The organism is Bacillus sp. 9.4 (assembly GCF_055486415.1).
Genome location: NZ_JBVFMU010000002.1, coordinates 576,717 through 632,412, shown reverse-complemented (window position 1 = coordinate 632,412; position 55,696 = coordinate 576,717). Strand labels below are relative to the sequence as shown.

Below are 55,696 nucleotides of genomic sequence, written 5' to 3'. Positions count from 1 at the left end.
CTTTATTCCGGTTGGCGCAAATAACCGTCCAGGCTACGCAATGACGCCGCTTTACATTACGGTGCACAACACAGCGAATACCGCAGTAGGAGCAGATGCTGCAGCGCATGCCCGCTATTTGAAAAATCCTGATACGACGACAAGCTGGCATTTTACAGTTGATGATACAGAAATTTATCAGCATCTGCCTTTAAATGAAAACGGCTGGCATGCGGGAGACGGAAATGGCAGCGGCAACCGGGCTTCTATTGGAATTGAAATTTGCGAAAATGCCGATGGCGATTTTGCAAAAGCAACAGCAAATGCCCAGTGGCTCATCAAAACATTAATGGCTCAACATAATATCAGTCTCGCCAATGTCGTCCCTCATAAGTATTGGTCAGGGAAGGAATGTCCGCGAAAATTGTTAGATACGTGGGATTCGTTCAAAGCAGGAATTGGAGGAGGCGGCAGCCAAACTTACGTCGTGAAACAGGGCGACACGCTTACATCCATAGCGAGAGCATTTGGTGTTACGGTTGCTCAGCTGCAAGAGTGGAACAATATCGAAGACCCGAATCTTATTCGCGTTGGTCAAGTATTAATTGTAAGTGCTCCATCGTCCGCTGAAGAACCCGAGTTGTATCCGCTCCCAGATGGTATCATTCAATTGACAACACCATATACCTCAGGAGAACACGTCTTTCAGGTGCAACGAGCACTTGCGGCTCTGTATTTTTACCCTGATAAAGGCGCTGTTAACAACGGAATTGACGGCGTTTACGGACCGAAAACAGCTGACGCAGTTGCCCGTTTTCAGTCTGTTAACGGTCTAACTGCTGACGGTATCTATGGGCCTGCGACGAAAGCGAAGATCGCAGCGCAATTAAGCTGATCAAAGACCATAAAAAATCCCGGAGCCGCTCCGGGATTTATTTTTTCTTCTTCAACTTTTTAATAATTCCAGCACTGCGCTCCCTCACCCGAAGCGAGTACCCGGAAAGCCCAAACCTTCCGTAATCAACAAACTTCACACGTCTCACCAATTTTTTCACTGTATCACCTGACATTATCCTCTGTTTGTATTTATTATATGTAACCCTTTAAGAAAAGGAATAAGGACAAGAGCTGTTTTCCCTTGTCCTTTTAGTGTGATCATGCTTTTTTTCGTTTATACTCGTCAATCAGCCGTTCGTTTTCTTTGAAGATTCTTGCTGTATGCGGACTGACTTGATAGCTTGCGACACTGGTGGTTGAACGTTTTTTCAGGATTTTAAACGGCTTCGCCGCTCTGGGCTCGCATCTGTTTTGAAACGCACTTTCCATTATCCTTCACCTTCCTCCTCAATTGGCAGCACCAAATCATATATGCTCGTTAATGACGTAAATAGCAAATAATCAAATTCCGTGACAATGCTGTCAGACGTCAGCTTGATGACATAGTTCTGTGTCTCGATGGTAAAGGGGATGAGAACCACTTTTCCGTATTGGTCGTAATAAACATCCTTTCGATCGAGCCGTGTTTGTACATCTGCCGGATCATCCATATGCTCGGTTAACCGGTCTTTATCAGCCTGTGTCGAATAGTGGCAAAGAGAAGCCGTTAAGTTCATTTTATCAGCATAGGTTTTCAGCAGCTTATCAATACCTTCAGCATAAGCATCTATACTTCCATAATAAACATGGATCGGCTCGTTTTTCAATAGGTATTGGTATGTTTTCAGCCGATTGAGGTACATGTGGAGCATTTCGTTGTTTTCTTCAAGAATTTCTCTTGTGTCTGTTTCAAGCTCGCTGCCGGCCAGTTTTTTGACGTATGCACTTAAGAAGATAAAAGCATCAATCAAAGCAAAACTGACTGCGACAATGAGATACCGTTCCCAGTGGGTAAATAGGGAAGTGGGCTCATATGTCCAGTATACCATAGCGCCCAGAACGAACAGCAAATACCAAGTTTTCCGGATGGCGGACATTTTTTCTTTGACCTTCGCTTCGAAACGCCACGTGGCATACACGTATAACCCCAGTCCGGCCACGATGCACCAGACCATGATCTGAAAGAATAAAACCATATTCGAATCCCTCACATCTGAAATAGGTTCTGCTTATTGTATTCGAGAGATCCGGATGGTTTTCCTGTTCCATCAAAAAAACCGCTCCTTTGACAGAAGCGGTGTGACATTAAAATATCATATTTAAAATAAAGTAGGCGATGGCACCAAGTGTCGCTGAAATCGGAAGCGTGATGACCCATGTAATGAGCATTCGCTTGGCCGTACCCCAGTTTACGCCTTTTACCCGGTGTGACGCACCGACGCCAAGAATTGATGAAGAAATGACGTGGGTTGTACTGACCGGCAAATGAATAAACGTGGCGCCGAAAATAATGGCTGCTCCGGTTAAGTCAGCGGAAACACCGTTTACCGGGCGGATTTTCATGATCTTTCCGCCAACGGTTTTGATGATTTTCCAGCCGCCGATTGATGTTCCGAGACCCATGGCTGTTGCGCAGGCGAATTGCACCCAGGTTGGGATATCATTAGCAGAAGTATGTAAATTTGCTGTGATGAGAGCCATTGTGATAATACCCATTGCTTTTTGCGCATCATTTGTGCCGTGTGTATACGATTGCAGGGCAGCTGTTACAATCTGCACTCTGCGGAATTGCTTGTTCGTTTTCGCCAAATTGCTGTCTTTGAATATCAGCTTGACGATGGTGTATAAAATATACCCAACGACAAAAGCAAGAATCGGTGAAAGGATCAGTGCTTCAATGATTTTAATGAAACCTTTATAATTTAATGAAGCAAATCCGGCTGCCGCTACTGCCGCACCGGCAATTGCCCCGATGATGGCATGGGATGAGCTGCTTGGAATACCGTAGTACCATGTGATCAGGTTCCAGGCAATCGCAGCGATTAACGCAGCCAAAATCACGACTGAGCCATTTTCCAGCGTATAAGGATCCACAATGTCTTTTGTAATGGTTTTGGCAACACCTGTGAATGTCATTGCTCCGATAAAGTTCATCACAGCCGCCATTATTATGGCATGGCGCGGTTTCAGCGCTTTTGTCGATACCGAAGTCGCAATTGCGTTCGCCGTATCATGAAACCCGTTGATGAAATCAAACGCCAGAGCACAAATGACTATTAGTATCGTTAATATTAATAGAATATCCATTTTTACCCCTCGTTACGCGTTTTTCATAATGATGGTTTCAAGATTATTGGCAACACTTTGACAAGAGTCGGCGATTTCTTCAAGCGTTTCGTATATTTCACGATATTGAATGACTTTGATTGGATCTGTTTCATTTCCGAAAAGATTCTTTAATGATTTTCTGTGCAAGTTGTCACAGCTGTGCTCATACTCTTTAATTTTGATTGCGTGAGGCTGAATATCCTTTAAGCGATTTTCTGCCAGCAGCTCGATCGTAATCAAAATCTCTTTCGCACATTCTCTGATGTATCCGCTGAATTTATCGATATGCTCGTCTGATGAAGTAATTGAGAAAATCTCCATCATGGCAGAGAAATGTTCGATTCCGTCAAGCACATCATCCAAGCTGTTTGTCAGCTGAAGGATATCTTCGCGCTCAATAGGAGTGATGAACGCTTTGTTAAGCTCTTTAATCATGACATGAACATGATTGTCACCTTTTGTTTCATATTCCTTTAACGTATCTGCAAATTCTTTAAGAGTCGTTTGGTTAGTGACCTTAAAATTCACAAAATATTCTGCAGTTTCGTCTATGTTCTTTGCAATTTCTGTTAAAAGGAGTGAGAACTTATCTTTTTTTCTTCTTATCATTAAAAACCCTCCATAGTTTGAATGAACAATGCACACATCAAATTATTATATAGCCTTTTGTCGAAAAAAAACAGGTAAAGTCGAAAAAAACGCATCTTGACTTTTTCGATAAATCGTGTCTCCTTATTTTGACCTACTTCGCTTTTAAAAAACGACCCAAGTTTGCAAAAACTTTCTGCTTAACGTAAAAAGTATATCAAAAGTTGTGTTTTTCCTGTCAACTTTTATCTTCTGTTTCACCAAAAAACGGTTCCCTAAACAAGGGAACCGTTTTATCAGCTTGCTTTTCGTTTTTTCATCCCGTAATAAACAGGCAGTCCGGCAAGGCCGATGAGGATGGATAATCCGCAGCTCATTGTATCTGTAATGAGTGTGCTGCCTAACACAAAGAAGGAGCCCGCGATTGCCAGAATTGGCATAAATGGATAAAGCGGAACACTGTAGGCGCGCTTTTCTCCCTTTGCTCGCTTGCGGAGAATAAACACTGCAAAAAAGGCCATCACATAAAAAATGTAGATCATGAAAATGGAGATTTCTGAGAGCTTATCAGGGTTGCTGATCAGCATCATAATCAAAGCCAAAGCAATTTGAAAAGAAATCGCAATCCATGGTGTGCGGAACGACGGGTGTACATGTGACAGTTTTTCAGCAAATGGAAGCTGTTTGCGTTCCGCCATTGCAAATGAAACACGCGGGAAAGAAAGCACTTTTCCATTTAAGCACCCAAAGATGCTGACGATAATCCCGACACTGATCAGCTTTCCGCCAATTGAACCGAACAGCATGGTTGCAGCGGTGCTTGTCGCATTTTCACCAAGCGTGACAATTTCGTTCGCTGACAGGATGTGAAGCAATGCAAAATTAATGAAAATATAGATCGCCGTTACAATTAATAATCCGCCCGTCATAGCGCGTGGCAGCAGCTTTTCGGGATTTTTCATTTCTCCGCCGAGAGCGGCTAGGAGAATCCATCCGTCATAAGCAAACAACGTAGCTAAAATAGCCGCCCCGAAGTTCATATCGGAAATGCTTTCGTTTACTGCTGTGAAGATGTGCTGATCCCCTTTCCAAAGGCCAAAGATGATGATGCAGGCAATCGGAATCAGTTTTCCGATCGTTGTCAGCGTTTGGACAAAACCGCCATATTTTGTACCAATAATATTAATGACGCATAAAAAGAGAACTGCTATGATTCCAATGACTTTTGATAGTCCAGATCCCCAGCCGAAAAGATTCGCCATTAAAGATCCAAAATATAAACCCAGCGCGCCAATAATCGCCGGGCCGTAAATGATAATCTGCACCCAGCCGCACAAAAATCCCCAAAACTCGCCGTACACTTCTTCAAGGTACGTATAAAGACCGCCGGTTTTTGGAATCTGCGTTCCGATTTCCGCGATTGTCAAACCGCCCGCCAATGTTAAAATACCGCCTAACAGCCAGGCGAATAGCGCCGTTTTTGAATCACCTGAATAAGCAAGCACAGCGCCGGGCTTCATAAAAACACCAGAACCGATAATGGTTCCGATGACAAGAGTAAGGGCAAACAAGAGGCCTATCTCTTTTTTCAAACCGTTGTCTTCAGTATGCATGTCCTTAACCTCCTATGATGTTGAAGCTTCATGTTGAAGAATCTATTTTTTCATATTGTAAACCCTATTTTAGAAAAGTGAAATAAAATAAATTTTCTGATTTTCGAAATTTGCTTTAGGTACAGCAGATAAAACTGTGGAAATACCTGTTTTAACGATCTATAAACGAATAAAATTCATGATTTTTATTTACAAAGTTCGTGTTTTCTGTATTAGGATTTTAGCCGGTACAGAGGGGAGGTGAGAATTCAGAAAATGAACGAACCTTCGGTGAAGCTGATATGTTGACTTTCTCATGCGAATAAAATACTTTGTTATTAGAACAATAAATATACAATTATGATATGATATCTCGAAATCGAGATAAAATAACCTGGAGGGACAGCATATGAAAGTTAACGGCATTCACCACGTATCGGCATTAACGGCCGACGCACAAAAAAACTTGGATTTCTATAAGAAAGTATTAGGATTAAAGCTCGTCAAAAAATCCGTCAATCAGGATGAACCGACAATGTACCATCTTTTCTACGGAGATGAAGTGGCAAACCCGGGAACTGAGCTGACGTTTTTCGAGATTCCCCGCATTGCACCGTTTCATGCGGGAACAAACAGTATTTCTTCTATTGGATTGCGCGTTCCAGGCACAGAAGCCCTGCATTACTGGAAAGAACGTTTTGAAGAGCAGCAAGTAACGCACAGCGGCATCTCCAAAAGAGCCGGACGTGACATATTGGCATTTCAAGATCATGAAGGGCAGCGACTTGTGCTGACTGCTGATGAGGAAGGAAAAGGATATGGCCTGCCTGTTAAACAGAGCGGCATACCGGAAGAATTTTCGTTTCGCGGGTTAGGGCCGGTTGAACTGACTGTGCCATATGCTGAACCAACCTTACACGTATTGACGAATATTCTTGGATTTACAGAAATCAGCCGTGAACCAGTCGAAGGGCAAGGAACCGCCGTTATTTTGGAATCAGGAGAAGGCGGTGCTGCAACGGAAATCCATTTAATAGAAAGAAACGATCTTCCGCGCGAGCGTCAAGGCAAAGGAAGTGTCCACCACGTCGCATTTCGGGTAAGAGATGAAGAAGAACTTGCCGGGTGGCACCGGATCATCAGCCGGGAAGGCTTTAGCAATTCAGGCATTGTGGAGCGCTACTATTTCAAGGCGCTGTATTTCAGAGAACCGAACGGCATTTTGTTCGAGTTATCAACGGACGGACCGGGCTTTATGGTAGATGAAAATCTTGACGAGCTTGGCCAAACGATTGCTCTTCCGCCATATCTTGAGCATCGAAGAGCTGAAATTGAAGCAAAATTGAAACCGATCCAGTAAATTGTGATTCATTTGCCTTCCGGCGTGCCGGAAGGCTTTTTTATTTTGAGAAAACGCATCGCCGATTACGATTTGGAGAAAGGGCTTGAAACCAGCTGTATATAGGATGATTGGCATGAAATGACCTCGGCAAAAATATTGTCTTTGTTTATTAATAGTTTATTCATATTTGCTTGTTACACTATTCCCAAGTTAGACAAAAAGGAGTGAAAAACACGTGGAAAAGAAAAAACGCGAGCTGGATATTTTCCTCATCCTCATTTTGCTCGCATCTGCATTCTTAAATATCTATAACATCTGGAATGATGATACGGTGAATCCTTATTACACCGCTGCAGTCACAAGTATGATGCAAAGCTTTCATAATTTTTTCTATGCCTCATTCGACGCGGCGGGGTTTATAACGGTTGATAAACCGCCCATTACGTTCCAGATACAAACCATCAGCGCACTTATATTCAGTATGCACGGCTGGAGCGTCATCCTGCCTCAGGCACTTGCTGGTGTAGGTTCTGTCCTTTTAATGTATCTGTTAATAAAACCGACATTCGGTAAGACAGCAGCAAGAATTGCCTCTTTCATCATGGCATGTACACCGATTGCTGTAGCTGTAGCACGTACAAACAATGTTGATGCATTACTGGTATTTTTCTTATTGCTGGCTACATGGCTTCTCTTTAAAGCGATCAGAAAAGGAAAGCTGATCTGGCTGTTAGCAGCATTTTTCGTTGTTGGAGTAGGTTTCAATACAAAAATGCTGCAGGCTTACATGATTTTACCGGCCTTCCTATTGTTCTATTTGATTGCGGCAAATGCCGCGGTGAAGAAAAAAATCATTTCGCTGGTAAGTGCGTTAGCCGTATTAGCAGCCGTTTCGTTATCGTGGCCGCTCATTGTCGACAATATCCCTGCAAGCAAGCGGCCTTATATCGGAAGCAGCCAAACCAACTCTGTTTTGGAATTGGCTTTTGGCTATAACGGAATCCAGCGGCTGACAGGCCAAAATTCAGGCGGCGGCCAGGGTGCGCCAAACAAAGACGCTTCAAAAGAAATGTCTTCTTCTGATAACACTCAAGCACCGCCTAATCAGTCATCAAGCAGCAGCTCATCAAGCGATGGTAAATCCTCAAATGGCAATATGACGGCACCTCCATCCAATGGCCAAATGCCAAGCGGAGGAGAAATGCCAAGCGGCGGTCAAGGAGGCCCTCCAAGCGGCGGAGATGGCGGCCAAGGCGGACCCGGCGGAGACGGAGGGAAAGGCGGTACAGGAACCGGTTCGAAAATGCAATCAGGTTCAGGGATGTTTGGAACGGGAACACCTGGTCCACTGCGGCTTTTCCAACAAGAGTTATCTGATCAAATCAGCTGGCTTCTGCCATTTGCGATATTTGGAATCGCAGGCTTACTGATCGCTGGCGCAAGAGAAAGAAGAAGATTATCTATAGAGCAGAAGGAAACGGTGTTCTGGGTTGCGTGGCTTGTACCGATTGCCGGATTCTTCAGTGTCGCAGAATTTTTCCATCATTATTATCTCATCATGCTGGCACCGCCGATTGCGGCTCTTGTCGGTGCGGGGTGGGTTGCCCTTGTTCATCTGTACCGCAATCAGACAGGCTGGAAAGCATGGCTTTTGCCGGGAGCAATTATTGCGACAACTGGATTTGAATTGTTTATTCTCAGAAACTACAACGATCAAATCGGTGCAGGCTGGAGCATCGGTGTAGGTGTTATCGGCGTGTTGTCAGCGATTGCTTTGCTGCTGTTTAAACAGCGCCAAAAACCGTTCAGTTATTATGTTTCAATTGCAGCTCTCCTCGCATTGCTGGTGATGCCGACTTATTGGGCAAGTACACCACTTCTGTACGGAGGCAACAGCTCACTGCCTGAAACAGGCCCTCAGCTCGCATCAATGAGCGGAAAAGGCATGGGAATGTCTGATGCGACTGTAAATGAAAAACTGATCAAATATCTAGAGGAGAATAACTCCGGAGCTGAATACCTATTCGCCACAACCGATTCGAACACAGCGGCACCATATATCATTAAAACGAAAAAAGCTGTCATGGCTATTGGCGGATTCAGCGGTTCTGACCCGGCGATCACACTGACTCAATTCAAAAAACTTGTAAAAGAAGGAAAAGTGAAATACTTCTTGACTTCTGGAATGGGAAGAGGCGGAAACAATGACATTGTTGAATGGGTTGAGAAAAATGGAAAAGAAGTAGCATCAGAAAAATGGCAATCAAGTTCTGATCAAAAAACAGAAAATACTGATTCGGCTGATACATCAAGTAGCAAGGCTTCAGGTGAAAACGGCAAAATGGGCGGACCTGGCGGAATGAATCAGTCAGCAACATTATACGAACTACATGCTGATGAATAGGAGGCAAAAACATGAGCAGACATATTCAATATTCAATTGTTGTACCTGTGTATAATGAAGAGCTTGTCATTCATGAAACCTATCAGCGCTTAAAAGAGGTCATGGATCAAACGAAGGAAAACTACGAGCTGCTTTTTGTCAACGATGGCAGCAAAGACCGCAGTATTGAGATTTTAAGAGAGCACAGCCTGATCGATCCGAGGGTGAAAATTATTGATTTTTCAAGGAATTTTGGACACCAGATCGCCATTACGGCGGGTATGGATTATGCACAGGGGAATGCAATCGTCGTCATTGACGCCGATTTGCAGGACCCTCCTGAACTGATTTTAGATATGATTGAAAAGTGGAAGGAAGGCTATGAGGTCGTGTACGCCGTGCGGACTAAACGAAAAGGGGAAACCTTTTTCAAAAAACAAACCGCGGCTATGTTTTACCGGCTTCTCAGCGGTATGACAGATATTGATATCCCGATTGATACGGGGGATTTTCGTCTCATGGACAGAAAAGTCTGTGATGAAATGAAGAGATTAAAAGAAAAAAATCCATTTGTCAGAGGGCTAGTCAGCTGGGTGGGTTTCAAACAGACAGCGGTCGAGTATGTACGTGATGAAAGGCTTGCCGGAGAAACAAAGTACCCGCTCAAGAAAATGCTGAAGCTGTCAATGGACGGCATCACGACATTTTCACATAAACCGCTGAAGCTGGCAAGCTATGCGGGGATTTTAATGTCAGGTGCTGGATTTCTGTATATGTTTATCGTGCTGTATCTGAAGCTATTCACAGACAGCACGATTACCGGCTGGTCATCACTTATTGTGATCCAGCTCCTGTTCAGTGGCATTGTCCTTCTGATTTTGGGCGTGATCGGCGAATATATCGGCAGAATCTACGATGAAGCCAAAGACAGGCCGCTTTACATCGTCCAAAAATCGTATGGAATTGAAAATAAAAGACTCTATAGAGACCAGCATATGTCATAACCTCAAACTCCCTGTCCGTAATGGACAGGGGGTTTTTATGCTCTGAGCACGATCTAAAGCAAAAGATGCTGATAGATATATGGAGATTGGGTAAAGAAGAGATTGTGAGCTTGTACTGCGGTTCAGTCATGCCGAAATAAAAACAGCAAAACTTAAAGATTTCGTCATCGGCTTTGCTGCATGTCAGCTGTTATATTGGGGGGCTTTTAAGAAACGCATGATTAGAGCCGTACCAGTTATGTTTAATAGAATACTGGTACCCAATACAATTCCCCACGTCAACGTCGATTCAGAGAGAAGAAAGCTCAGCAAAAGAAAAGCCAATCCTGCGCAGATCATACTCAGTCCCACGGTTTGCATGTTCATGCCTCCTAGCAAACGATGTTTCTAGCATCTGATGTGAATGATGTCAATCTGTATGATATACGGATATCTCGTCAGAAAGTTTCATAGAACAATTAGGTCTTTTATCTAATAAAAAGCCTCAGACCGCTTTTACGGCCTGAGGCGTTATGTCTTACGAAGTTTTCTCTTCTTTTTGATCCAGTTTAATTTTTTTCGTCATTTCTTTGCCGTTTCGGAGAATTTTCACTTCAACGGTATCACCGATCTTTGCGTCTTTATATAAGATATTGCGCAATTCACTGCCTGTATCAATTTCTTTACCTTTTAGGCCGATGATAATATCCTCCGCTTTTAATCCGGCCTTTTCAGCAGGAGAGCCTGAAGCGACCTCACGGATGTAAACACCTTTATTCAGCTGGCTGCCGAACAGGCCGAGTGTGCCTTCTTGGTAATTTTGCGGCACTTGTTCTAGATCAAGCATGCTGACACCGATATATGGACGTTCAATTTGTCCTTTAGACAGCAATTCTTCAGCAATCGGTTTTACGTCATTGCTTGGAATGGCGAATCCGATACCCTCAACATCATCCTCACTGATTTTCATACTGTTAATGCCGACAATTTTGCCGTCTGTATTTAACAAAGGACCGCCGCTGTTACCTGGATTAATTGCTGCGTCTGTCTGAATGACGTTAATGCTCGTTTCGCCGGCTGATGTAGACATTGAAACCGTTCTGTCCACGCCGCTTACAATTCCTTGTGTTACTGTGCGGGACAGATCTTTTCCAAGCGGATCCCCAATCGCAATAACGGTCTCGCCTGTTCTGAGATCAGATGAATCACCGAAGTTTGCCACTTTTGTGACGTGGTCATCACTGATTTGGAGGACGGCTAAATCAGTTAACGAGTCACTGCCTACCAGCTTTGCAGTAACCTCAGTGCCGTCATATAAAGATACCTTCAGTGATGATGCCCCTTCTACGACGTGGTTATTTGTAATGATATAAGCCTTGCCATTCTCTTTTTTGAAAATGACACCTGACCCTGAACCGCTTTCTGTATCTTCGCTGGAATCAGAAGAACTAGAGCCGAACAAAGAGCTGTTTGATTGTGCCTGAAGATTTGTAATACCGACAATCGCTGGTGAAAGGTCTTCTACCATATCTGAGATTTTAGAAGAGTCCTCGCTCTTGAATGCAGATGAGCTGCTTGAGCTTGATGAGCTTTTTTTAGATTCAGAGGAGGTGCTTGTTGCTGTAACAGATTGCGTTTGCTGCTGGCTGGATGATTGTTTTGCAGTGTCCTGAGAATCATGGTCGCCAAGCGGTGTAAACGTGTAAATGCCAAGGGCGAGACTGCCGCCGATCACTCCGCCAAGCAACGGTCTGAACCATCCGAATCCTCGTTTTTTCTTCTCCTGATCATGAATGACATTGCGGGCCGAGTAGGAGGCGCTCTGATCGTTCTCTTTCGTTAAAAAGACCTCATTCTCATTACCTTTCGTTCTGTTTTCATCACGATAGTTATCCATCATGTTCACTCCGTTTCTCTATTTTCACATGTCTATTTATATTGATAGGTTTATGACTTGAGTTTATCATAAACAAAAACTGTGGGATAAAAATGAAAAGATTATGGGAAATTGTGAAAAAGTGCGGAAAACGGTACACTTCATATTGTATATGAAAGGACTGAGTCGATGGAACAGATTGGATTGATTGGATATGGCAGCATGGCGGATATGATCGCCAGACAGCTGTTGAAACATGAACAAATAAAAGAGAATGAGCTATTTATTGAGACGAGAACGAAGGGGGAGCGGCTGCGGGCACTCATGTCAGATTATCCAAACGTATCGGCTGATCCGTTGGAGAATTGGGCAAATACGTGCCAATTGATTTTGATATGCGTCCCGCCGCTCCATGTCATCGAAACAATGCGCCGTCTGCACCCGTATGTGAACAGAAATACTCACATCGTATCCATAGCTGCCGGTGTGCCGCTGCGTCTTTTGGAGGCAGAAACAGAGGCGGGTATCTCACGTGTTATTCCTGCCATTACGTCCGAAGCAGAAGCTGGCATCTCACTTGTCGTTCACAGTGAAGCACTGGCTGCAGAGAAAAAAGAACGTCTGAATGAATTGTTATCGGTTTTCAGCCGTGTACGAGAAATCAAAGAATCGAATTTAGATGCGGCCAGCAATTTAACGAGCTCGGCACCGGGATTCATAGCTGCAATCTTTGAAGAGCTGGCACTGTCTGCCGTCAGAAACAGCAGCCTGTCCAAAGAAGAAGCCTTTGATTTTCTGATTCATTCGCTATACGGAACTGGCAAGGTGCTGATCGAAAAAAATATGTCTTTCGAGGAGACGCTGGAACGTGTCGCAACCAAAGGCGGAATAACGGGAGAGGGAGCTGAGGTGATACGCGCCTCTGTGCCGGACGTTTTTGATGAGGTGTTTGAAAGAACCCTGAAAAAATATGAACTGCTTACAGAACAGGTTGGTAAACAGACATGAATCCTTGAAAGAGGATTCTTTTTTTATCACTGAATGATTGAGATTTTCCCAGTTATATTGCATTTTTCCTCTTTTTTTAATATAATCTGTTAGAATATTCATAATTTAGTAAAAAAGGAGGAGCGTTATGAAATTGTACATGTCAGTAGATATGGAAGGTATTTCGGGTCTTCCGGACGATACCTTTGTGGATTCCGGCAAGCGGAATTATGAACGCGGACGGCTTATCATGACTGAAGAAGCAAACTACTGTATTGCTGAAGCGTTTAACAGCGGGTGTACCGAGGTGCTGGTCAATGACAGTCATTCGAAGATGAATAATCTGATGGTTGAAAAGCTTCACCCTGAAGCAGACTTGATTTCTGGTGACGTCAAACCATTTTCAATGGTGGAGGGACTGGATGATACGTTTACAGGCGCTTTGTTTCTCGGTTATCATGCGAGAGCCTCGACTCCTGGTGTCATGTCACACAGCATGATTTTCGGCGTCCGTCATTTTTACATAAACGATCGGCCTGTCGGTGAGCTTGGATTAAATGCATACGTTGCCGGTTATTATGATGTCCCGGTATTAATGGTAGCCGGGGATGACCGGGCGGCGAAGGAAGCAGAAGAGCTTATCCCGAACGTGACGACAGCCGCAGTCAAACAAACCATTTCAAGATCCGCAGTGAAGTGCTTGTCGCCTGCGAAAGCCGGACGGGTGTTGACAGAAAAAACCGCATTTGCCCTGCAAAACAAGGACAAAGTCAAGCCGCTCACACCGCCTGACAGGCCAGTTCTGAGCATTGAATTCGCCAATTATGGCCAAGCAGAATGGGCGAATCTGATGCCGGGAACGGAAATCAAGACGGGAACTACAACCGTTCAATTTCAGGCGAAGGACATGCTTGAAGCCTATCAGGCGATGCTTGTCATGACTGAGCTTGCGATGCGGACATCATTCTGCTAAAGGGGTGTTTTAGGCTTTGGCGCGATACATGATAAAGCGTTTTTGGGCAATGGCAGCTACGATTTTGGTGATTACCACCCTGACTTTTGTTCTCATGAAGGTCATTCCCGGATCTCCTTTTAACGAGGAGAGAGGCACAAATGAAGCCGTTCAAAAAAATCTCGAAGCCTACTATCACTTAGACGATCCTCTCATTTTCCAATACATTTTCTACTTAAAATCCATCATTACATTCGATTTCGGACCTTCAATTAAAAAACCGTCGGACAGCGTAAATGATATGCTGGAACGCGGATTTCCCGTTTCCTTTGAGCTTGGGATGACAGCGATTGTCATTGCTGTGATTTCTGGGCTGGTGCTGGGCGTAATCGCTGCACTCCGCCGCAATGGGTTTTTGGACTACGCCGCGATGAGTCTTGCAGTACTCGGCATCTCCATCCCGAATTTTATTCTGGCAACATTGCTCATTCAGCAATTTGCTGTCAATCTCAAACTATTTCCCGCTGCGACATGGACGAGCCCGATTCATATGGTGCTTCCGACCGCAGCGCTTGCTGTAGGGCCAATGGCGATCATTGCCAGGCTGACACGGTCGAGCATGGTCGAAGTTCTGACACAGGATTATATCCGCACAGCAAAAGCAAAAGGGCTTTCTCCGTTCAAAATTATCGTAAAACACGCACTCAGAAATGCACTCATGCCCGTCATTACCGTCCTGGGCACACTCGTCGCCAGCATCTTAACAGGAAGCTTTGTCATTGAAAAAATCTTTGCCATTCCGGGAATGGGAAAATATTTTGTTGAAAGCATTAATCAGCGGGACTATCCCGTGATTATGGGAACGACCGTTTTTTACAGCGTCATTCTGATTATCATGCTGTTTTTGGTCGATTTGGCCTACGGTCTCTTAGACCCGCGCATTAAACTGCATAAGAAAGGGTGAAGCGTGTGAATCTCCCTGTACAAACGGATGAACGCCAGCCAGAACAGCACAATCAGGTGCCTGATGAGTGGTTTGTCTCGAATCAGGAAAAAAATCGGGAAGCCGATTCGGTCAAGCGGCCGAGTTTGTCATACACGCAGGATGCCTGGAGGAGGCTGAAAAAAAATAAATTAGCGATGGCCGGACTCTTTATTCTTTTATTTCTTTTTGTCATGGCAGTTATCGGGCCCTTTTTATCGCCCCATAGTGTCGTACGCCAATCGCTGACAGAACAAAATCTTCCGCCCTCAGCCGATCATTGGTTCGGCACCGATGAACTCGGCCGGGATGTGTTTACCCGAACATGGTATGGCGCGAGAATCTCGTTGTTTGTCGGCGTGATGGCAGCACTGATTGATTTTTTGATCGGTGTCATTTACGGAGGCGTTGCCGGCTATAAAGGCGGCAGGATTGACAGCATTATGATGCGGATTATCGAAGTGCTGTACGGACTGCCGTACCTGCTTGTTGTCATTTTGCTGATGGTGCTCATGGGACCGGGACTGGGCACTATTATTGTGGCGCTGACTGTGACCGGGTGGGTCGGCATGGCGAGAATTGTAAGAGGCCAGGTACTTCAGATTAAAAATTATGAATATGTACTCGCCTCGAAAACCTTTGGCGCGAAAACCTTTCGCATCATCCGGAAGAATTTGCTGCCGAATACTATGGGAGCGATCATCGTACAAATGACATTAACCGTACCTGCCGCTATATTCGCAGAATCATTTTTAAGCTTTCTCGGCCTCGGCATACAGGCTCCGTTTGCAAGTTGGGGCGTGATGGCGAATGACGGCCTGCCTACGATTTTGTCTGGGCATTGGTGGCGCCTGTTTTTTCCGGCCTTTTTCATATCTCTGACGATGTACGCGTTTAATGTGCTGGGGGACGGATTGCAGGATGCGCTTGACCCTAAGCTGAGGAGGTAGCTGTATGGAAAAAGTTCTGTCAGTCCAAAATCTGCACGTGTCTTTTACGACTTACGGCGGGACGGTTCAGGCGGTCAGAGGGGTGAGCTTTGATTTGTATAAAGGAGAAACCTTTGCGATCGTCGGCGAATCCGGCTGCGGCAAAAGCGTTACCTCCCAAAGCATCATGGGCCTGCTTCCGCCTTATTCGGCGAAGGTGACAGAAGGCAGCATTCTATTTAAAAACAAAGACCTTTGCCGTCTCTCTGACAAAGAAATGAGAAGTATAAGGGGAGCCGACATTTCTATGATTTTTCAAGACCCGATGACGGCGTTAAACCCTACGCTGACTGTCGGCGACCAGCTGGGGGAAGCGCTATTGCGCCACAAAAAAATGAGCAAAAAAGCGGCACGGAAAGAGGTGCTTTCCATGCTGTCATTGGTTGGTATTCCAGATCCCGAAGAGCGCCTAAAGCAATATCCCCACCAATTCAGCGGCGGCATGAGACAGCGGATTGTCATTGCGATGGCGCTGATTTGCGAGCCTGACATCTTAATTGCGGATGAACCGACCACCGCCCTGGATGTAACCATTCAGGCCCAGATTTTAGAGCTGTTTAAAGAGATTCAGAGAAAAACGAATGTGTCTGTCATTCTGATTACACATGATTTAGGGGTCGTTGCCCAGGTAGCTGACAGAGTCGCAGTCATGTATGCCGGGAAAATGGCGGAAATCGGCACGAGAAAAGATATTTTTTATCAGCCGCAGCACCCTTATACAAAAGGACTGCTGGGTTCTGTCCCGCGGCTGGATTTAGATGGCGCTGAGCTGACCCCGATCGACGGAACGCCGCCGGATTTATTTTCGCCTCCGCCGGGCTGCCCGTTTGCCGCCCGCTGTCCGAACAGGATGGTTGTGTGTGACAGGGTGTACCCGGGCCAGACGATCAGATCTGACTCGCACACCGTCAACTGCTGGCTGCAGGATCAACGAGCAGAGCATGCGGTGCTGTCAGGAGATGCGAAGGATTGAACATGAAAAGGGGGAAGAGGATGAAACGAGTGAAAAAGCTATGGGGCATGAGTCTTGCATTAGGACTTTCGTTTGCGCTGATGGGGTGCACAGCAAATGAACAGGCCGGAAAAGAAGGCAGTCATGATAAGGCAAAAACCAGCGGAGAAAAGGTGCTGTATGTAAATAATGAAAATGAACCGACTTCATTCGATCCGCCGATCGGCTTTAATAATGTGTCGTGGCAGCCGTTAAATAACATCATGGAGGGGCTGACGCGTCTTGGCAAAGATCATGAGCCCGAGCCGGCAATGGCGGAGAAGTGGTCTGTTTCGAAAGATAAAAAAACCTACACATTTACGATTCGGGAAAATGCGAAATGGACAAACGGAGATCCTGTAACAGCCGGAGACTTCGAATACGCGTGGAAGCGGATGCTTGATCCGAAAAAAGGCGCTTCATCGGCATTCCTAGGTTATTTTATTGAAGGCGGCGAAGCATATAACAGCGGGAAAGGGAAAAAAGACGATGTGAAGGTGACGGCAAAGGATGATCGAACCCTTGAAGTTACACTGGAAGCACCGCAAAAATATTTTCTGAGCGTTGTGTCCAATCCTGCGTATTTTCCGGTAAATGAAAAGGTCGATAAAGACAATCCGAAGTGGTTTGCTGAGGCGGATACATTTGTCGGAAACGGCCCGTTTAAGCTGACGGAATGGAAGCATGATGACAGCATCACAATGGAGAAAAGCGACACGTATTGGGATAAAGATACAGTGAAGCTTGATAAGGTGAAATGGGCGATGGTCAGTGACAGAAATACAGATTACCAGATGTTTCAATCAGGGGAACTTGATACCGCTTATGTCCCTGCTGAGCTGAGTGATCAGCTGCTTGATCAGGATAACGTCAATATTGTTGACCAGGCGGGTCTCTATTTCTATCGATTTAATGTCAACATGGAGCCGTTTCAAAATGAAAACATCAGAAAAGCCTTTGCGATGGCTGTGGATCAAGAGGAAATTGTAAAGTACGTCACGAAAAATAATGAAAAACCGGCGCGCGCCTTTGTATCGCCTGGATTTACGCAGCCTGACGGCAAAGATTTCCGTGAAGCAGGCGGAGACCTGATCAAGCCTAACGAAAGCAAAGCGAAGCAGCTGCTCGAAAAGGGCATGAAGGAAGAAAACTATAATAAGCTTCCTGCGATCACGCTTACTTACAGCACAAAGCCGGAGCATAAAAAGATTGCCGAAGCTATTCAGCAAAAATTGAAAAATAGCCTTGGAGTCGATGTGAAGCTGGCCAATATGGAATGGAACGTATTTTTAGAGGATCAAAAAGCGCTGAAATTCCAATTCTCTCAAAGCTCATTTTTGCCTGATTATGCAGACCCTATCAGTTTTCTGGAAGCCTTTCAAACGGGAAATTCGATGAACCGCACAGGCTGGGCCAATAAAGAATACGATCAGCTGATCAAACAGGCGAAAAATGAAGCCGATGAAAAAACACGGTTCTCTCTTATGCATCAAGCTGAAGAGCTGCTCATCAATAAAGCGCCGATCATCCCGGTTTATTTTTATAATCAGGTTCACCTGCAAAATGAACAAGTAAAGGGAATTGTCCGTCACCCTGTCGGCTATATCGATTTAAAATGGGCAGATAAAAACTGATGGCTGTGATTGAGGAAATACTGCTTCTTTATGCGAAGGAGCGGTATTTTTTCTCTTTCTTGCACGTATACGTAGGGTGCAGAGCAAATGAAAGGAGTGTTTTCGTTGAATTACAAGCCGAAAGCGCTGAAAAAGGGTGATATAGTCGGAGTGATCGCGCCCGCAAGTCCGCCGGATCAAAAAAAGCTTGACACCGCGCTTTTATTTTTAGAAGAGCTCGGTCTTCAGGTGAAGTTGGGCAAGGCGCTGAAAAACCAGCACGGCTATTTAGCGGGACAGGATGATGAGCGGCTGGCGGATCTCCATGAGATGTTCAGAGACGAGGAGGTAAAAGCAGTGTTGTGCGCATGCGGGGGTTTTGGGACAGGACGTATCGCCGCGGGCATTGATTTCAGCTTGATCCGCAAACACCCTAAAATCTTTTGGGGATACAGCGATATTACGTTTTTACATACTGCCATTCATCAAAACACAGGTCTTGTCACCTTCCATGGCCCGATGCTCAGCACGGATATTGGCCTTGACGACGTTCACCCGCTGACAAAAGCGTCATATAAGCAGCTCTTCCAGGAGACGGAATTCACCTATACAGAAGAGCTTTCTCCGCTGACCGAGCTTGTTCCTGGAAAAGCGGAAGGCGAGCTTGTCGGGGGAAATCTGTCTTTGCTGACGTCTACACTGGGCACGCCATTTGAAATTGATACGAGAGGAAAGCTTCTGTTTATTGAAGATATTGACGAGGAGCCTTATCAAATCGACCGAATGCTGAATCAGTTGAAAATGGCGGGGAAGCTGACGGAGGCGGCGGGAATTCTAGTTTGTGATTTTCACAATTGTGTCCCGGTGAAGCGAGAGAAGTCTCTCTCGCTTGAGCAGGTGCTGGAAGACTATATTATATCTGCGGGCAGGCCCGCTCTGAGAGGATTTAAAATCGGCCACTGCTCGCCAAGTATTGCCGTTCCGATCGGTGCGAAAGCTGTTATGAATACAGCAGAAAAAACAGTCGTAATAGAGGCGGGCGTTTCAGAAGGGGCGCTGAAGACATGAAAATCATTCGAATCGAAACAAGCCGAATCGCCGTTCCGCTGACAAAGCCGTTTAAAACTGCGCTTCGCACTGTGTATACGGCTGAATCAGTCATAGTAAGGATTACTTATGACAGCGGTGCAGTCGGATGGGGAGAAGCACCCCCGACGTTAGTGATTACAGGAGACAGCATGGATAGCATTGAAAGTGCCATTCACAATGTTTTGAAACCGGCATTGCTTGGAAAAAGCCTGGCGGGCTATGAGGCCGTTCTGCACGACATCCAGCATCTTCTTACAGGAAATATGAGCGCGAAGGCTGCTGTAGAAATGGCGCTATACGACGGCTGGGCGCAGATGTGCGGGCTGCCGCTTTATCAAATGCTTGGCGGATATCGAGATACGCTGGAAACAGATTATACCGTCAGTGTCAACTCACCTGAAGAGATGGCAGCTGATGCCGAGAATTATCTCAAACAAGGATTTCAAACGCTGAAAATAAAGGTCGGAAAAGATGATATTGCAACAGATATCGCCCGTATCCAGGAAATCAGAAAACGTGTCGGATCAGCTGTGAAACTGCGTTTAGACGCTAATCAGGGGTGGAGGCCGAAGGAAGCGGTAACTGCCATTCGGAAAATGGAGGATGCGGGTCTAGGCATTGAGCTTGTCGAGCAGCCTGTCCATAAAGATGATCTCGCTGGGCTTAAAAAGGTGACAGATGCAACAGATACGCCGATTATGGCTGATGAAAGTGTTTTTACACCGCGCCAGGCGTTCGAAGTTCTGCAAACCCGGAGCGCAGACTTGATCAATATTAAATTGATGAAAGCGGGCGGCATCAGCGGAGCAGAGAAAATTAATGCCATGGCGGAGGCCTGCGGGGTGGAGTGTATGGTCGGCAGCATGATCGAAACGAAGCTGGGCATTACGGCCGCGGCGCATTTTGCGGCAAGCAAGAGAAACATCACACGCTTTGATTTTGACGCGCCGCTGATGCTGAAAACAGATGTATTCAAAGGCGGCATAACATATCGCGGCAGCACGATTTCGATGCCTGGCAAACCGGGCCTCGGAATCACCGGGACTGCGCTTTTGAAAGGGGAAAAAGAGCAATGATGCACACTGTCATATCAGCAGTGGCCAACATCTGGACAGCGCCTGATTCACCGCGTCCGTCTGATCAATTCATGCTTCAACCGACTGTAAGGATCAGAGACTGGCTGGAGCGCATGACGTATGATGAACGGCTTGGATTATGTACAGACAATGTAATCCAAACTCAGGTTCTCTTTGGCGAAAAGGTACTTGTGACGGCGGAACAGGGGGAATGGGTTTCTGTGATCGTGCCTAGCCAGCCATCCCGAAAGGATCCGCGCGGATACCCGGGCTGGATGAAAAAGTACCAGCTGGAAAAAACAAAGCCCATCCATACACAACACGATATGATGATCAGCAAACCTGCTGCCTTTTTGTACAGAAGCAATGGGGAAAAGGAGATCGAATTAAGCTTTTTAACGGTTCTCCCCTTCATTGCAAAAGAAAACGGATATTTTAAGGTTTCGACCGTTTTGGGAGAAAGGTTTGTGAAGCAAAGTGATGCAGTGCCTGTCAGCCAACAGAAAGGGACTGCTGAAGACATCATTCAAACGGGTGCGTTTTTTCTTGGCCTTCCCTACCTGTGGGGAGGGATCAGCGGGTTTGGGTTTGATTGCTCCGGATTTATGTACAGTATATTTAAGGCGAATGGATACAGCATCCCCCGTGATGCGGGAGATCAGGCTAAGGCGGGGAAGGGTGTCCCGCTTGATGATATGAAAGCCGGTGACCTGCTGTTTTTTGCTTATGAGGAAGGAAAAGGAGCGATTCATCACGTCGGTCTGTATGTAGGCGGCGGGAAAATGCTGCATTCTCCAAAGACAGGGAAATCAATCGAAATCCTCACATTAAAAGAGACAATCTATGAAAAAGAATTATGTGCGGTGCGCCGCTGTTTTTCAGAATAAGGAGGGAGACAAATGACGCCACTACCTTTGTTAGAGGTCAGCAAGCTAAAAATGCATTTTGACGCAGGGAAAAAGCGAACAGTTAAAGCCGTCGACGGGGTCACCTTTCAGATTCGTGAAGGAGAAACGTTCGGGCTAGTCGGGGAATCAGGGTGCGGGAAATCAACCTTGGGGAGAGTGCTGATGCGCCTCTATCAGCCGACAGAAGGAAGTGTGATATACAGAGGCACAAATCTTCATGCACTAAGTGAAAAAGAGCAGTTTGCCTTCAACCGCAAACTGCAGATGATTTTTCAGGACCCTTATGCTTCACTTAACCCGCGCATGACCGTTCGAGAAATTATTTTGGAGCCGATGGAGATTCATAATCTCTACAATACCCATAAAGCACGGCTTCTCGTCGTGGACGAGCTGCTTGAGGCAGTTGGGCTTCACCCCGATTTTGGCAGCCGTTATCCGCATGAATTCAGCGGCGGGCAAAGGCAGAGAATTGGGATTGCGAGAGCACTGTCGCTGAATCCTGAATTTATCGTGGCGGACGAACCGATTTCTGCACTTGATGTCTCTGTTCAAGCACAGGTGGTCAACCTGCTGAAGCGGCTTCAAAAAGAGAAAGGGCTAACGTTTTTATTCATTGCCCATGATCTTTCGATGGTGAAGCATATCAGTGACAGGATCGGTGTTATGTACTTAGGACACATGATGGAAATTACAGAGAGCGGCACCTTGTATCGTGAACCGCTCCATCCCTATACAAAGGCGCTTTTGTCCTCGATTCCAATTCCAGATCCTGAATTGGAGGACAAGCGTGAGCGTATTCTCTTAAAAGGAGAGCTGCCGAGCCCGGTCAATCCGCCAAGCGGCTGCGTGTTTCGGACCCGCTGTCCGGAGGCGATGCCTGAATGTGGGGAATCTCGTCCCCAGCTTCAAGAAATCGAACCCGGCCGTTTTGTCGCTTGCCATCTGTATCGAAATGCTGAAACGAAGGAAAAAGTGAGATGAATAAAAAGAGTGGCTCCTTTTTACTAGAGCCACTCCATTTGTTTATACTTGATGTAAAAACTTTACACAAACCGGGTAAGGGACAGAAACCGTTGATGGGAGGAGTGTCAATCGGCCGGTTTCTTTGTCTCTTTCAAACAAGACAAGGTTGCCTGTTTCTTCATTTGAAGCAACGAGGAACCCTTCCGTTGGGTCAAATACAAAGTCACGAGGCCAGTTTCCTTCTGTCGACACTCTTTCTACGAAAGCCAGCTCTCCTGAATATTGATTCACTTCAAATACGGCGATACTGTCATGGCCGCGGTTTGCGACATAAACAAAACGTCCGTTCTGCGTGACATGAATTGCGCTTCCCTGGCTGTTATCTGTAAAATCATCAGGGATGGCAGAAACGACTTGGATTTCTCTAAATTCGCCGGCTGTCGGGTTGTATTCAAGCGCAATCACTTCATTGCTTAATTCTGTCATGACATAAGCGTATTTTTCTTTCGGATGAAAAGCGATATGGCGAGGTCCTGCACCGGGAGCGAAGGAATGGCTTCCGGATTCAGTCAATACGCCGTCTTTCAGCTTATAGGTGTACAGCTTATCTATACCTAAATCAACCGCTACCACATAATTGTGTTCAGGTGTGAACCCCGCGTAGTGTGTATGCGGTTTTTCTTGTCTTTCGTGCGGCCCTCTTCCTGTGTGAGCGGCCTCTGAAACAGGTGATTGCAAACTGCCGTCTTCCTGAACCGGAAAAACGTGTACCTTCCCGCTGTGATAATTGGCAGTCAGTACGAATTGATTTTGATCATCAACGCTTACGTGGCATGGCGAAGGGCCATCAATTAACTGATGATTCAGAAATGTCAATTCGCCGCTGTTTTTATCGATTTGATAGGCAGCAACTCCGCCTTGGCCGTCTGCTTTTTCGATGGAGTAAAGGATGGTGTTGTTTTTATTCGGCGCCACATATGTCGGGTTGCCCAGCTTAGCGGCCAGCTTTGGCTCGCTCAGTGCTTTTTTCTCAGTATCAAGCTCAAATGAATAAATTCCTTCGCTTCCGCCTTTTGTATATGTTCCCACATATCCTATGTATTTTGTCATGCGATTTCCCCCTTAAAAATGATGTCACCTCTATATTAACGTATCTTGCTAAAATAAGCTGTTCAAAACATGAAAAAGGGGAAGATTCTTCAATCGCCTCGAATCAGCGGCATTGTGCAGCACCTGAAGGAGCCGCCCGATTTAATAATTTCTGACAGGTCAATTTCGATAATGTGATAGCCTCTTTTCGATAGCTGTTGATTGACATGGCGGTTGCCAGGGAGACTGATGATCGTTTTTTTTCCGATTGAAAGGACGTTGGTGCCAAGCGTAAATTGTTCGTCCTCGGGCACCTCAATAAGATCATAACGTTTTGCCAGCATATCGGCTGCCTTTGGCTCAATGGCTTGTGGATAAATTAACGCTTCGCTTTCAGATACAATGTTAAATACGCAGTCCAAATGCAAAAATTTTTCATGCAGCTTCACTGGAACGATCGTGTATTCAGGAAGTGCCTCTTCCAGCTGGCCGATAGCCGAAATGTCGGTGCGCTGGCTGATTCCGACATAGACAATGTCATCATCGATAATGACGTCTCCGCCTTCAATACTCGTATCAAGCATGCGGGTGTAAGAGATACCTTGGCTGTGAAAAAAATCTTTTATAACGGCTTCTTCTCCTTGGCGAATCGGTTCAGTCATGCTCGATAGGAACGCTTTTTCTCCGATGACAAACCCTATATCCCTAGTGAAAACCTGTTCTGGGAGTCCGTCGCGAACGGGCAAAAGGACGACCTCAACGTTGTGTGACCTAAGTGCCTCCACTAAACGGCTGTGCTGGTCGTTGGCGGTTTTTACATGAATATTGTCATCTTCAAAATGTTTTTGTGTTTCGTTTATAACATCTTTTATGGTCATGTGCTCAGGTTTGCATAAGATCACTTTCTGAAGTGTGCCGTATTCCGTTCGGCATACTGTTTTGTGCTGAGATTTCGGGATGGATACGTCCATTTGTTTTTCCTCCTAAAGTGTGAAGAATACATTTATTATTCCCTCATCATGAAAATCATTAAACCATTTTAAATTTTAGACAAATGGAAGAGAATATTGTTTAATAGGAGAATATAAGTGCATTTAGCTAAAAGATCAGACATCAAAGGGGAGAAAGGTATGGAAACACCGGAAACAAGATTTTGTAAAGAGTCAAAGGTTGTAAAAACCAGCAGGGTGTTCCCGCTTGACACGAACAACCATAATACGCTGTTTGGCGGAAAATTAATGAGCTACATCGATGACATTGCCTCTATTTCCGCGGCGCGCCATTGCAGACGTGAAACCGTAACGGCTTCAATGGATTCTGTAGATTTTTTAAAGCCGATCGGGCAAAAGGATTCTGTCTGCCTAGAGTCATATGTGACATGGGTCGGCACATCTTCTATGGAAGTATTTGTGAAAGTCATTAAGGAGCATTTGATGACTGGCGAACGGGAACTCGCTGCCACATCCTTTTTGACATTTGTCGCATTAGATTCAAATGGCAAGCCGGTGCCTGTACCGAGAGTTGTACCGGAAACAGAAGAAGAAATCATGCTTCATAATACAGCAGTACAGCGCGCTAATGAACGAAAGAACCGCAAGAAACACAGCCAGGCGCTTGCAAATGCGCTCGGAACTGATAAACCTTGGTGACGTTAAACCCAAAACATAAGTTGTTTTGGGTTTTTTTGTACTTTTCAATGGTGATTATTACAATGGTTAGTCCGTTTTTGCTAGGGGATTCTATAAAAAAGTAACAAATGTCATGTTAAATTGATAATTTTGTGACAACTTTATTAAAGATTCATTTTAGATATATCTTTTATTCCTAAGATCATGTATTTTAAAGATATATTCTAAATACATCTTTTCGAAAGGATTGTTTATACAATGTTAGATAACAAAACAATCGAAATTATTAAAAGCACTGTACCCGTATTGCAACAGCATGGAGAAACAATCACTGGCCGTTTTTACGATCGGATGTTTCAAGACCATCCAGAGCTTTTGAACATTTTTAATCAAACAAACCAAAAGAAAAAAACACAGCGAACTGCACTGGCAAATGCCGTTATTGCAGCTGCGGCAAACATTGACCAATTAGGAAACATCATTCCGGTTGTCAAACAAATCGGCCACAAGCACCGCAGTATCGGAATTAAGCCTGAGCACTACCCAATCGTCGGTAAATATTTGCTGATTGCGATTAAAGATGTATTGGGAGACGCTGCAACCTCTGACATTATGCAGGCATGGGAAAAAGCGTATGGAGTCATTGCTGACGCGTTCATCGGAATTGAAAAAGACATGTATGAACAGGCTGAAGAGCAAGCCGGCGGCTGGAAAGAGTATAAGCCATTCGTTATCGCAAAAAAAGAGCGGGAAAGCAAAGAAATTACATCCTTCTATTTGAAAACGGAAGACGGCAAGCCGTTACCTGAATTCCAAGCAGGGCAATATATCAGCATCAAAGTGCGGATTCCTGATTCTGAATATACGCATATCCGCCAGTACAGCCTGTCTGATATGCCGGGAAAAGACTATTATCGAATTTCCGTGAAGAAGGATGGTGTCGTGTCTTCCTACTTACACGATGGGCTGCAGGAGGGAGATTCAATAGAGATCAGCGCACCGGCAGGGGACTTTATTTTAGATCCTGCATCACAAAAAGATCTCGTTTTGATCAGTGCCGGAGTTGGCATTACACCAATGATCAGCATGCTGAAAACATCTGTTTCCAAACAGCCTGAACGGCAAATTCTGTTCATTCATGCGGCGAAAAACAGTGAATATCATGCATTGCGCCATGAGGTAGAAGAAGCAGCAAAACATTCTGCTGTTAAAACAGCATTTGTGTATCGCGAGCCGACAGAGGAAGACCGTGCAGGTGATCTGCATTTTCATGAAGGACAGATTGATCAGCAATTCCTCAAAGAACTGATTGCCAACACAGATGCGGATTACTATATTTGCGGTTCACCGTCGTTTATTACGGCAATGCATAAGCTTGTATCAGAGCTCGGATCAGCGCCGGAGTCTATCCATTACGAGCTATTCGGTCCGCAATTAAGTTTGGCACATTCCGTTTGAACACATACATGAAACTCTTCTCCTTTCAGAGAAGAGTTTTTTATTGAGATATAAGAAGGTAGACAAACGCCGGTTTCTACATCCGGACAATCACAGACCCGCCGCCATTTGTGCATACACGGTTTTGCTGTTCTTGCATTGTTCTCAGCAATTCATTGTTTACCTCAATCGCTCTAATTAGTTGCTCCATCCTTAGCTCCAAACCGGCCAGCCTGTCGATTGTTTGCTGCTGGTAGCCCGCGGGTTGGGGAGCCAATGGCAGATCAAAGGGCCAAAGGGTATTCGACTTCTGATTTTTCATATTGCGTATTGCGCCTCCAATCGGTGTCACTTTCTATTATGTTATGTTCAGGCGAGGTGCACGTTCGCCTATTTAGACCCTGATGCATAGAGGGCCTGCAACGGGGCACAATAGGCTCAATATAACCAGCGGATGGAGGTAAAGATCGGTGTTATGGATGATATGGGTATTTTTACTGAAGCCAGTTATCGTATTTTCGATTGCGTATATTTTGTTTCGGCTTGCCGGTAAAAAAGCTGTGTCACAAATGAACAATTTTGATCTGCTTTTGACCTTCGCAATCGGAACCATTATCAGTGAGCCGATCCTTACATCCAAGCTGCCGATGTCAATTTATTATGCGGGTGCTTTTTTGGTGCTTTATCTTATCATGAGCAAGCTCTCTTTATCTAATAAATGGCGATGGCTCCTAGTCGTGAGCCCGACTGTCCTAATCCGAAACGGGGATATTGATGAACGCGGCCTTCGTAAAGAAAGACTGACTGTTAATGAACTGCTCGGAAAACTGAGGGAAAAGGGCTATGCCGACCCGGCTGACATTGATCTTGCTATCATTGAAGAAACGGGAGAAGTAAGCGTCATCCCGAAAGAGGAAGCGAGAGCGGTGCAGGTGCGGGATTTGAATATGGAAGCTGAACGGAATTTTATCCCGATTCCGCTCATACTGGATGGCGAAATCCTTGATCATAATTTGAAATATCTCCAAAAAAACCGATCCTGGCTGTTTGAGAAGCTTGAGGAAAAAGGGTACAGCCCCAAACTGCTGTCTTCGATCACCTTAGGCACGATGAATGCGCGAGGTGATATATCCCTTGATTTAAATACCTCTAATGACCCGCAGCATGATCCTTACTTATATAAACCGGGAAATAACAACTAAGATGGCTCTCTCTTGTAATGAGAGCTTTTTTCTTTTTTAAAGGGAATTTTTGTTTGGTGTCAAATGTACCTAGTTAGGAGGGGAACTGAACATGAAGGACTTATCCATAAGAAACGACATGGCGCCAACGGTCAGTCTGCTGTATTCCGCAGTGGAAGAAAACAGTCTCCGTCTGGCTTCTATCGTAAGCCATATGACACACAGTGAACTTTACTATAAGGGGCGCTGCCAAACAAAAAACAGCACGGCTCAGCTTTTGCACCATATCACAAATGTTGATATCAGATGGGTCTGGCGTATCAAGGAAAATCGGATACCGAACCATATTGAACAGGCATACGGCCCGATGACAGATGAAAGCGGACGGCTGCCTGAACCGGTGAATCAGCCAGACTTAGATGAACTCCTGAAAAGACATCAGCATGTAGTAGACGAGCTGAAATCGGTATGCTTCACTTTAACTGAAAATGCTTTGAACCAGCCGCTTTCTTTCGAAGGTGACACCGCGACGATACGATGGGGAATTTGGCATATGGCAGATCATAACCGCTATCATCAGGCACATATTGAAGCTCTCAAAAAAGAATGGAAGCAGGATGTGGCGAAGTATGAACGCTAAAACGAAGCTTGTGACCGATCGAATTCGTTTGCGCTGTATGGAAGATCGGGATCAAGCCAATTTGTTTGGGCTGCTTTTTAATGATCCTGACGTCATGAAATATTATTTCGGTTTAAAAGATAAGAGGCAAACCCGCGAGTGGATCAATTGGAACCAACGAAATGAAAAAGGGTACGGCGTTAGTCTGTGGATCGCCGAAGATAAGCGGACAGGGGAGTTTTTGGGGCAATGCGGCATCGTTCCCCAGCAGATCGAAAATCAAACCGTAATGGAAATTGGCTATATGTTTGCCCGCCGCCACTGGGGGAACGGCTATGCGCAAGAAGCGGCTCGGGCCTGTCTGGACTATGGCTTTAACGAGCGGCAGTTCGGCAAAATGGCGGCTTTGATTGATCCGGGTAACAAAGCGTCCATACGGGTAGCGGAGAAAATCGGCATGCATTACAGCAAAACGACCAGAAAATGGAATAAATCAATCGCGGTATATGAAAGAAAATCTTACAATTGAAAGATAGAGCTGAGTTTAGTATCATGATATCATGTAAAGTTTTCTAGGGTTCCGCATGTCAATTGACATGGACTGGTCCGAGAGAAAACACATACGCGTAAATAGAAGCGCGTATGCACACGGAGGGAAAAAAGCCCGGGAGAGTCAATCTCATGTGAGACGACTGTCCGGGGTTTTTTTGTTTTCGGAGAATCCTAATAGATAGAAAGGAATGACTCAAAATGAAATGGGGATTGGTCGTGCTTGCCGCTGTTTTCGAGGTTGTTTGGGTAATAGGCTTAAAGCACGCTGACTCAGCCTTAACATGGAGCGGCACTGCCATCGGCATCATATTCAGTTTTTATCTTCTAATAAAGGCGACTCACAGTCTGCCTGTTGGTACCGTGTATGCCGTCTTTACCGGGCTCGGCACAGCGGGAACAGTACTTAGTGAAATCGTTCTGTTTCATGAACCGATTGGATGGCCGAAGCTATTGTTAATTGGCGTGCTCTTAATCGGTGTAATCGGGTTGAAGCTTGTGACACAGGATGAGACAGAGGAAAAAGGAGGCGAGGCATAATGCTGCACTGGATCAGTTTACTGTGCGCGGGCTGTTTAGAAATGGCCGGCGTGGCCCTTATGAATCAATATGCGAAAGAAAAAAGCGTGAAATGGGTGCTGTTGATCATTGTTGGTTTTGCCGCTTCATTTTCCTTGCTGTCGTACGCAATGGAAACCATTCCGATGGGAACGGCTTACGCGGTCTGGACAGGAATTGGCACCGTTGGCGGGGCGCTTGTCGGCATCCTCTTTTACAAGGAGCAGAAAGACGCCAAACGGATCTTCTTTATCGCGTTGATTTTATGCTCAGCGGTTGGTTTAAAAATTCTGTCATAAATTGATTTTTATCTAATCTTCAGTATAATGGATAAATAGTTTAGACTTACAAAGATAAGAGGGATTATTCATGAAATCATATATGACTCAGCGGTTGGACGAATACCGTGACGGAAATGAGGATAAAGGGCGGCTCTTGGTCAGCTGCCCCGATCAGCCGGGTATCGTCTCTGCAGTTTCCGCGTTTTTATTTGAACACGGTGCCAATATTATAGAATCAAATCAATATACGACAGACCCTGAAGGCGGCCGGTTCTTCCTGAGAATCGAATTCGACTGCGCAGGCATTCGTGAGAAAAAATCATCACTTCAGGCAGCGTTTGTCTCTGTTGCGGAAAAATTCGACATGACATGGAGCTTAACTTTGGCGAGCGAACTGAAGCGTGTCGCCATTTTCGTTTCAAAGGAGCTCCACTGCCTGCATGAGCTGATTTGGGAATGGCAAACCGGCAACCTGATGGCGGAGATCGCTGTTGTCATCAGTAACCATGAGGAAGCGAGAGAGCTGGTTGAGCGCCTGAACATTCCATTCCACTATATGAAAGCGAACAAAGACATCAGAGCGGAAGTCGAAAAGAAGCAGCTTGAACTGCTGGAGCAGTACGATGTTGATGTCATCGTTCTCGCACGCTATATGCAGATTCTAACTCCTGATTTTGTTTCGGCTCATCCGAATCGCATCATCAATATCCACCATTCATTCCTGCCAGCTTTTATCGGTGCGAATCCGTACAAACGGGCCTACGAGCGCGGCGTGAAACTGATCGGTGCGACATCTCATTATGTGACAAACGATCTTGATGAAGGGCCGATCATTGAACAGGATATTGAGCGTGTGGACCACCGCGATAATGCGGAAGCGCTGAAAAACATCGGAAGAACAATTGAGCGCAGCGTGCTTGCCCGTGCTGTGAAATGGCATTTGGAAGACCGTGTCATCGTTCATGAAAATAAAACAATCGTCTTTAACTAGACTGCAAGAGGCCCGCGCAATGCGGGCTATTTTTGATGACAAAAAACCTTGACAAGTGTCTTTTTTCTTTGCATAATATAAAAAAATCATTGAGCGTTGAAGAGGATTAGTAAGCAGACCTTTCTGTGACAGAGAGCAAAATGAATCGCTGAAACATTTTGCCGCATGAAACCTGCCGAACCTGCCTTGGAGTCCTAGGGGGAAAACCTAGGCGCATAACCTGGCGTTACAGGAGAGCGGAGCGTGCACAAGCGCGTTCAATCAAGGTGGTACCACGGAAACCCATTTCGTCCTTATGAATCAGGATGAAATGGGTTTTTTTATTGTAGAAGAGCCGCGGAGGAGAATAAATGAAAAAACAAAGAATAGTAGTGAAAATAGGAAGCAGTTCGCTCACGAATAGCAAAGGAAACATTGATGAAGCAAAAATCAGAGAGCATGTTCAGGCGATTTCCGTGTTAAAAAAAGCGGGGCATGAAATGATTCTGATTACCTCGGGTGCCGTAGCGGCGGGGTTTTCCAGCCTGGGTTATCCATCCCGTCCCGTTACCATCAAAGGAAAACAGGCGGCCGCCGCGGTCGGACAAACACTGTTAATGCAGCAATATATGAATCAATTTAAACAATATTCACTGACTCCGGGACAAATCCTTTTAACGAGAAATGATTTTTCGAAAAGAGAACGGTACCGAAACGCGTATGCAACGATAATGGAATTATTGGAACGCGGCGTCATTCCGATTATCAACGAGAACGATTCTACATCTGTTGAAGAATTGACATTCGGAGATAATGATATGCTTTCTGCGTTAGTCAGCGGATTGATTCACGCGGACCAGCTCATGATTCTCACCGACATTAACGGACTGTATGATGCCAATCCAAATGAAAATCCTGAGGCGAAACGATTTGATTATTTGCCAGAGATCACGCCTGAATTGCTTGGATATGCAGGTTCAGCTGGATCAAAAGTCGGCACCGGCGGAATGAAATCAAAGCTGTTAGCCGCACAAACCGCGCTGTCTCTGGGAGTGAAAGTATTCATTGGAACTGGCAGCGGAGAGCAAAAACTTGCGGACATTTTGGACGGCAGGGGAGACGGCACTTATATCGGAGACAAAGAACTATCTTCGGTTAACAACACAAGGCAGTGGATTCAGTTCCACTCGCCGATATCGGGAGAAATTATCATTGATGCGGGTGCCGAGGAGGCGATGATCCATAATGGAAGCAGCCTTTTGCCCGCTGGCGTTGTGGGTGTGAACGGAAGCTTTCCGAAAGGGGCGGTTGTGGAAGTCAGGGGACCGGGCGGCGTGATCGGCAGAGGCCAAACCCATTACTCCTCTGAGGAGATTATGATGGCCAAAGGCAAACGCAGTGACGAACTTGATTTTGAGAAAACGTTTGAGGTTATTCATAGGAATGACTGGGTCAATGTAAACGACTAGGAGGCGGAAAAATGAGTGAAGTTTCTGTAAAAGCGAAGCTGGCGAAAGAAGCAGCAGCCGAAATGATCATGAAAACAACAGCCGAGAAGGATGAGGCGCTCAGCCTCATTGCAAACGGACTCCGCAAAGAACTGGATTTTCTCTTGGCGGAGAATGCAAAAGACATTGTGAACGGAAAAGAGAATGGTTTAACACCGGACATCATTGACCGTCTCACATTGGATGAGAAACGTATACGCGATATCGCGGACGCGGTGGAGCTCTTAATCGACTTAGCGGACCCAATCGGCGACTCTCTTGAAACGATTGAAAAAGAAAACGGCCTGTTTATTGAAAAAATCCGTGTGCCGCTCGGTGTCGTAGGAATGATTTATGAGGCGAGGCCAAACGTCACAGTTGATGCGGCTACCCTTTGCCTGAAGACAGGGAACGCGGTTGTTCTGCGGGGAAGCTCCTCAGCCATCCATAGCAACAAAGCGCTCGTCAGTGTCATTCACAGAGCACTTGAGCAATCAGCGCTTCCGATTCACGCTGTGCAGCTGATTGAGGATACGAGCAGAGAGACAGCAAAAGAGCTCTTTACGTTAAATGATGGCTTAGACGTATTGATTCCGCGCGGAGGCAAGAAACTGATTGATCTCGTTGTGAGAGAATCAACAGTTCCTGTACTAGAAACGGGAGCAGGAAACTGCCACATATTCATTGACGAAACAGCCAAACCTCAAATGGCAGAAAAGGTTGTCGTAAATGCCAAAACGCAGCGCCCTTCCGTATGCAACGCGATTGAATCATTGCTGATTCACAAGGCTTGGGCGAGACAGCACGGGAAAGAATTGCTGGACCAGCTGGAAAACGCGGGAGTTGAAATTCGCGGTGATGAATTGGTATGTGAACTTCATCCTTCAAGCAAACAAGCATCAAAAGAAGATTGGGAAACCGAATTTTTAGCGCCTGTCCTCAGCGTAAAGACGGTTGAAAACGTCCAAGAAGCTGTAAAGCATATCCAACAATACGGCACCAATCATTCTGAAGCGATTTTAACTGAAAATGACAAAAATGCGGCATATTTTCAAACGGCTGTCGATGCTGCCGCTGTCTATCATAACGCGTCAACCCGCTTTACCGACGGCTTTGAATTCGGCTACGGAGCCGAAATCGGCATCAGCACGCAAAAGCTTCATGCAAGAGGACCGATGGGGCTTCCTGCACTGACTTCTACAAAATACATCATTAAAGGAACTGGGCAAATCCGTGAATAGCGGGGCAATGTTCAATGAAAAAGCTTATCTCGTTACGAGATAAGCTTTTTTATACGCAAAAAATTGACACACCAAATTTAATTGTGTACAATTTAATTGTATAAAATATATTGGGGGAATGAAAAATGAGTCAGCCATTATTTACAGCAACTGTTTCAGCGGTAGGAGGAAGAGAAGGAAAGGTCATTTCATCAGACCGCGTTCTTGAGCTTGATGTCGCAATGCCGGGGACACCGAGAGCCAAGAAATTAGAAAAAGCGACAAATCCAGAGCAGCTGTTTGCAGCAGGTTATGCAGCTTGCTTTGACAGCGCCCTGCAGCTTGTCGCAAGAACAGAACGAGTAAAAGTAGAGACAGAGGTTACAGCGAATGTAAGCCTGTTAAAGGATGAAGCGGACCAGGGCTACAAGCTTGGTGTGACGCTGCAAGTAAAAGGAGAAGGAGTCAGTGCATCAGAATTGGAGGCGCTTGTGAAAAAAGCGCACGGCGTCTGCCCGTATTCAAAAGCAACCTCCGGAAATATTGATGTGACACTTGAAGTTGCTGAATAAATAAAAAGAGGATGCCTTGTACAAGGCATCCTCAATTTTTTTGATGAAGTGTTTCCAGCAATGTATATAGAGCGGATTTTAACTGTTTGAGATCCTCTCCAGACTGCTTTGAGAGCCCCAGAATTGTCTCTGGGATGTCAACCGCTTTATCCTTTAATAACGCTCCGTCCTCTGTCAGGCTGATCAACACGGACCGCTCATCCTCTTCTGATCTTTTTCTCGTAATCAAACCCTGTTGTTCCATTCGTTTAAGCATCGGAGTGAGCGTTCCTGAATCTAAATACAGCTGTTCGCCCATTTTTTTGACAGTAAGCGTTTCGTGTTCCCATAACAAAAGCAAAGCCAAATATTGAGGGTATGTTATATTCAGCTTATCAAGCAGCGGCTTGTATTGCTTTGTCATTTCCCGCGAACTCGCATATAGCAAAAAACAAAGCTGATTCTCCAATTTCATATGATCAAATTTATTTTCCATTTTGTTCACCAACTCTTTTTGTCATTCGATTCTATTGTATCTGAAAAACTTCACTTTTCCTATTCTCGGCAAACATAGCATGTTTAAAAAGATCAGAAAGGGAAATATAACAACTAGATACAAATAAGGAGGTTGGAAAATATGGCATTATTTACAGCAAAAGTAACCGCGCGAGGCGGACGGGCAGGACATATTACATCAGATGACGGTGTTCTTGATTTTGATATTGTCATGCCAAATGCCAAAAAAGAAGGACAAACCGGCACAAATCCGGAACAGCTCTTTGCGGCAGGGTATGCTGCATGCTTTGGCGGCGCGCTCGAACACGTAGCCAAAGAGCAGAATATCGAAATTGATTCGGAGATTGAAGGGCAGGTCAGCCTCATGAAGGATGAGAGCGACGGCGGGTTTAAAATCGGTGTCACACTTGTTGTGAACACGAAAGATTTAGATCGGGAAAAGGCACAAGAGCTTGTCAACGCCGCTCATGAATTCTGTCCTTACTCAAAGGCAACCAGAGGAAATGTTGATGTAAAACTAGAATTAAAATAATGACCGGCATCCTGAGTGTTCTCAGGATGTTTTTTTGTGTCGGAGCGGGTGTGATCTTTTCGAGGTCTGAGACATTTCTTATAAATGGATTCAGACTTATATCCATTATGAATTGACGCGGAACGGGGTAGGGGTGGACACAGATTATTGATAAAACGTCAGAGAAGCGATCACAGCGTTTAAAGCCTGCAAAAGTTACAGATGAAGGGGGCGGCTGGCTCGGTGTCTGCCAAGCTGAATTCCGGCGCGCATGATTGCTGTTTTGTATTTGCACAGGGCATAGCGGCTACTTGGAGAAATAACAAGGATCAGGCCGCACATGCCTGATCCTTTTAATATTCTTTCTTATTGGCGAAGTTCCGCCATGCTTGAAACGGGGATAAATGCTCTGTTAGTGTCACTTGATAAAAGGGGATCGTTCTTTCTTCAGCAGGTTTATCAATTTCTTTATAAATGAATGAATCATCAAACCCGGCTTCGGCAGCGTCTGTGTGCTCAGCTGCATAGAAAACGGCTTTAGGCCGGGCCCAGTAGATGGCGCCCAAGCACATTGGGCATGGTTCACAGCTCGTATACAAAATGCAGTCATCAAGCTGGTATGCTCCTAGCACCTTACAGGCTTTTCGAATAGCTGTGACTTCCGCGTGGGCAGTCGGATCATTGCTTGTTGTGACGTTGTTCTGTCCCTCTGCAATAATGGCTCCGTCTTTCACGATAACGGCTCCAAAAGGCCCGCCGATTCCTGCATTCACTCCTTCACATGCGAGAGTGACAGCCCGTTTTAAGAACGTTTCATGATTCATCCCAATCCCTCCTGTCAATAGAGTGTTATTAGTATAGCCGAAAAGAATGCAAAGAACATTCTTAAAAAAGTGCAAAATAAACAAAGTATTTGGGGGATTTGCTAAATAAGAAACCGATTGTGGCTGTATTATAGAAAAAAACCATCTGCCAAATGCAGATGGTTTTTTCAAATTATACTAGCTGTGTCTGCTGTGCTCTTGCCTGTTTTGCGGCTTCAACCATGTTTTTCAATGCTGCAACCGTTTCTTCCTGCTGTCTTGTTTTCAATCCGCAGTCCGGATTTACCCAGAAGCGGTCAGTCGGACAGACGGCAAGCGCATCAACGATAATATTGTACATTTCTTCAGTTGACGGCACACGAGGGCTGTGAATGTCATATACACCAAGGCCAAGCCCTTTCAAATACGGGTGGTTTTTTAAATAATCTAAAAATCCTCCGTGGCTTCTGCTATGTTCGATTGTAATCACATCGGCATCAAGATCATTGATTGTATCAACGATATCTTCGAAGTTGCTGTAGCACATATGTGTATGAATCTGTGTCTCGTTTTTCACGGAAGAAGTGGTTAATCTGAATGCTTCTGCCGCCCAAGTCAAATACTCATCCCAATCGCGTGTTTTCAATGGAAGGCCTTCGCGCAGCGCTGGTTCATCAACTTGAATGATTTGAATGCCTGCGTCTTCAAGCGCTTTAACTTCTTTGCGAAGGGCAAGCCCGATTTGGAAGGCGATTTCTTTCCTCGAGATGTCGTTTCGAGGGAAAGACCAGTTTAAGATTGTAACCGGGCCCGTCAGCATTCCTTTCACATGCTTGGAAGTCAATGACTGTGCGTAGACTGTGTCTTTCACTGTCATCGGTTCAATAAATTCAACATCTCCGTAAATGACTGGCGGGCGGACACAGCGTGAGCCGTATGATTGAACCCAGGCATATTTAGTGAAGGCGAAACCGGCCAGCTTTTCACCGAAGTATTCGACCATGTCTGTCCGTTCAAATTCGCCGTGAACAAGGACATCAAGCTCCAATTCTTCCTGAATATCAATCCATCTTTTTGTTTCCGCATTGATAAAGTTTTGATACTGTTCATCGGACCACTCAGCTTTCCGCCATTTTTGGCGTGCGCTCCGCACTTCAGCAGACTGCGGGAAGCTGCCGATCGTTGTCGTCGGCAAAAGCGGAAGGCCGAGAGATTCATTTTGCAGGGCTAAACGTTCTTCAAACGGAATCGGGCGCTTGAAATCTTTATCAGTTAATTGCTCAAGCTCTTTCTTTTGTTCAGAATTGGCGCCTGTTGCAAACTGCTTAAGCGCCTGGATATCAGCCTTAGCCTGCTGGATCTCTTCGCTGATCGCCGCTTTTCCTGATACTAAGCCTTCTTTCAAAGCTGTCAGCTCGGCCAGCTTTTCTTTTGCGTAGGATAATCCGTTCAATAGGTCTTTTTCCAAATGCTCATCAGGGTGTTTCGCTACTGGAACATGCAGCAGGCTGCTGGAAGGCTGAATCCACAGTTCATCAACTTTTGCAATGCTGAGAATATCAAGAACGGCATCGAGACGCTCTTCAAGGTCCGCTTTCCAAATGTTGCGTCCGTCGATAACGCCGGCTGCCAGCACTTTGTCTGTCGGAAAGCCATGTGTTTTAAGCTGTTCCAGGTTTCTGCCTTTGTCGTGAACGAAATCAAGGCCAATTCCCTGAACCGGGTAAGAGATCAGCTCTTCATAAGCATCAACAGAATCAAAATACGTCTGCAAAAGCACATTCAAGGATGAAAGCTCACTTGTAATGCTTTCAAATAATTCTTTTGCACCGCGGACATCTTCACTAGAGGCGGTAACGAGCGCCGGCTCATCGATTTGAACCCATTTTACGCCTTCTTCTTCAAGCTCTTTCAAAAGCTGTACATATAATGGCACAAGGCGTTTTTGGATCGCTTTTGCTTCAGACGGTTCATAGCCTTTAGCAAGCGTAACGAACGTATAAGGGCCGACAATCACAGGCTTTGTTTCCACACCGTATTCCTGTTTGATCCGGCGATAATCTTCGAGTTGTTTGTTTCTTGTCAGACGGAACTCAATGCTCTCGTCATATTCCGGAACGATGTAATGGTAATTTGTATTAAACCATTTTGTCATTTCACTAGATACGGCGTCTTTGATTCCGCGGGCGATAGCGAAGTATGTATCGGTAGCATCAGTCAAATGTCTGAAACGTTTCGGGATCCAGTTGAAGCTGACTGCTGTGTCGAGTACATGGTCATACTGTGTGAAATCAGAAACAGGCACAACATCAATCTGCTGGTCAATTTGTGTTTTTACTGCGGATAAAAATAGTTCGTCGATTTGCTTCAAAAACGTATCTTTATCAGTACTGCCTTTCCAATACGCTTCAAGTGCTTTTTTCCATTCCCGGTTCAGTCCGATTCTCGGAAATCCTAAATTCGATGTTTTGATGGTTGTCATTGTTTCTCCTCCTTTATATGTAAAACACTCTCGTTAACCCGCGGATACAGGCTCCTAAGAGGTTTTCTCACAACAAAAAGCCTCTTTCCCATGAGAGAAAGAGGCTTTTCTGCGTAAAACACTGCCTCTCTCATCTCTCAGATTCAATCTGATGGAATTAGCACCGTGCCTTATGAGACATCAGTCTCGGCGCGAAAAGCAGTGCGCCCCATTTCACAATGGTATTACGGTCGGTTGCTGTTGGGGTCAAAAGGCCAATCCCTCGCCCAACTCTCGATAAGAGAAAATGTTATTAATTTTTTGAAAAGTTGAATCATTTGTTGGTAATCTTAACAGTAATTCAAATTCATTGTCAACATAGAATTTGAAATTTTTATTTATATGATGTGGTGTATATTATATAAGAAAAATAATCTTATAGGGTCAACAAATGTGATTGCTCTGCTTTTTCTGCGAGTTCATCAGGAGCTGTTAAATACAGGAATCCATTGCCTGCCAGCGTTTTTGCAATATCAAGAGGAAGTGTCCTGCGGATTAGCTGTGCGAAAACCTCAGATTCAGAAAGCTTTCTTTGAAATGATTCTTCTTCATAGCTTTTGATTAAAGCAAGCGCACCGCTGACATGAGGGGCAGCCATTGAAGTGCCGGTCAGCTTACCGTACTTCTTGTTGGGAAGGGTGGATAAGATATTTTCTCCTGGTGCCACAAGGTCAATCTCTTTATTTGCGTTAGAAAATTCTGATAATTCTCGCGCTACTGAAACAGATCCAACTGCAATGACCTCGTTATAAGCTGCGGGGTAGGAAAGCTCTTCTGTGCGTTCGTCGCCGTCACCCTCATTTCCCGCTGCACAAACGACAAGCACTCCGTTTTTAACTGCGTTTTTCACTGCTTCTTCCAGCTCTGGCACATCGCTTGGCCCTCCAAGGGACATTGAGATGATGTCGACTTTCTGTTCCACCGCGTAGTTGATGCCGTTAATTATCCATTCGTATTGTCCGCTGCCGTTCTCGCCGCCAAGAACCTTCACAATCAATAGGCTTGCCTCAGGCGCGACTCCGGCAATGCCTCCGTTTGAATCATTAGCTGCAATTGTTCCGGCGACGTGTGTGCCGTGTCCGTTGTAGTCGGAAATCGCATCTTCCTTGCCGCCGTCGTCATCCGTAAAGTTCTTTCCGCCGATGATTTGATTTTTTAAATCAGGGTGGCTTGTGTCGCAGCCAGTGTCTAATACAGCAACTTTAATATTTTTGCCTTTTACCCCTTTTGCCCACATTTCTGGCGCCTTAATCACTTTAATGCCCTCAGGAAGCTCGTTTACATCCATGATCTGCTCATTCGTCACATACGGGATCAAGCGGATTTCACCATTCATAAAAAAGCCCTCCTTTTTTATGCTTGCAAGTGGATTCAAGGGTGTTGCCTCATATTATATGAAAAAAGCAAGCGCTCGGACAGAGCCATTTGAAGCATTTTGAAAAAATAGGATACACACCAAAGAATTAGTAATCTTCAAAATATTGGATGGCTTCAACATGTATGACTGGGATTCAACTGTAAGTCAAGTTATAATAGTGTTGGGGAAAGGAGCAGTGTCATGAAACTGAATGAAAAATTATATGCATTTTTTTCAGAGCATGTGGAACAAATGGCCGAGGAATGGATTGAAACGATGGAGGAAAGTGATCCGAATTCGCTTTACGCCCTACATAATGCAACAGTAACGGAAGAATTGAAAGAGCAGGACAGAGAGTTTTACCGGCATCTGAATTACATGTATGTTTTACCGGAAAAACAATTTCTCGAAGAGTTTCAAGAGTGGGTCATTGAGCTGACCAACGATCAAAAACATCTCGACACACCGGTTCAGTATGTCATTCGGGAGTTTATGAGAAACAGGAGATTATATACGAAGTATTTTGAGAAGTTCGCAGAAGAAAATGAATCAGCGTTTGAACCGGGAGAGAAGCAAAAATGGGCAGATTTGATTGTAAAAGTATTTGATTTCACCATTTATACATTCGTTGATCACGCTGAAATGAATGCCAAGCAGCAATTAAACGCCCAAAGAGAAATGATATTGGAATTAAGCTCACCTGTCATTACCCTGAGCAAATCAACAGCTCTGCTGCCGCTTGTCGGTGACATTGATACCGAACGGGCGAAGTTTATTCTGGAAAACACGCTTCAAGCTTGTGCGAAAAGACGTGTGGAGCATCTGTTAATCGATCTGTCAGGTGTTGTTGTGGTGGATACGATGGTGGCGCACCAGATCTTTAAATTGATTGAGGCGCTTAATCTGATCGGTGTCCGGTCAACTCTGTCAGGAATCAGGCCTGAAATTGCGCAAACTGCTGTACAGCTGGGGATTGACTTTTCGAATATTACCATTAAAACCAACCTTGCCCAAGCATTAAACTATCATCAATAAAAAAATCCGCTATCTGTGATAGCGGATTTTTTATGATGCGAAACATAAAGATACGAGAAAGGATCCCGCGAATAATATGAGGACGAGGCAAAAGAACACCCAGTCGCGCCGGTTCACGCTCAATGTCCTGTAGTATGTCCGGTTTCTGCTTCCTGTAAATCCTTTCGATTCCATCGCAAGCGCTGTCCGTTCCGCTTTTCTGATGGCGCTTGCCAATAGCGGTATGGTATATCGTTTTAACGCACCGATTTTATTAATGATGCCGCTCTCCGCCGCTCCTCCTCTGATTTTATGAGCCTGCTGAATCAGCTGGACCTCATCCTTTAACAGCGGAAGAAAGCGAAAGCCTGCAATGACACCGTACGCGAGCTTTGGTGAGAGCCTGCACTGCTGGACAAGGCTCAGCATAAATAAAATCGGATCGGTTGTAAAAACAAACATCATCGATAAGGCGGAAAAGCATAAAATACGAAACCCGAGAGAGATGCCGACAGACACATTATCGCTGTTAATTGAGATAGGGCCTGCTTGAAACAAAAAATTATCCGGTGTTGTCGGCACTTTTCCAAAAACTGCGGCTGTCCACACGCATCCGAATGCTAAAATCAAAAACGGAATCGTAAACAACAACCATTTTTTCAATGGGATTCCGGCCGCCAGTAAAACGCCCGCAACGATGATGATATAAAAACATGCCGGAGTGTAAGGGTTGTAAATAAACGACAGCATGACGACACAACAAAAAACCGCCGCCGCTTTCACAGTCGGATTAATGAGATGTAACGGCTGCTTCATCACGCACCTCCTCTTGAAATGCCATCCATTCATATAGAAGGGGAAGGGTGAGCTTTGCTTTTTGGACAAGCCCTGTTTCTTGAGAAAACAACTGCGCTGGAGATCCGTCAAAGGCCAGGCCCGTATCGTGAAGCACAAGCACGCTGTCAGCATACGAAGAGACTAACTCCATATCGTGTGTAATCATAAGGACAGCGGTTCCCTCTGCCTTGATACGCTGAATCATTTCCATGCATTCAGCCGCTGTGCGGGCGTCCTGGCCAAAGGTTGGTTCGTCTAATAATAAAACCTTTACGTCATGCATGAGCATAGTAGCAACGCTCAGTCGCCGTTTTTGCCCTTGGCTGATCGCAAACGGATGATGATCAGCCAAATGCGCAAGACCAAAACGCTGCAGCAGGTGTTGCGCTTTTTTCTCAGTTTCAGCATTTGCTTTCTGGCCGAACAGAAGCTCGTCATACACCGTATCGGTGACGAATTGATGCTCAGGGTTTTGAAAAACAAATCCCATCCGTTTACGTAATTCTTTTTCTTTATATTTCTGCAGCGGCTGATCATAGAGAAGGATTTTGCCGCTTTGCGGTTTCATGAGACGGGCCAGAACTGATAGGAGCGTCGATTTTCCAGTTCCGTTCGGACCGACAAGCGCCGTTAAAGAGCCTTCGCGCAACGAAAAGCTGATGTCTTTGAAAATCGCCTGCTGTCCTCTCGCGAACGAAAGGCTGCTGACTTCAAGCACACTCTCCCCAGAAGGGGCTTTCTTCTTTTTGACACGCCCGGCAGGAATAGGCTCTTTGAACAGCATCTCTTTTGATAAAGTAAACGGCATACTCAGCTTTTCCTGCAGATGACAGACCTTTGGAATGGCGATGCCCAATTTCTTTAGTGTCTCCGCTTCATGCTGAAATAGATTTTTCGTCAGGCCATCCAGTGCCTTTTTGCCTGATTTGTCGAGTACGATCGTTCTCTCAATCCAAGGCGCCCATTCATCAAGCTGGTGCTCAATGACGAGGAGGCTGAAACCTTTTTCCCGCTGAAGATCCTTCATCAGATGAACGAACTCCCGCGCTGAGAAAGGGTCTAAAAGAGAGGTCGGCTCATCTAAAATAATGAGCTCAGGCTCCATTGACAAAATACAGGCGAGAGCCACTTTCTGCTTTTGTCCTCCTGAAAGGGTTGAGATCATTTTTTCTTTTAAATGGGTAATGCGTAATTTTTCTAATACGGCGTTGATTTTCTCTGTCATTGCTTCTTTTGGAATTTGCAGATTTTCCAGCCCGAACGCAATTTCATCCTCTACCGTCAGCATGCAGAACTGCTGATCAGGATCCTGAAAAACGACCCCGGCATGCTGAGCAATCGTTTCGGAGGTTTCAGCATCTGTGACCGGCTTTTGAAATAGAAATACATGTCCGGACTGAATGCCGTCGCAAGCCTCCGGATATAGACCGTTTAAACAAAGGGCGAGCGAGCTTTTACCGCATCCGCTCGGTCCTAATAATAAAACACATTCTCCTTTTTGAAGCTCAAACGAAATGTCTTGAAAAACCGGTTTCTCGTCTTCTTCATAAGAGAAGCTGAGCTGCTCAACCGTCAGAAGCTCATCAAAGGCTTGCATGTTCTGACGCCCGCTTCCGTTTCTTTTTCAGTTCCTTTCCGAGTGCCATTCCGTTTAACACACCTGTATAAGCGAGAGAGTCGCTGACAGCTTTTCCGAGAAGCCCCGCCAAAAGCGCGCCGGAAATGAGACGGATCACAAGCATAATGAGCAGATAACCTGGTGAATAGGCTGCATAGCCAGAAACAAAGAGATCATAGATAAAGCTGGCTACTGAAGACCCCATACCGGCCAGCATAAGGACAGGGAGAGAGTATGCTTTCCAGCGTGTTGCAAGAAATACAGCCTCAGCCCCGAGCCCTTGAACAATGCCAATGACGATGACCATCGGGCCAGACGGATTTCCCAGCAGGCACTCAACGAGAGCGGCAATGATTTCAGAAACGAGCGCCGCACCCGGTTTTCGAATCATGTACGCGGCGATCACAGAAACGATAAACCAAATGCCGTAAATCGGTTCATAGGCGATTGGCCCAAACATACCTGCAAGCACGTTTCCGAAATGTGTAAATAATAAATAAACAACGGCAAATACGATACTGATAACGGACATGATGACAATTTCTTTTACTTTCCAGCTTTTCATTTTATCCCTGCTTTCTGTTTTTTCTTGATGGACTGTTAGCCGAAAGATTCACAGTCATGGTGATATGGTTTGTTTGCTGCTCGGCCATGCGGAAAACGGCTTCCAATGTGCTGAATACGTCATGCGCATCCCCGTCAAGCTCGCTCGCGTAATGGACACCCTGTACGAAAGTGCCTTGGGCTTTTGCAATGTCGACAGCCTTCATAATCAACCCCATATAATCCGGCTCGTTCATTGGATAAAGGGCAAATTGGCACGGCGCTTCCGCCTTCAAGCCTCGGACAGCATCTTCATTGACACGCTTATCACCTTTGGAAAGATATGTATCCCCCTGTGTGTCACCCGGGCATCCAATGGAAAACGTGCCGTTCATGACGATGTGTTGTTCGCTGTTTGCTGCATGAAGGTAAATGGCTTTTGCAGCATCGAATACATGATCAATCGATCCGCGTAACACCGTACTGATATGGTCGGTTTTCGTCCATACCTTGGATGTATCTGTTTTTTTCAGCGCAGACTTGATCACACTGATAAAATCATCCGTCATCGGATATAAAGAGAAGCGAAAACCGGCGATTCTGCTTGTACCGCAAATATGCTCCATTTCTCCGACCTCCTGTTTTTTTGGTAAAATAAAAAACTGCATATCCTAAGGGAATATGCAGTCATAGATCGATTAAGCGCACAAAAAAATACACCATTCGGTCAACCTGCACTTCCCCACGCTGGTATTATCCAGATCGGGTCATAAGGGATCAAAGCGCGTTTCTTTCGCGCTTTATCTCAGCCAAAACAGCACCCCTAGTGCTTTCCGTATACAATTTTTTATTTTGACATCATAATAGATGATAAGAATCATTTTGTAAACAACGAAATCATTTTTTTCATATAGGGACGGGAGAGGATGATAAAATTTGGAAAAAGGACACATATTAATTGTGGAAGATGAAGAAAAAATCGCCAGGGTTCTTCAGCTTGAATTGGAATATGAAGGATACAGTGTCACCATCAAACACAATGGCACAGAAGGTCTGGATGCGGCAGCGGAAGGCGGGTATTCCTTGGTGCTTCTTGATGTCATGCTTCCGGGGCTTAGCGGATTGGAAGTGCTGCGCCGCTTGAGAAAAACGGATCCGCAGACACCGGTCATATTATTAACGGCGCGAGACAGTATTCCTGATAAGGTAACAGGTCTGGACATCGGTGCAAATGACTATGTCACCAAGCCGTTTGAAATCGAGGAATTGCTTGCGAGAATCAGGGCGGCGCTGCGGCAAAATGGAACAAAAACGGAAGATATCGGCACCTTTCTTACATATGACGATTTGCGGGTGAACGAAAAAACCCGTGAAGTGAGACGCGGAGACAAAGAGGTGGAATTAACGCCGCGGGAATTTGATCTGCTCGTCTATATGCTAAAGCATCCGCAGCAAGTGCTGACACGAGAGCAAATTCTAAGCTCGGTATGGGGATTTGATTATATCGGTGATACAAATGTCGTGGACGTCTACATAAGATACATCAGAAAAAAACTGGACTATCCTTACGAAAAACAGCTGATCCATACGATTCGCGGGGTCGGCTATGCCATTAAGGGGTAAACGATGAAGCTGAAGACCAAGATTCATCTATACACTTCGATATCACTGTTGATTTTATTAATTTTGGTTCATACCGCAGTATATCTCATTTTTTCGTCTGCGCTGACATCAAAGGATGCGGCCCGGCTTGCTGATGAGACGGATAACATTGCCGAAGCGCTGCGTGCCGCTGAAACAGAAGGAGTGGCTTTGCAGGATATGCTGCAGGCCTATCTTCCGGCAAATGGCATGGTGCGTGTAGTGAATGGTGATCAAAAAGCCGTTATGGCGATCACAAAAGAAAAAGCCTATAAAGATTTTCCTCTCTCTTTTCATAGCGGAGAAACGGCAGATGTGAGGAAACATGACGGCAAGCTGTTTGCTGAGGCTGCTGTTCCGGTGATTTGGACCGATGGACAAGTGGTTTCTCTTCAGCTGGTTGAAAGGCTTGAGAACACAGAAGAGAGTCTGTTTCTGCTGAAAATCATTTTAATCGCTGCAAGTGCTGCTGTCTGCATTGCTTCTTTTTTTGCCGGCAGCTTGCTTGCCCGCCGTATCATCAATCCGATCAGACGATTAATGATCACAATGAAAGACATACAGCGAGACAAAGAATTTAAAACGATTTCTTTAGAAGGACAGTCCAACGATGAATTATATCAAATGGGGCTGACATTTAATGAAATGGCAATGATGCTGAAGGATCACTATGATAAACAGCAGCAATTTGTTCAAGATGCTTCACACGAATTGAAAACGCCGCTCACCATTATAGAAAGCTACAGCAGCCTGATGAAGCGGTGGGGGGCAAAAAAGCCGGAGGTGCTTGAGGAGTCGATAGAAGCCATTCACTCAGAAGCGGTGCATATGAAAAAACTGACCAATCAGCTTTTGGCGCTGGCCAAAAGTCATCAAGAGCTTGAGCTTGATCTGAAAACAATCGATCTGATTGAAGTATCGCGCGCGATCATGCAAACGCTCCAGCCCGTTTATCAGCGTGACATATTGCTTGAAACAGATAAAGAGAGCCTGCTTGTAAAGGCTGATGAAGAACGCATCAAGCAGCTGTTGACCATTTTGCTTGATAATGCAATAAAGTATAGTGAAAAGCCTATTGAGATGTCAGCCGGAACGAGGAATGGACGGCCGTTTCTATCAGTGAGGGATGAAGGCATCGGAATACCTGAGGAACATATCCCGCATTTGTTCGAACGGTTCTACCGGGCAGATGAGGCACGAAACAGAAAAACAGGCGGAACGGGTTTAGGTCTTTCCATTGCCAAGCAAATCGCCGATGAGCAAGGCATTGAGCTGTCTGTCAAAAGCAAGCCGGGACAAGGAACAGCTGTTACCATGCAATTCAGCGAACAGAATGGGGGAGGCGGATGACTAAAACAATAAAAACAGTATCTTTTGCTGCAGCAGCCATTTTAGTTGTCATCATCTGTACGTTTCTCATCATTCGGCAAACCCATGAGAACGTATTGTCAAAGGAGACTGTCGTAAAAAAAGTCGAAGCCTCTTATGAAGGCAAGGTCACGAAAGCAACACAATCAAAGGATAAAAAAACATATGATATAACCCTTGAAAATCCAAAGGGAACTTACTTTGTAAAAGCAGACGCAATATCGGCTGACATTCTTTCAATGAATAGAGTAAAAGCAGTGAATCCATCTGCCATGACAGAAAAAGAAGCCGAGCATCTCGCGCTTGAGCGGGTGCCGGGAACGGTCAAAAAACAAACACGGCAAAGTCAAGTTGCCACTTATACCATACAAAAAGAAGACGGGAAAACATACGAAGTGAAGGTAGACATGCAGGCAAAAACAGTCTTGTCTGCCGATCAAATCAGCAGCAAAGATCAACAAAAAACGCCGATTACGAAAAAAGAAGCCAAAACAATTGCAGAGCGAAAAACGGGCGGTACAGCGGATGACGCAGATCTCGAAGAAAGTGAGGGTACTCTCATCTTTGAAGTGGACGTTGATCTTCCTGATGATAAGGAAGCGACAGTGAAAATCAATGCCTACACAGGAAAGGTAGCTAACATTGTGTATGAAGACTGACGGTTTCTCATCAAATTCTCATCTTGCTCTCGTTTTCCTTTCATGTTGAGTGTGTAAACTGTACTCATACAAAACAAAGGAGGACTCACAAATGCTCAAGAAAAAATGGATGGTCGGTCTTTTAGCAGGGTGCCTAGCGGCCGGAGGATTCAGCTACAACGCGTTTGCCAAAGAAAACAATGAAAACAGACAGGCTTCTTCTAAGACGGATGCACTCACTGAACAAGAAGCAGAAGCAATTGCTAAAACAGTTGTTGACGGCACAGTAGAAGACATTGACAGAGACCTTTACAACGGCAAAGAAGTCTATGAAGTGGAGATTGAAAAAGAAGGTGAAGACTACGACGTTTATGTAGATATTCATACAAAACAAGCGCTTAATGACCCGTTAAAGGAGAAAGCAGAACAAGTCGCCATAACCAAAGAAGAAGCTGAAGAAATTGCTTTAAAGCAAACAGGTGGAACCGTAACAGAAAGTAAGCTTGACGAAGATGACGGTGCTTACATCTATGAAATGGAAATCCAAACGAAGCAAGGAACTGAGACAGAATTTGAAATTTCCGCAAAAGATGGACGCATTATCAAACAGGAGATAGATGACTAATCAAAACCCCCGCTGCAGCGGGGGTTTTTCATGATAAGAAACCTTTTTTTGGACAATCTAAGTAGAAAAGGAGGCGAAACGCATGGAAAAGAAAGAGGAGCAATACATCAATCAGGCTGAATATGTCCCTCATCCGACGAAGGAAGGAGAGTACGCCTTATTTCTTCATGAAACGTATCATTTGCTTTCTGAAGATGACGAGACACAAACAACAGAATAAGGGCTTAGGCCCTTGTTTTGTTCCGTAATTGTGATGTAAGCGCATTTATTACTTTTTTGAGTTGACACAGCTTGTTTTTTTCTGTAATCTCAGTGTGTCAATTCAATTAGGAACTTCGTTAGGTGAGGCTCCTGTATGGAGATACGCTGCTGCCCAAAAATGTCCAAAGACGCCAATGGGTCAACAGAAATCATCGACATAAGGTGATTTTTAATGCAGCTGGATGCTTGTCCTATGCCATACAGTGCTAAAGCTCTACGATTGAAGGCGCCCGCACGCTTTTTTTGCCGTGCTTCTTTCACCTTCAATCCCGAAGGCTTTTTTTATGCCTTTAAAACGAAACCAATCAAAGGAGGTGCGGAGTATGGATTCTCCCCATTCGAGTCAATCTGAAGAAGTACCCATATACTATGACAGCAAGACAATTGATTACACGATGAGGAGACGAACTGCCGCACCTTCTGGCGAGGCCGGCACGTCTCCGTAGAGGAGGTACGAGTCCCGATGGTTCAAAACATGACCTATGACGAACTCATTTTACGCATCATTATTTTACTGCGAGACGGGAAAATCAGGGATTTCAGAAGTGTTATTGATGAGCTTCAGCCCTATGACATGGCATTTATTTTTAAAGAAATGCCGGAAAAACACCGCGCCCGCTATTTATCTTATTTAACTGTAGACGATATCACTGATATGATCGGGGAGCTGGAACGCGAATTTCAGCTTGTCGTCTTAAATAAAGTCGGAAAAACAAAAGCAACACTGGCGATGAACAAAATGGACAACGATGACCTCGCTCAATTGCTTGAAGAAATGGACGAAGAACTGAAGGAACAGCTTTTGTCCAGCATGGAAGCGTCAGAGTCAAAAGCTGTACAGCTCTTGATGAATTACCCGGCTGATTCAGCGGGACGCATGATGACAAACCGGTATGTGTGGATCCCTCAGCATTACACGGTAAAAGACGCGGTCGTCAAACTGAAAAGCTTCGCTGAAATAGCTGAATCGATCAACTACTTATATGTTATTAATGAAAGCAAACAGCTGGTTGGGGTTCTTTCCTACCGCGATTTGATTCTGGGTGAACCTGAAGAAAAGGTGCAGGATTTAATGTTTACCCGCGTCATATCAGCAGATGCTCTTCAGGACCAGGAAGAAGTTGCCCGCCTGATTGAACGTTACGATTTTTTGGCAATACCGGTTGTAGAAGAAAACAACGTGCTTGTCGGTATTGTGACGGTCGATGATATTATCGACGTCGTTATTCGGGAAGCTGATGAGGATTACGAAAAATTTGCCGCTTCCGGTAAAGACATCACCTTTGACACAAAAGCTTACGTGGCGGCATACCGGCGCCTGCCATGGCTGATTTTACTCTTGTTTATCGGACTGATTTCAGGAAGCATTATCAGCTATTTTGAAGACGCGCTGAAGCAGGTTGTCGCGCTTGCGTTTTTCATGCCGATGGTGTCAGGGATGACAGGAAATACGGGAACACAATCTCTCGCGGTTGTCATCAGAGGTTTGTCTAAAGAAGAAATGAACAAAAAAACGATTGTGCGCCTGATCTTCCGGGAGTTCAGAACAAGTATTTTTATCGGAGCGGTTTGTTCTGTGCTGATTGCGATTGTCTCCATCATATGGCAGGGGAATGCGCTTTTGGGATTTGTTGTCGCCTCTTCACTGTTCTTAACCTTAATCATCGGCACGATGTCAGGAACGATTATCCCTATTATTTTGCACAAACTGAAAGTAGACCCGGCGATTGCTTCTGGACCGCTGATTACAACGTTAAACGATATTTTATCTTTATTAATCTACTTTGGCATTGCCACTGCATTCATTCACTCATTATAAACGTAAAAAGTCCGTCTCAACTGCGAGCCGGACTTTTATTATTTAACGGTTTTTGTACCGAAAGTGAGCATTAAGCTGCCCCTCCAGCATTTTTTTCCGCACTTGCGGATCGTTTTTTAACATCTGTTCTTTTTTGCGCATATCCTTTAAAATCTCTGCCGTCTGTACGCCGTCTTCACGCTTATTGGCGATATCCATCAGCCGCTCCACATCGGCAAAGGAGTATTTTCTTGTCCCCCTTGAAGAACGCTGCGGGTAAATGAGCTTTCGTTCCTCATAATACCTGATCTGTCTTACGGACAATCCTGTCAATTCACTCACAATTCCGATTGAAATCACTTTTTTGTCTTTATAAGAATGATCTTCTGTGGTCATTTTTCCACCCCTGGATGTCTTTTGATAATAGTATATAAAAAACAAAGAGAAAAAACCTGACGCTTGTCATATTTTCTAACATCAAATAGAAGATTTTTGAAAAAATACGGAAGAAAAATTAACAAGAATAATGCGTAACACCCAAGCGCGTTTTATCCTTTATGTAACGAATCAAACGAGGAGGAAGGATAATCATGGAGGAAGAAAAAGCGGTCTCACTGGCAAAAGAAATTATAGAGTTGGATATCAAGCGTGATGAAATGCTGGAGACGTTTATGCAGCTTGCCGGAGAACAGGCTTTTCAATTATTAAGATCCGTTCAAAACGGACAATACCGAAAATCTTCGTAAACATAAATTCTTTACATTAGATTCATACCACGTTCATTTAAAAAGAGTATCTTTTGTATAGGATACCTCAAAATGAAGGAGGACGCTATGAGTAATTTATTGAAATCCGCTTTAGAAAAAGAACGAAGCCATTATTCTGAAAAACTCTATCAGATAGGGGTTTATAATAAAGAGGTCATGAACAAAATGACGATTTCTGAGCTTCGGAAAGAATACGCTTATTTCTTTCGAAGCATTACAAATCATAAAAATTATCCTTATACAAGATAATGTATAAGGATTTTTTTGCTTTTAGAAGGAATTTCTCGAATTATAGCGAATACGTATAGTAAGGGACTGAACTCTTATTATATGTAAGGGTTTTCATTATTTTTTTATAAAAATCCTATATACGAGGTAGATATGATGAGATTATCGTTTAACGAAGAAGAAGTTGAGCGTGCGATGAATTTGTACAGAGTTTTTGCAAGGGCTTTCAAAAGTGTGTCCGAACATAGTATCCGTGATAGCAAAGAGCACGGTTTTAATCCCACTGAATTTGCTGTACTGGAGCTCCTGTACACAAGAGGCCCGCAAAAATTACAGCAAATTGGGTCGAGACTTCTGCTTGTAAGCGGAAACGTCACATATGTTATTGACAAACTAGAAAGAAACGGGTTTTTAGTAAGGGAGCAGGACCCGAAAGATAAACGCTCTGTTTACGCACATTTAACTGACAAGGGAAATGAGTATTTGGATAAAATTTATCCGATTCATGCACTGCGTATTGCGAGAGCGTTTTCAGGCCTTTCGCCTGATGAACAGGACCAGCTGATCGTCCTGCTCAAGAAAGCAGGCATACACAGCCAGCATTTGCTGTTTCGTTAACTATTCTACACTCTCTATTTCAGGAGAGTGTTTTTTTGTTTCCATATGATTCTTTTTAAAACATCTTCAATCTTCCTATCAGACATTTCGCCAAGGTATCCATTGACGTGCTTTTTATACTCCTTCATCTGTTCGTTCGATTGAAAAAATGCCGCGATATACTCTTCTGCTTTCTTCATGTCCCAGTTTCTCATATCTGTGACGAGCTTCCTTCCATGTAGAAGGTTTAAATTCATTTCCTCCTGTCCCGGCAGTGCATGATAAATAAATACCGGAAGCCGTTTCTGTAAGCATTCACTGATGGTCACGCCTCCGGGTTTAGTCATGATGCCTGTCGCCTGTTCGTACAAACGGTTCATCTCAGCTTTGCTGTGAAGGTAAGGAATCGCCTCAATCAAGGGGTGGTGTAAACTTTTGACATAGGAGTAGAGCTTTTCGTTTCTGCCGCATAATATTTTGTATAAGATCTTTCCGCCTGGCGACAGTTTCTGCACCCATTTTAAAACTCCACCGACCCCCATACTGCCCCCAGTGATGATGATGGTATATGGCGGGTGGTGCTGCAAGGTATCTGCTGATTCCATTTCAAAATTTCGGTGAACTGGAATACCGGTCAAGTATATGTTGTTCTGATCGATCCCCTCTGATATTAGCTGCTTCTTTACTTCCGTGCTCGGAACAAAATGGTAATCAATGTTCTTCCGTCCCCATAATTGATTCACGAAAAAATCAGTGTATACATTCACAACCGTCAGATTCGGATATTCAGGCTTTAGTCGGTTCAGCAGATAAGAAGGCAGCGCATGTGTGCAGAAGGCGATATCAGGCTGTTTTTCTTGGAGAATGTGCCTCATTTGCTGTGTGAACAGCCATTCGTACATGAAATAGCGTTTGTCATGCTGAAATTCTCCGCAGGCGAGGAGCCTGTAAATGCCGCTGTACGTTTTCGGGAAATATTGAATCCATTTTAAATAAGCCACGGAGGACAATTTTTCTAACCGGCTATACGCATGTGAAAAGATATCAATCTTTTCAGCTGCCAGCCCTTGAGACTCTAATTCAGCCTGCAATGCATCAGCCACATGATGATGGCCGGTGGAAATGCTTAAAAAAGGAAAAATGAGAATGTTTTTCATGACGGTCCTCCTAAAAAATATGGCAACTATATTTTGAGGAGAACGTTCACAAAATATAAGGGTGTTTTTGATCATAAGGAAGGTGAAAAGATGAAAACTTGTTTCCTTTCCATATGGAGAGTGGTTGACCCGATTTATTTCTTTTTTTCAAGGCTGACCTTGGTTGACAAAGATCATAAAAGCGTCTTTCGAGTCAGGCTGACGAAGTACAAAGGACATCATGTCGTGCTTAGCGACGGAACGCATATAAGAAAAAATGATGTGCTCGTTAAAATCCACCTGCATAACATAAAGCTGATCAGGGAGCTTCAAAGCATTGAGAGCGCGGTCAGAAAGGGAATCATTATTTATCAGAAAGTATATCAATCGATGCCGCTTCTTCTTGACTATATTAACAATCATAAAAAAAGCGAGAAAATCAAAGGAATCATTGGGATTACAATGCTTGACAAAGGTGTGGAAAGGCTCGGCTTTGATGTGATCACCCCGGTGAATCCTTTTTACAGATGCTTTAAAAAAGTGTCCCATGTGCCGATTTTATATTTGACTTCAAAGCCTGTGAGCTTGCGGCATTTACCGAATTCATCCTATTTGTTTATCTCAAAAGAAAAGCTGCAGAAAACCTATCAAAAAAAAGACTGATGCCTCGGTCAGCACAGTCTTTTTTGATTAAATCTGATGAAATGTTACTTCAGGACGGCTTCCGACACGGATATTTACGCCAGTTTGTCCCAAGCCTTCGCTGATATAAAATGGTTTATCGTGATGATAATGAAGGCCTTTAATCATGTTCATTCGCACGAGCTTGCCCATTTTCACCAAATGATACGGTTTTGGCCAGTGAATTTGCCCGCCGTGAAAATGCCCTGACAGCAGGTAATCATAATGAACATCTTTCATATCCAGAATAATATTTGGGTCATGTGTTAAGACAAGATGATAGCCATTTTCCAGACTTTGATAAGAGCCGTTGATATTACTACGATTCGTACTGTAATCATCAATGCCGATAATATTGACTGGCCCTGCAGCCGTCTCGATTCGAACATGTTCATTTTGCAGCGTGATACAGCCGTTTTCCTCTAAAACTCGCTTCAATCTCTGAAAGTCCTCTTCTTTCAATACATAATCGTGGTTACCGAACACCGCATACATTCCATATGCAGGCTTCAGATTTTGCAAGGCGTTCAAGTAACCTGCCAGCTTCGGAATATTACGTTTCCGATCAAGAAAATCCCCGGTAAGAGCAATGATGTCCACAGGCTGATCTTTTGTTAAATGATACAGCTCCTCAGGTGAGACTGAAATGTTTTCCAAGTGAAGATCTGATAAATGAAGGATATTTAATTTTTTTCTGGCTGGAAGGCCGTCTTTTGGGTCGATTGAAATGGTGTTGACTTTCACATCTTTTGTATTGCGGTTCGCTTTATATAGAAATGGCACAAATACGAGTATGGCCAATGAAAGTAAGATTGTAAACAAAATATATCCCCTCCCTTCTATCAGTATAGTAAGTGATCAAGCCCTATGGATAGCGGGAATTAATGGGTAGAGACAGGTTGAAAAACGGATTGTCATATGATGAATGATTTGGAAGGGAAAAGGGATAATAAATTTTGACACATGAGGCAGAACATGCCGACGGAGTCAGAATAACAAATGGATGTGTAAGCAATGTTACGATTGATGAGACAACAAAAAAAAGAAACATATTATCTCTGGATCGCATTATTTCTTCTTTTATTGTATGTATCCCCGCTTTTTATTTTAAAGGAAGATGCCCATATCCGGGTCCACGATAATTTAGATTCCAACATCGCTTGGTACAAGGTTCTGGCCGATAGCGGAGAAATCGTCGGCAAGGTTGACGCTGCCATTCCGCAAATCATTAACGGGCTGCCCCGGGATGCCTTTGGCACCGAGTGGAGCGGAATTGTTTGGCTCCATGCTTTCTTTTCTTCCATGACCGCCTATGCAATAAGCCAGACGGTTACAAGAGTTGTCGCTTTTTTTGGAATGTATGTGCTGCTGAAGAAACATATAATCCCGGAACCAAAAGCGGCTTTCATCCGAATTGGCGTATCGCTTGCATTTGCCTTAACACCGTTCTGGCCTTCGGGAATGCTGAGTACGCTTGGGTACCCTTTGGCACTGTGGGCTTTTTTAAATATCCGAAAAGGGGATATCTCATGGAGAGAGTGGCTGACGCTGGGCTTGCTCCCTCTATACTCAAGCTTTGTTCTAGGCTTCTTCTTTTTCCTGGCAGGAATGGCGTGTTTTTGGCTGTATGATGCTATTACAAAAAGAAGATGGAATTTGATGTTCTTAGGCAGTATTGCATTTATGACGAGTATCTATCTTTTCGTTGAATATCGGCTTGTCTATTCGATGCTGTTTGAGCACGCGCCGATGCATCGTATCGAATTTATCTCATCCAGGCATGACGTTTGGCATTCTCTTCGGCTATCCGTAAAAAACTTTGTCTATGGCCATAATCATGTGATGACCGTTCATACCGTTGTCATCCTTCCGATCCTGCTGGTCGTATTTGCTGCTCTGCTGTTCAAACGAAATCGGACAAAGCCAGAAAATGTGTATCTGTTTTTATGTGTGCTTAATTACGGATTGTCATTATGGTATGCGTTTTGGTTCAACAAAATTTGGGCTGTTCCAAAGCAGAAATTTGCCTTTTTAGCAGAATTTAATTTTGCCCGTTTTCATTTTCTTCGGCCGCTTGTTATATACGTGAGCTTTGCGCTTGCCTTATATCTCATTTGGCGGATGGGGAAAGGATGGAAATGGCTTGTGTACGCTGCAGTCGTTGCACAG

The 55,696-nt window shown here is 44.7% G+C and carries 60 protein-coding genes, 1 pseudogene, 4 riboswitches and 1 other annotated feature (2 of these 66 only partly in view); of the genes and pseudogenes, 40 read left to right on the top strand and 21 right to left on the bottom strand.

Annotation, left to right across the window (positions count from 1 at the left end; genetic code table 11):
• A protein-coding gene (locus tag ACZ07B_RS09750; RefSeq protein WP_217019694.1) for an N-acetylmuramoyl-L-alanine amidase crosses the window boundary here: on the top strand, positions 1-874 show its 3' portion. Its footprint begins 20 nt before the window's first position; 874 of the gene's 894 nt are visible here — the last part of the coding sequence; the start codon falls outside the window, past its left edge; it ends in the stop codon at positions 872-874.
• Between the two features lie 37 nt (positions 875-911).
• Here ACZ07B_RS09750 and spoIISC read toward each other — a convergent pair whose 3' ends face one another.
• From spoIISC to steT, 6 genes are all read right to left on the bottom strand, one after another.
• Complete coding sequence (spoIISC, locus tag ACZ07B_RS09745) at positions 912-1,049, bottom strand: three component toxin-antitoxin-antitoxin system antitoxin SpoIISC (RefSeq protein ID WP_003232648.1); 138 nt, start codon at positions 1,047-1,049, stop codon at positions 912-914.
• Between the two features lie 85 nt (positions 1,050-1,134).
• Complete coding sequence (gene spoIISB, locus ACZ07B_RS09740) at positions 1,135-1,305, bottom strand: three component toxin-antitoxin-antitoxin system antitoxin SpoIISB (protein ID WP_464877141.1); 171 nt, start codon at positions 1,303-1,305, stop codon at positions 1,135-1,137.
• Positions 1,305-2,051: a toxin-antitoxin-antitoxin system toxin SpoIISA gene (gene spoIISA / locus ACZ07B_RS09735; RefSeq protein ID WP_003244695.1), complete on the bottom strand. Its 747-nt coding sequence runs from the start codon at positions 2,049-2,051 to the stop codon at positions 1,305-1,307. The genes spoIISB and spoIISA overlap by 1 nt, the downstream gene beginning before the upstream one ends.
• 109 nt (positions 2,052-2,160) lie before the next feature.
• A complete protein-coding gene (locus ACZ07B_RS09730) occupies positions 2,161-3,162 on the bottom strand; it encodes an inorganic phosphate transporter (protein ID WP_014476558.1) in 1,002 nt (333 codons plus the stop codon).
• Positions 3,163-3,174: 12 nt separating this feature from the next.
• Positions 3,175-3,792, bottom strand: coding sequence for a DUF47 domain-containing protein (locus ACZ07B_RS09725; RefSeq protein WP_003218470.1), 618 nt, complete (start codon positions 3,790-3,792; stop codon positions 3,175-3,177).
• Between the two features lie 275 nt (positions 3,793-4,067).
• Complete coding sequence (steT, locus tag ACZ07B_RS09720; protein WP_041850924.1) at positions 4,068-5,384, bottom strand: serine/threonine exchanger; 1,317 nt, start codon at positions 5,382-5,384, stop codon at positions 4,068-4,070.
• A 388-nt stretch (positions 5,385-5,772) separates the two neighbouring features.
• Between steT and ACZ07B_RS09715 the strand changes: the two genes are divergently transcribed.
• The 4 genes and pseudogenes from ACZ07B_RS09715 (at position 5,773) to ACZ07B_RS09700 (ending at position 10,092) form a co-directional block, all read left to right on the top strand.
• Complete coding sequence (locus ACZ07B_RS09715; RefSeq protein WP_003245086.1) at positions 5,773-6,723, top strand: ring-cleaving dioxygenase; 951 nt, start codon at positions 5,773-5,775, stop codon at positions 6,721-6,723.
• 64 nt (positions 6,724-6,787) lie between these two features.
• A pseudogene (locus tag ACZ07B_RS09710) lies at positions 6,788-6,933 on the top strand (hypothetical protein).
• Between the two features lie 7 nt (positions 6,934-6,940).
• On the top strand, positions 6,941-9,109 hold the full coding sequence (locus ACZ07B_RS09705) for a glycosyltransferase family 39 protein (RefSeq protein WP_464877140.1): 2,169 nt from the start codon (positions 6,941-6,943) through the stop codon (positions 9,107-9,109).
• 11 nt (positions 9,110-9,120) lie between these two features.
• Complete coding sequence (locus ACZ07B_RS09700) at positions 9,121-10,092, top strand: glycosyltransferase family 2 protein (RefSeq protein ID WP_015715747.1); 972 nt, start codon at positions 9,121-9,123, stop codon at positions 10,090-10,092.
• Between the two features lie 517 nt (positions 10,093-10,609).
• Here the strand turns inward: ACZ07B_RS09700 and htrA are convergent.
• On the bottom strand, positions 10,610-11,968 hold the full coding sequence (htrA, locus tag ACZ07B_RS09695) for a serine protease HtrA (RefSeq protein WP_041344803.1): 1,359 nt from the start codon (positions 11,966-11,968) through the stop codon (positions 10,610-10,612).
• A 168-nt stretch (positions 11,969-12,136) separates the two neighbouring features.
• Here htrA and proG point away from each other — a divergent pair, with 168 nt between their 5' ends.
• From proG to ACZ07B_RS09645, 10 genes are all read left to right on the top strand, one after another.
• A complete protein-coding gene (proG, locus tag ACZ07B_RS09690) occupies positions 12,137-12,955 on the top strand; it encodes a pyrroline-5-carboxylate reductase ProG (RefSeq protein ID WP_038428836.1) in 819 nt (272 codons plus the stop codon).
• Positions 12,956-13,082: 127 nt separating this feature from the next.
• Positions 13,083-13,907 (top strand): D-aminopeptidase DppA, encoded by an 825-nt coding sequence (dppA, locus tag ACZ07B_RS09685; RefSeq protein WP_464877139.1) that lies wholly within the window; start codon positions 13,083-13,085, stop codon positions 13,905-13,907.
• A 16-nt stretch (positions 13,908-13,923) separates the two neighbouring features.
• Positions 13,924-14,850, top strand: a complete 927-nt coding sequence (gene dppB, locus ACZ07B_RS09680) for a dipeptide ABC transporter permease DppB (RefSeq protein WP_003245446.1) — start codon at positions 13,924-13,926, stop codon at positions 14,848-14,850.
• Between the two features lie 5 nt (positions 14,851-14,855).
• Positions 14,856-15,818, top strand: a complete 963-nt coding sequence (gene dppC / locus ACZ07B_RS09675; protein ID WP_014476568.1) for a dipeptide ABC transporter permease DppC — start codon at positions 14,856-14,858, stop codon at positions 15,816-15,818.
• 4 nt (positions 15,819-15,822) lie between these two features.
• Positions 15,823-16,830 (top strand): dipeptide ABC transporter ATP-binding subunit DppD, encoded by a 1,008-nt coding sequence (dppD, locus tag ACZ07B_RS09670; RefSeq protein WP_217019690.1) that lies wholly within the window; start codon positions 15,823-15,825, stop codon positions 16,828-16,830.
• 2 nt (positions 16,831-16,832) lie between these two features.
• A complete protein-coding gene (gene dppE / locus ACZ07B_RS09665; RefSeq protein ID WP_445604031.1) occupies positions 16,833-18,482 on the top strand; it encodes a dipeptide ABC transporter substrate-binding protein DppE in 1,650 nt (549 codons plus the stop codon).
• An 87-nt stretch (positions 18,483-18,569) separates the two neighbouring features.
• On the top strand, positions 18,570-19,529 hold the full coding sequence (locus ACZ07B_RS09660; protein WP_464877138.1) for a S66 peptidase family protein: 960 nt from the start codon (positions 18,570-18,572) through the stop codon (positions 19,527-19,529).
• Positions 19,526-20,626, top strand: a complete 1,101-nt coding sequence (ykfB, locus tag ACZ07B_RS09655) for an L-Ala-D/L-Glu epimerase (RefSeq protein ID WP_464877137.1) — start codon at positions 19,526-19,528, stop codon at positions 20,624-20,626. The genes ACZ07B_RS09660 and ykfB overlap by 4 nt, the downstream gene beginning before the upstream one ends.
• On the top strand, positions 20,623-21,513 hold the full coding sequence (gene eepC / locus ACZ07B_RS09650; protein ID WP_163117435.1) for a gamma-D-glutamyl-L-lysine dipeptidyl-peptidase: 891 nt from the start codon (positions 20,623-20,625) through the stop codon (positions 21,511-21,513). Before ykfB ends, eepC begins: the two co-directional genes overlap by 4 nt.
• Before the next feature lie 12 nt (positions 21,514-21,525).
• Complete coding sequence (locus ACZ07B_RS09645) at positions 21,526-22,515, top strand: ABC transporter ATP-binding protein (protein ID WP_024573561.1); 990 nt, start codon at positions 21,526-21,528, stop codon at positions 22,513-22,515.
• Positions 22,516-22,557: 42 nt separating this feature from the next.
• On the opposite strand, the gene pgl is transcribed toward ACZ07B_RS09645, so the two are convergent.
• Together pgl and ACZ07B_RS09635 are read right to left on the bottom strand one after the other, a co-directional pair.
• A complete protein-coding gene (pgl, locus tag ACZ07B_RS09640; protein WP_464877136.1) occupies positions 22,558-23,607 on the bottom strand; it encodes a 6-phosphogluconolactonase in 1,050 nt (349 codons plus the stop codon).
• 89 nt (positions 23,608-23,696) lie between these two features.
• Complete coding sequence (locus tag ACZ07B_RS09635) at positions 23,697-24,557, bottom strand: dimethylarginine dimethylaminohydrolase family protein (RefSeq protein WP_024573559.1); 861 nt, start codon at positions 24,555-24,557, stop codon at positions 23,697-23,699.
• 159 nt (positions 24,558-24,716) lie between these two features.
• On the opposite strand from ACZ07B_RS09635, the gene ACZ07B_RS09630 reads away from it, so the two are divergent.
• Both ACZ07B_RS09630 and hmpA read left to right on the top strand, forming a co-directional pair.
• Positions 24,717-25,235: an acyl-CoA thioesterase gene (locus ACZ07B_RS09630; RefSeq protein WP_003232595.1), complete on the top strand. Its 519-nt coding sequence runs from the start codon at positions 24,717-24,719 to the stop codon at positions 25,233-25,235.
• A 225-nt stretch (positions 25,236-25,460) separates the two neighbouring features.
• Positions 25,461-26,672, top strand: a complete 1,212-nt coding sequence (gene hmpA, locus ACZ07B_RS09625; protein WP_327846505.1) for an NO-inducible flavohemoprotein — start codon at positions 25,461-25,463, stop codon at positions 26,670-26,672.
• Positions 26,673-26,748: 76 nt separating this feature from the next.
• Here hmpA and ACZ07B_RS09620 read toward each other — a convergent pair whose 3' ends face one another.
• Positions 26,749-26,973 carry a hypothetical protein gene (locus tag ACZ07B_RS09620; RefSeq protein ID WP_029946312.1) on the bottom strand — a complete coding sequence of 75 codons (225 nt, stop codon included), beginning with the start codon at positions 26,971-26,973 and terminating at the stop codon, positions 26,749-26,751.
• 148 nt (positions 26,974-27,121) lie between these two features.
• On the opposite strand from ACZ07B_RS09620, the gene ACZ07B_RS09615 reads away from it, so the two are divergent.
• From ACZ07B_RS09615 to ACZ07B_RS09575, 9 genes are all read left to right on the top strand, one after another.
• Complete coding sequence (locus tag ACZ07B_RS09615) at positions 27,122-27,853, top strand: DUF421 domain-containing protein (RefSeq protein ID WP_017695102.1); 732 nt, start codon at positions 27,122-27,124, stop codon at positions 27,851-27,853.
• Positions 27,854-27,944: 91 nt separating this feature from the next.
• A complete protein-coding gene (locus tag ACZ07B_RS09610; RefSeq protein WP_086343750.1) occupies positions 27,945-28,472 on the top strand; it encodes a DinB family protein in 528 nt (175 codons plus the stop codon).
• Complete coding sequence (locus tag ACZ07B_RS09605) at positions 28,462-28,980, top strand: GNAT family N-acetyltransferase (RefSeq protein WP_464877135.1); 519 nt, start codon at positions 28,462-28,464, stop codon at positions 28,978-28,980. Before ACZ07B_RS09610 ends, ACZ07B_RS09605 begins: the two co-directional genes overlap by 11 nt.
• Before the next feature lie 32 nt (positions 28,981-29,012).
• A riboswitch (guanidine-I (ykkC/yxkD leader) is annotated at positions 29,013-29,124 on the top strand.
• A 77-nt stretch (positions 29,125-29,201) separates the two neighbouring features.
• Positions 29,202-29,540 carry a multidrug efflux SMR transporter subunit YkkC gene (gene ykkC, locus ACZ07B_RS09600; protein WP_024572769.1) on the top strand — a complete coding sequence of 113 codons (339 nt, stop codon included), beginning with the start codon at positions 29,202-29,204 and terminating at the stop codon, positions 29,538-29,540.
• A complete protein-coding gene (ykkD, locus tag ACZ07B_RS09595) occupies positions 29,540-29,857 on the top strand; it encodes a multidrug efflux SMR transporter subunit YkkD (RefSeq protein WP_464877134.1) in 318 nt (105 codons plus the stop codon). The genes ykkC and ykkD overlap by 1 nt, the downstream gene beginning before the upstream one ends.
• Positions 29,858-29,927: 70 nt before the next feature.
• Entirely contained in the window at positions 29,928-30,830 is a 903-nt protein-coding gene (purU, locus tag ACZ07B_RS09590; RefSeq protein ID WP_464877133.1) for a formyltetrahydrofolate deformylase, read from the top strand.
• Between the two features lie 87 nt (positions 30,831-30,917).
• Positions 30,918-31,128: a binding site (T-box leader), on the top strand.
• Positions 31,129-31,180: 52 nt separating this feature from the next.
• On the top strand, positions 31,181-32,278 hold the full coding sequence (gene proB / locus ACZ07B_RS09585; protein ID WP_464877132.1) for a glutamate 5-kinase: 1,098 nt from the start codon (positions 31,181-31,183) through the stop codon (positions 32,276-32,278).
• An 11-nt stretch (positions 32,279-32,289) separates the two neighbouring features.
• Positions 32,290-33,537 carry a glutamate-5-semialdehyde dehydrogenase gene (proA, locus tag ACZ07B_RS09580; RefSeq protein WP_014479592.1) on the top strand — a complete coding sequence of 416 codons (1,248 nt, stop codon included), beginning with the start codon at positions 32,290-32,292 and terminating at the stop codon, positions 33,535-33,537.
• A gap of 125 nt (positions 33,538-33,662) precedes the next feature.
• Positions 33,663-34,088, top strand: coding sequence for an organic hydroperoxide resistance protein (locus tag ACZ07B_RS09575; RefSeq protein ID WP_003232574.1), 426 nt, complete (start codon positions 33,663-33,665; stop codon positions 34,086-34,088).
• Between the two features lie 31 nt (positions 34,089-34,119).
• Here ACZ07B_RS09575 and ohrR read toward each other — a convergent pair whose 3' ends face one another.
• Positions 34,120-34,563: an organic hydroperoxide resistance transcriptional regulator OhrR gene (ohrR, locus tag ACZ07B_RS09570; RefSeq protein ID WP_024572766.1), complete on the bottom strand. Its 444-nt coding sequence runs from the start codon at positions 34,561-34,563 to the stop codon at positions 34,120-34,122.
• A gap of 141 nt (positions 34,564-34,704) precedes the next feature.
• Between ohrR and ACZ07B_RS09565 the strand changes: the two genes are divergently transcribed.
• Positions 34,705-35,115, top strand: coding sequence for an organic hydroperoxide resistance protein (locus ACZ07B_RS09565; RefSeq protein WP_003232570.1), 411 nt, complete (start codon positions 34,705-34,707; stop codon positions 35,113-35,115).
• 332 nt (positions 35,116-35,447) lie between these two features.
• On the opposite strand, the gene guaD is transcribed toward ACZ07B_RS09565, so the two are convergent.
• The 3 genes from guaD to isp all read right to left on the bottom strand — a co-directional run bounded on the left by guaD (position 35,448) and on the right by isp (position 39,754).
• The gene (gene guaD, locus ACZ07B_RS09560) at positions 35,448-35,918 is read right to left on the bottom strand and encodes a guanine deaminase (protein ID WP_003245084.1); all 471 of its coding nucleotides are present in this window, start codon (positions 35,916-35,918) and stop codon (positions 35,448-35,450) included.
• Positions 35,919-36,090: 172 nt separating this feature from the next.
• On the bottom strand, positions 36,091-38,379 hold the full coding sequence (gene metE / locus ACZ07B_RS09555) for a 5-methyltetrahydropteroyltriglutamate--homocysteine S-methyltransferase (RefSeq protein WP_003232565.1): 2,289 nt from the start codon (positions 38,377-38,379) through the stop codon (positions 36,091-36,093).
• 127 nt (positions 38,380-38,506) lie between these two features.
• Positions 38,507-38,662: riboswitch (SAM riboswitch) on the bottom strand.
• A gap of 132 nt (positions 38,663-38,794) precedes the next feature.
• The gene (gene isp, locus ACZ07B_RS09550) at positions 38,795-39,754 is read right to left on the bottom strand and encodes a serine protease Isp (RefSeq protein ID WP_014479598.1); all 960 of its coding nucleotides are present in this window, start codon (positions 39,752-39,754) and stop codon (positions 38,795-38,797) included.
• A 222-nt stretch (positions 39,755-39,976) separates the two neighbouring features.
• Here isp and rsbRB point away from each other — a divergent pair, with 222 nt between their 5' ends.
• Entirely contained in the window at positions 39,977-40,810 is an 834-nt protein-coding gene (rsbRB, locus tag ACZ07B_RS09545) for an RsbT co-antagonist RsbRB (RefSeq protein WP_003232560.1), read from the top strand.
• A 30-nt stretch (positions 40,811-40,840) separates the two neighbouring features.
• On the opposite strand, the gene thiX is transcribed toward rsbRB, so the two are convergent.
• The 4 genes from thiX to thiU are packed head-to-tail and all read right to left on the bottom strand — an operon-like array spanning position 40,841 to position 44,413.
• A complete protein-coding gene (thiX, locus tag ACZ07B_RS09540) occupies positions 40,841-41,605 on the bottom strand; it encodes an HMP/thiamine ABC transporter permease ThiX (RefSeq protein ID WP_021479436.1) in 765 nt (254 codons plus the stop codon).
• On the bottom strand, positions 41,580-43,223 hold the full coding sequence (locus tag ACZ07B_RS09535; RefSeq protein WP_464877131.1) for an ABC transporter ATP-binding protein: 1,644 nt from the start codon (positions 43,221-43,223) through the stop codon (positions 41,580-41,582). Before ACZ07B_RS09535 ends, thiX begins: the two co-directional genes overlap by 26 nt.
• Complete coding sequence (locus ACZ07B_RS09530) at positions 43,210-43,809, bottom strand: ECF transporter S component (RefSeq protein WP_003232554.1); 600 nt, start codon at positions 43,807-43,809, stop codon at positions 43,210-43,212. The genes ACZ07B_RS09535 and ACZ07B_RS09530 overlap by 14 nt, the downstream gene beginning before the upstream one ends.
• Position 43,810: 1 nt before the next feature.
• Positions 43,811-44,413 (bottom strand): HMP/thiamine ABC transporter substrate-binding protein ThiU, encoded by a 603-nt coding sequence (thiU, locus tag ACZ07B_RS09525; RefSeq protein ID WP_015252237.1) that lies wholly within the window; start codon positions 44,411-44,413, stop codon positions 43,811-43,813.
• Between the two features lie 96 nt (positions 44,414-44,509).
• A riboswitch (TPP riboswitch) is annotated at positions 44,510-44,622 on the bottom strand.
• A 101-nt stretch (positions 44,623-44,723) separates the two neighbouring features.
• Here thiU and ykoG point away from each other — a divergent pair.
• The 7 genes from ykoG to mgtE all read left to right on the top strand — a co-directional run bounded on the left by ykoG (position 44,724) and on the right by mgtE (position 50,139).
• Positions 44,724-45,410, top strand: a complete 687-nt coding sequence (gene ykoG, locus ACZ07B_RS09520; protein WP_038428855.1) for a two-component system response regulator YkoG — start codon at positions 44,724-44,726, stop codon at positions 45,408-45,410.
• Positions 45,411-45,413: 3 nt separating this feature from the next.
• On the top strand, positions 45,414-46,778 hold the full coding sequence (ykoH, locus tag ACZ07B_RS09515; protein WP_464877130.1) for a two-component system sensor histidine kinase YkoH: 1,365 nt from the start codon (positions 45,414-45,416) through the stop codon (positions 46,776-46,778).
• Positions 46,775-47,455, top strand: coding sequence for a PepSY domain-containing protein (locus tag ACZ07B_RS09510; RefSeq protein ID WP_464877129.1), 681 nt, complete (start codon positions 46,775-46,777; stop codon positions 47,453-47,455). Before ykoH ends, ACZ07B_RS09510 begins: the two co-directional genes overlap by 4 nt.
• Positions 47,456-47,546: 91 nt before the next feature.
• Positions 47,547-48,059, top strand: a complete 513-nt coding sequence (locus tag ACZ07B_RS09505) for a PepSY domain-containing protein (protein WP_014479606.1) — start codon at positions 47,547-47,549, stop codon at positions 48,057-48,059.
• 82 nt (positions 48,060-48,141) lie between these two features.
• Positions 48,142-48,279: a transcriptional regulator SplA domain-containing protein gene (locus ACZ07B_RS09500; protein ID WP_003218541.1), complete on the top strand. Its 138-nt coding sequence runs from the start codon at positions 48,142-48,144 to the stop codon at positions 48,277-48,279.
• A gap of 107 nt (positions 48,280-48,386) precedes the next feature.
• Positions 48,387-48,552, top strand: a riboswitch (M-box (ykoK) riboswitch).
• A 91-nt stretch (positions 48,553-48,643) separates the two neighbouring features.
• Positions 48,644-48,766 (top strand): hypothetical protein, encoded by a 123-nt coding sequence (locus ACZ07B_RS09495; protein WP_009967087.1) that lies wholly within the window; start codon positions 48,644-48,646, stop codon positions 48,764-48,766.
• A gap of 17 nt (positions 48,767-48,783) precedes the next feature.
• Positions 48,784-50,139 (top strand): magnesium transporter, encoded by a 1,356-nt coding sequence (gene mgtE / locus ACZ07B_RS09490; RefSeq protein WP_003232543.1) that lies wholly within the window; start codon positions 48,784-48,786, stop codon positions 50,137-50,139.
• Positions 50,140-50,181: 42 nt separating this feature from the next.
• Here the strand turns inward: mgtE and tnrA are convergent, their stop codons facing one another.
• Positions 50,182-50,514: a MerR family transcriptional regulator TnrA gene (gene tnrA, locus ACZ07B_RS09485; RefSeq protein ID WP_003232541.1), complete on the bottom strand. Its 333-nt coding sequence runs from the start codon at positions 50,512-50,514 to the stop codon at positions 50,182-50,184.
• A 194-nt stretch (positions 50,515-50,708) separates the two neighbouring features.
• Here tnrA and ACZ07B_RS09480 point away from each other — a divergent pair, with 194 nt between their 5' ends.
• The 3 genes from ACZ07B_RS09480 to ACZ07B_RS09470 all read left to right on the top strand — a co-directional run bounded on the left by ACZ07B_RS09480 (position 50,709) and on the right by ACZ07B_RS09470 (position 51,731).
• On the top strand, positions 50,709-50,864 hold the full coding sequence (locus ACZ07B_RS09480) for a hypothetical protein (RefSeq protein ID WP_003232538.1): 156 nt from the start codon (positions 50,709-50,711) through the stop codon (positions 50,862-50,864).
• 87 nt (positions 50,865-50,951) lie between these two features.
• Positions 50,952-51,134 carry a stress response protein YkoL gene (ykoL, locus tag ACZ07B_RS09475; RefSeq protein WP_015252233.1) on the top strand — a complete coding sequence of 61 codons (183 nt, stop codon included), beginning with the start codon at positions 50,952-50,954 and terminating at the stop codon, positions 51,132-51,134.
• A 132-nt stretch (positions 51,135-51,266) separates the two neighbouring features.
• Positions 51,267-51,731, top strand: a complete 465-nt coding sequence (locus tag ACZ07B_RS09470; protein WP_003232536.1) for a MarR family winged helix-turn-helix transcriptional regulator — start codon at positions 51,267-51,269, stop codon at positions 51,729-51,731.
• 14 nt (positions 51,732-51,745) lie between these two features.
• Here the strand turns inward: ACZ07B_RS09470 and ACZ07B_RS09465 are convergent, their stop codons facing one another.
• Positions 51,746-52,867, bottom strand: coding sequence for an MGDG synthase family glycosyltransferase (locus tag ACZ07B_RS09465; RefSeq protein WP_123373473.1), 1,122 nt, complete (start codon positions 52,865-52,867; stop codon positions 51,746-51,748).
• Between the two features lie 90 nt (positions 52,868-52,957).
• Here ACZ07B_RS09465 and ACZ07B_RS09460 point away from each other — a divergent pair, with 90 nt between their 5' ends.
• On the top strand, positions 52,958-53,509 hold the full coding sequence (locus ACZ07B_RS09460; protein WP_123373474.1) for a YkoP family protein: 552 nt from the start codon (positions 52,958-52,960) through the stop codon (positions 53,507-53,509).
• Positions 53,510-53,536: 27 nt separating this feature from the next.
• On the opposite strand, the gene ACZ07B_RS09455 is transcribed toward ACZ07B_RS09460, so the two are convergent.
• Entirely contained in the window at positions 53,537-54,349 is an 813-nt protein-coding gene (locus ACZ07B_RS09455) for a metallophosphoesterase (RefSeq protein ID WP_123373475.1), read from the bottom strand.
• Between the two features lie 192 nt (positions 54,350-54,541).
• On the opposite strand from ACZ07B_RS09455, the gene ACZ07B_RS09450 reads away from it, so the two are divergent.
• A protein-coding gene (locus tag ACZ07B_RS09450; RefSeq protein ID WP_123373476.1) for a DUF6044 family protein crosses the window boundary here: on the top strand, positions 54,542-55,696 show its 5' portion. The gene runs 540 nt beyond the window's last position; only the first 1,155 of its 1,695 coding nucleotides appear in the window; its start codon is at positions 54,542-54,544; its stop codon lies beyond the right edge, outside the window.

Excerpts from the sequence above, each read along its gene's own strand:
- spoIISC (WP_003232648.1), bottom strand. The coding sequence starts at position 1,049 with ATGTCAGGTGATACAGTGAAAAAATTGGTGAGACGTGTGAAGTTTGTT.
- spoIISB (WP_464877141.1), bottom strand. The coding sequence starts at position 1,305 with ATGGAAAGTGCGTTTCAAAACAGATGCGAGCCCAGAGCGGCGAAGCCG.
- spoIISA (WP_003244695.1), bottom strand. The coding sequence starts at position 2,051 with ATGGTTTTATTCTTTCAGATCATGGTCTGGTGCATCGTGGCCGGACTG.
- ACZ07B_RS09730 (WP_014476558.1), bottom strand. The coding sequence starts at position 3,162 with ATGGATATTCTATTAATATTAACGATACTAATAGTCATTTGTGCTCTG.
- ACZ07B_RS09725 (WP_003218470.1), bottom strand. The coding sequence starts at position 3,792 with ATGATAAGAAGAAAAAAAGATAAGTTCTCACTCCTTTTAACAGAAATT.
- steT (WP_041850924.1), bottom strand. The coding sequence starts at position 5,384 with ATGCATACTGAAGACAACGGTTTGAAAAAAGAGATAGGCCTCTTGTTT.
- ACZ07B_RS09715 (WP_003245086.1), top strand. The coding sequence starts at position 5,773 with ATGAAAGTTAACGGCATTCACCACGTATCGGCATTAACGGCCGACGCA.
- ACZ07B_RS09700 (WP_015715747.1), top strand. The coding sequence starts at position 9,121 with ATGAGCAGACATATTCAATATTCAATTGTTGTACCTGTGTATAATGAA.
- htrA (WP_041344803.1), bottom strand. The coding sequence starts at position 11,968 with ATGGATAACTATCGTGATGAAAACAGAACGAAAGGTAATGAGAATGAG.
- proG (WP_038428836.1), top strand. The coding sequence starts at position 12,137 with ATGGAACAGATTGGATTGATTGGATATGGCAGCATGGCGGATATGATC.
- dppA (WP_464877139.1), top strand. The coding sequence starts at position 13,083 with ATGAAATTGTACATGTCAGTAGATATGGAAGGTATTTCGGGTCTTCCG.
- dppD (WP_217019690.1), top strand. The coding sequence starts at position 15,823 with ATGGAAAAAGTTCTGTCAGTCCAAAATCTGCACGTGTCTTTTACGACT.
- dppE (WP_445604031.1), top strand. The coding sequence starts at position 16,833 with ATGAAAAGGGGGAAGAGGATGAAACGAGTGAAAAAGCTATGGGGCATG.
- ACZ07B_RS09660 (WP_464877138.1), top strand. The coding sequence starts at position 18,570 with ATGAAAGGAGTGTTTTCGTTGAATTACAAGCCGAAAGCGCTGAAAAAG.
- ykfB (WP_464877137.1), top strand. The coding sequence starts at position 19,526 with ATGAAAATCATTCGAATCGAAACAAGCCGAATCGCCGTTCCGCTGACA.
- eepC (WP_163117435.1), top strand. The coding sequence starts at position 20,623 with ATGATGCACACTGTCATATCAGCAGTGGCCAACATCTGGACAGCGCCT.
- ACZ07B_RS09645 (WP_024573561.1), top strand. The coding sequence starts at position 21,526 with ATGACGCCACTACCTTTGTTAGAGGTCAGCAAGCTAAAAATGCATTTT.
- pgl (WP_464877136.1), bottom strand. The coding sequence starts at position 23,607 with ATGACAAAATACATAGGATATGTGGGAACATATACAAAAGGCGGAAGC.
- ACZ07B_RS09635 (WP_024573559.1), bottom strand. The coding sequence starts at position 24,557 with ATGGACGTATCCATCCCGAAATCTCAGCACAAAACAGTATGCCGAACG.
- ACZ07B_RS09630 (WP_003232595.1), top strand. The coding sequence starts at position 24,717 with ATGGAAACACCGGAAACAAGATTTTGTAAAGAGTCAAAGGTTGTAAAA.
- ACZ07B_RS09620 (WP_029946312.1), bottom strand. The coding sequence starts at position 26,973 with ATGAAAAATCAGAAGTCGAATACCCTTTGGCCCTTTGATCTGCCATTG.
- ACZ07B_RS09610 (WP_086343750.1), top strand. The coding sequence starts at position 27,945 with ATGAAGGACTTATCCATAAGAAACGACATGGCGCCAACGGTCAGTCTG.
- ACZ07B_RS09605 (WP_464877135.1), top strand. The coding sequence starts at position 28,462 with ATGAACGCTAAAACGAAGCTTGTGACCGATCGAATTCGTTTGCGCTGT.
- ykkC (WP_024572769.1), top strand. The coding sequence starts at position 29,202 with ATGAAATGGGGATTGGTCGTGCTTGCCGCTGTTTTCGAGGTTGTTTGG.
- ykkD (WP_464877134.1), top strand. The coding sequence starts at position 29,540 with ATGCTGCACTGGATCAGTTTACTGTGCGCGGGCTGTTTAGAAATGGCC.
- purU (WP_464877133.1), top strand. The coding sequence starts at position 29,928 with ATGAAATCATATATGACTCAGCGGTTGGACGAATACCGTGACGGAAAT.
- proB (WP_464877132.1), top strand. The coding sequence starts at position 31,181 with ATGAAAAAACAAAGAATAGTAGTGAAAATAGGAAGCAGTTCGCTCACG.
- proA (WP_014479592.1), top strand. The coding sequence starts at position 32,290 with ATGAGTGAAGTTTCTGTAAAAGCGAAGCTGGCGAAAGAAGCAGCAGCC.
- ACZ07B_RS09575 (WP_003232574.1), top strand. The coding sequence starts at position 33,663 with ATGAGTCAGCCATTATTTACAGCAACTGTTTCAGCGGTAGGAGGAAGA.
- ohrR (WP_024572766.1), bottom strand. The coding sequence starts at position 34,563 with ATGGAAAATAAATTTGATCATATGAAATTGGAGAATCAGCTTTGTTTT.
- ACZ07B_RS09565 (WP_003232570.1), top strand. The coding sequence starts at position 34,705 with ATGGCATTATTTACAGCAAAAGTAACCGCGCGAGGCGGACGGGCAGGA.
- guaD (WP_003245084.1), bottom strand. The coding sequence starts at position 35,918 with ATGAATCATGAAACGTTCTTAAAACGGGCTGTCACTCTCGCATGTGAA.
- metE (WP_003232565.1), bottom strand. The coding sequence starts at position 38,379 with ATGACAACCATCAAAACATCGAATTTAGGATTTCCGAGAATCGGACTG.
- isp (WP_014479598.1), bottom strand. The coding sequence starts at position 39,754 with ATGAATGGTGAAATCCGCTTGATCCCGTATGTGACGAATGAGCAGATC.
- rsbRB (WP_003232560.1), top strand. The coding sequence starts at position 39,977 with ATGAAACTGAATGAAAAATTATATGCATTTTTTTCAGAGCATGTGGAA.
- thiX (WP_021479436.1), bottom strand. The coding sequence starts at position 41,605 with ATGAAGCAGCCGTTACATCTCATTAATCCGACTGTGAAAGCGGCGGCG.
- ACZ07B_RS09535 (WP_464877131.1), bottom strand. The coding sequence starts at position 43,223 with ATGCAAGCCTTTGATGAGCTTCTGACGGTTGAGCAGCTCAGCTTCTCT.
- ACZ07B_RS09530 (WP_003232554.1), bottom strand. The coding sequence starts at position 43,809 with ATGAAAAGCTGGAAAGTAAAAGAAATTGTCATCATGTCCGTTATCAGT.
- thiU (WP_015252237.1), bottom strand. The coding sequence starts at position 44,413 with ATGGAGCATATTTGCGGTACAAGCAGAATCGCCGGTTTTCGCTTCTCT.
- ykoH (WP_464877130.1), top strand. The coding sequence starts at position 45,414 with ATGAAGCTGAAGACCAAGATTCATCTATACACTTCGATATCACTGTTG.
- ACZ07B_RS09510 (WP_464877129.1), top strand. The coding sequence starts at position 46,775 with ATGACTAAAACAATAAAAACAGTATCTTTTGCTGCAGCAGCCATTTTA.
- ACZ07B_RS09505 (WP_014479606.1), top strand. The coding sequence starts at position 47,547 with ATGCTCAAGAAAAAATGGATGGTCGGTCTTTTAGCAGGGTGCCTAGCG.
- ACZ07B_RS09500 (WP_003218541.1), top strand. The coding sequence starts at position 48,142 with ATGGAAAAGAAAGAGGAGCAATACATCAATCAGGCTGAATATGTCCCT.
- ACZ07B_RS09495 (WP_009967087.1), top strand. The coding sequence starts at position 48,644 with ATGGATTCTCCCCATTCGAGTCAATCTGAAGAAGTACCCATATACTAT.
- mgtE (WP_003232543.1), top strand. The coding sequence starts at position 48,784 with ATGGTTCAAAACATGACCTATGACGAACTCATTTTACGCATCATTATT.
- tnrA (WP_003232541.1), bottom strand. The coding sequence starts at position 50,514 with ATGACCACAGAAGATCATTCTTATAAAGACAAAAAAGTGATTTCAATC.
- ACZ07B_RS09480 (WP_003232538.1), top strand. The coding sequence starts at position 50,709 with ATGGAGGAAGAAAAAGCGGTCTCACTGGCAAAAGAAATTATAGAGTTG.
- ykoL (WP_015252233.1), top strand. The coding sequence starts at position 50,952 with ATGAGTAATTTATTGAAATCCGCTTTAGAAAAAGAACGAAGCCATTAT.
- ACZ07B_RS09470 (WP_003232536.1), top strand. The coding sequence starts at position 51,267 with ATGATGAGATTATCGTTTAACGAAGAAGAAGTTGAGCGTGCGATGAAT.
- ACZ07B_RS09465 (WP_123373473.1), bottom strand. The coding sequence starts at position 52,867 with ATGAAAAACATTCTCATTTTTCCTTTTTTAAGCATTTCCACCGGCCAT.
- ACZ07B_RS09460 (WP_123373474.1), top strand. The coding sequence starts at position 52,958 with ATGAAAACTTGTTTCCTTTCCATATGGAGAGTGGTTGACCCGATTTAT.